58 protein-coding genes and 1 riboswitch are annotated in these 54,289 nt (G+C 66.1%); of the genes, 31 read left to right on the top strand and 27 right to left on the bottom strand.

Annotated elements, in window-relative coordinates; all coding sequences use genetic code 11:
* Window positions 1-601: 601 nt before the first annotated feature.
* The gene (locus QMG61_RS12825; protein WP_283494720.1) at window positions 602-1,015 is read right to left on the bottom strand and encodes a nitroreductase/quinone reductase family protein; all 414 of its coding nucleotides are present in this window, start codon (window positions 1,013-1,015) and stop codon (window positions 602-604) included.
* Window positions 1,016-1,662: 647 nt separating this feature from the next.
* Between QMG61_RS12825 and QMG61_RS12820 the strand changes: the two genes are divergently transcribed.
* The 7 genes from QMG61_RS12820 to QMG61_RS12790 all read left to right on the top strand — a co-directional run bounded on the left by QMG61_RS12820 (window position 1,663) and on the right by QMG61_RS12790 (window position 9,275).
* The gene (locus QMG61_RS12820) at window positions 1,663-2,358 is read left to right on the top strand and encodes a helix-turn-helix domain-containing protein (RefSeq protein WP_283494719.1); all 696 of its coding nucleotides are present in this window, start codon (window positions 1,663-1,665) and stop codon (window positions 2,356-2,358) included.
* Between the two features lie 124 nt (window positions 2,359-2,482).
* Complete coding sequence (locus QMG61_RS12815) at window positions 2,483-3,262, top strand: SDR family NAD(P)-dependent oxidoreductase (protein ID WP_283494718.1); 780 nt, start codon at window positions 2,483-2,485, stop codon at window positions 3,260-3,262.
* Between the two features lie 45 nt (window positions 3,263-3,307).
* The gene (locus tag QMG61_RS12810; RefSeq protein WP_283494717.1) at window positions 3,308-4,840 is read left to right on the top strand and encodes a sugar ABC transporter ATP-binding protein; all 1,533 of its coding nucleotides are present in this window, start codon (window positions 3,308-3,310) and stop codon (window positions 4,838-4,840) included.
* A complete protein-coding gene (locus tag QMG61_RS12805) occupies window positions 4,837-5,847 on the top strand; it encodes an ABC transporter permease (RefSeq protein WP_283494716.1) in 1,011 nt (336 codons plus the stop codon). Before QMG61_RS12810 ends, QMG61_RS12805 begins: the two co-directional genes overlap by 4 nt.
* Window positions 5,844-6,860 carry an ABC transporter permease gene (locus tag QMG61_RS12800; protein ID WP_283494715.1) on the top strand — a complete coding sequence of 339 codons (1,017 nt, stop codon included), beginning with the start codon at window positions 5,844-5,846 and terminating at the stop codon, window positions 6,858-6,860. The genes QMG61_RS12805 and QMG61_RS12800 overlap by 4 nt, the downstream gene beginning before the upstream one ends.
* A 60-nt stretch (window positions 6,861-6,920) precedes the next feature.
* Window positions 6,921-7,898 (top strand): sugar ABC transporter substrate-binding protein, encoded by a 978-nt coding sequence (locus QMG61_RS12795; RefSeq protein WP_283494714.1) that lies wholly within the window; start codon window positions 6,921-6,923, stop codon window positions 7,896-7,898.
* A 90-nt stretch (window positions 7,899-7,988) separates the two neighbouring features.
* Window positions 7,989-9,275 (top strand): M24 family metallopeptidase, encoded by a 1,287-nt coding sequence (locus QMG61_RS12790; protein WP_283494713.1) that lies wholly within the window; start codon window positions 7,989-7,991, stop codon window positions 9,273-9,275.
* A 75-nt stretch (window positions 9,276-9,350) separates the two neighbouring features.
* Here QMG61_RS12790 and QMG61_RS12785 read toward each other — a convergent pair whose 3' ends face one another.
* Genes QMG61_RS12785 through QMG61_RS12775 form a run of 3 tightly spaced genes read right to left on the bottom strand, consistent with a single transcriptional unit; the run spans window position 9,351 to window position 11,965 of the window.
* The gene (locus QMG61_RS12785; RefSeq protein ID WP_283494712.1) at window positions 9,351-10,727 is read right to left on the bottom strand and encodes an NADP-dependent succinic semialdehyde dehydrogenase; all 1,377 of its coding nucleotides are present in this window, start codon (window positions 10,725-10,727) and stop codon (window positions 9,351-9,353) included.
* Between the two features lie 10 nt (window positions 10,728-10,737).
* Window positions 10,738-11,427, bottom strand: coding sequence for a GntR family transcriptional regulator (locus QMG61_RS12780; RefSeq protein WP_283494711.1), 690 nt, complete (start codon window positions 11,425-11,427; stop codon window positions 10,738-10,740).
* 10 nt (window positions 11,428-11,437) lie between these two features.
* The gene (locus QMG61_RS12775) at window positions 11,438-11,965 is read right to left on the bottom strand and encodes a VOC family protein (RefSeq protein WP_283494710.1); all 528 of its coding nucleotides are present in this window, start codon (window positions 11,963-11,965) and stop codon (window positions 11,438-11,440) included.
* 162 nt (window positions 11,966-12,127) lie between these two features.
* Between QMG61_RS12775 and QMG61_RS12770 the strand changes: the two genes are divergently transcribed.
* Together QMG61_RS12770 and QMG61_RS12765 are read left to right on the top strand one after the other, a co-directional pair.
* Window positions 12,128-14,314, top strand: coding sequence for an alpha-ketoacid dehydrogenase subunit alpha/beta (locus QMG61_RS12770; RefSeq protein ID WP_283494709.1), 2,187 nt, complete (start codon window positions 12,128-12,130; stop codon window positions 14,312-14,314).
* On the top strand, window positions 14,314-15,576 hold the full coding sequence (locus QMG61_RS12765) for a dihydrolipoamide acetyltransferase family protein (protein WP_283494708.1): 1,263 nt from the start codon (window positions 14,314-14,316) through the stop codon (window positions 15,574-15,576). The genes QMG61_RS12770 and QMG61_RS12765 overlap by 1 nt, the downstream gene beginning before the upstream one ends.
* Before the next feature lie 461 nt (window positions 15,577-16,037).
* Here the strand turns inward: QMG61_RS12765 and QMG61_RS12760 are convergent, their stop codons facing one another.
* Window positions 16,038-16,415 (bottom strand): hypothetical protein, encoded by a 378-nt coding sequence (locus tag QMG61_RS12760; RefSeq protein ID WP_283494707.1) that lies wholly within the window; start codon window positions 16,413-16,415, stop codon window positions 16,038-16,040.
* A gap of 207 nt (window positions 16,416-16,622) precedes the next feature.
* Between QMG61_RS12760 and QMG61_RS12755 the strand changes: the two genes are divergently transcribed.
* The gene (locus QMG61_RS12755) at window positions 16,623-17,951 is read left to right on the top strand and encodes a flavin monoamine oxidase family protein (protein ID WP_283494706.1); all 1,329 of its coding nucleotides are present in this window, start codon (window positions 16,623-16,625) and stop codon (window positions 17,949-17,951) included.
* A 24-nt stretch (window positions 17,952-17,975) separates the two neighbouring features.
* On the opposite strand, the gene QMG61_RS12750 is transcribed toward QMG61_RS12755, so the two are convergent.
* Genes QMG61_RS12750 through QMG61_RS12735 form a run of 4 tightly spaced genes read right to left on the bottom strand, consistent with a single transcriptional unit; the run spans window position 17,976 to window position 21,768 of the window.
* The gene (locus QMG61_RS12750; protein WP_283494705.1) at window positions 17,976-18,842 is read right to left on the bottom strand and encodes an NmrA family NAD(P)-binding protein; all 867 of its coding nucleotides are present in this window, start codon (window positions 18,840-18,842) and stop codon (window positions 17,976-17,978) included.
* Entirely contained in the window at window positions 18,839-19,321 is a 483-nt protein-coding gene (locus tag QMG61_RS12745; protein WP_283494704.1) for a MarR family winged helix-turn-helix transcriptional regulator, read from the bottom strand. The genes QMG61_RS12750 and QMG61_RS12745 overlap by 4 nt, the downstream gene beginning before the upstream one ends.
* A gap of 52 nt (window positions 19,322-19,373) precedes the next feature.
* A complete protein-coding gene (locus QMG61_RS12740) occupies window positions 19,374-20,078 on the bottom strand; it encodes a response regulator (protein ID WP_283494703.1) in 705 nt (234 codons plus the stop codon).
* Window positions 20,071-21,768: a sensor histidine kinase gene (locus QMG61_RS12735; protein WP_283494702.1), complete on the bottom strand. Its 1,698-nt coding sequence runs from the start codon at window positions 21,766-21,768 to the stop codon at window positions 20,071-20,073. The genes QMG61_RS12740 and QMG61_RS12735 overlap by 8 nt, the downstream gene beginning before the upstream one ends.
* Before the next feature lie 165 nt (window positions 21,769-21,933).
* On the opposite strand from QMG61_RS12735, the gene QMG61_RS12730 reads away from it, so the two are divergent.
* Complete coding sequence (locus tag QMG61_RS12730) at window positions 21,934-23,316, top strand: cation:dicarboxylate symporter family transporter (RefSeq protein ID WP_283494701.1); 1,383 nt, start codon at window positions 21,934-21,936, stop codon at window positions 23,314-23,316.
* A gap of 237 nt (window positions 23,317-23,553) precedes the next feature.
* Here the strand turns inward: QMG61_RS12730 and QMG61_RS12725 are convergent, their stop codons facing one another.
* Window positions 23,554-24,072, bottom strand: coding sequence for a MarR family winged helix-turn-helix transcriptional regulator (locus tag QMG61_RS12725; RefSeq protein WP_283494700.1), 519 nt, complete (start codon window positions 24,070-24,072; stop codon window positions 23,554-23,556).
* A gap of 144 nt (window positions 24,073-24,216) precedes the next feature.
* Here QMG61_RS12725 and QMG61_RS12720 point away from each other — a divergent pair, with 144 nt between their 5' ends.
* Window positions 24,217-25,035, top strand: a complete 819-nt coding sequence (locus tag QMG61_RS12720; protein WP_283494699.1) for a bacteriorhodopsin-like — start codon at window positions 24,217-24,219, stop codon at window positions 25,033-25,035.
* Between the two features lie 162 nt (window positions 25,036-25,197).
* On the opposite strand, the gene QMG61_RS12715 is transcribed toward QMG61_RS12720, so the two are convergent.
* A complete protein-coding gene (locus QMG61_RS12715) occupies window positions 25,198-25,398 on the bottom strand; it encodes a hypothetical protein (protein ID WP_283494698.1) in 201 nt (66 codons plus the stop codon).
* Between the two features lie 211 nt (window positions 25,399-25,609).
* On the opposite strand from QMG61_RS12715, the gene QMG61_RS12710 reads away from it, so the two are divergent.
* The gene (locus tag QMG61_RS12710) at window positions 25,610-25,783 is read left to right on the top strand and encodes a CsbD family protein (RefSeq protein ID WP_283494697.1); all 174 of its coding nucleotides are present in this window, start codon (window positions 25,610-25,612) and stop codon (window positions 25,781-25,783) included.
* A 50-nt stretch (window positions 25,784-25,833) separates the two neighbouring features.
* Window positions 25,834-25,998, top strand: coding sequence for a hypothetical protein (locus QMG61_RS12705; protein ID WP_283494696.1), 165 nt, complete (start codon window positions 25,834-25,836; stop codon window positions 25,996-25,998).
* Between the two features lie 149 nt (window positions 25,999-26,147).
* Here the strand turns inward: QMG61_RS12705 and QMG61_RS12700 are convergent, their stop codons facing one another.
* The 4 genes from QMG61_RS12700 to QMG61_RS12685 form a co-directional block, all read right to left on the bottom strand.
* Window positions 26,148-26,498, bottom strand: a complete 351-nt coding sequence (locus QMG61_RS12700) for an HPF/RaiA family ribosome-associated protein (RefSeq protein ID WP_283494695.1) — start codon at window positions 26,496-26,498, stop codon at window positions 26,148-26,150.
* Between the two features lie 217 nt (window positions 26,499-26,715).
* Window positions 26,716-27,042, bottom strand: coding sequence for a hypothetical protein (locus QMG61_RS12695; protein WP_283494694.1), 327 nt, complete (start codon window positions 27,040-27,042; stop codon window positions 26,716-26,718).
* A complete protein-coding gene (locus QMG61_RS12690; RefSeq protein WP_283494693.1) occupies window positions 27,042-27,680 on the bottom strand; it encodes an Asp23/Gls24 family envelope stress response protein in 639 nt (212 codons plus the stop codon). The genes QMG61_RS12695 and QMG61_RS12690 overlap by 1 nt, the downstream gene beginning before the upstream one ends.
* Complete coding sequence (locus QMG61_RS12685; protein ID WP_283494692.1) at window positions 27,677-28,252, bottom strand: RNA polymerase sigma factor; 576 nt, start codon at window positions 28,250-28,252, stop codon at window positions 27,677-27,679. The genes QMG61_RS12690 and QMG61_RS12685 overlap by 4 nt, the downstream gene beginning before the upstream one ends.
* Before the next feature lie 156 nt (window positions 28,253-28,408).
* Here QMG61_RS12685 and QMG61_RS12680 point away from each other — a divergent pair, with 156 nt between their 5' ends.
* The 3 genes from QMG61_RS12680 (at window position 28,409) to QMG61_RS12670 (ending at window position 30,798) form a co-directional block, all read left to right on the top strand.
* Window positions 28,409-28,582: a CsbD family protein gene (locus QMG61_RS12680; RefSeq protein WP_283494691.1), complete on the top strand. Its 174-nt coding sequence runs from the start codon at window positions 28,409-28,411 to the stop codon at window positions 28,580-28,582.
* A gap of 161 nt (window positions 28,583-28,743) precedes the next feature.
* Window positions 28,744-29,874: an iron-containing redox enzyme family protein gene (locus QMG61_RS12675; RefSeq protein WP_283494690.1), complete on the top strand. Its 1,131-nt coding sequence runs from the start codon at window positions 28,744-28,746 to the stop codon at window positions 29,872-29,874.
* 342 nt (window positions 29,875-30,216) lie between these two features.
* The gene (locus QMG61_RS12670; RefSeq protein WP_283494689.1) at window positions 30,217-30,798 is read left to right on the top strand and encodes a DinB family protein; all 582 of its coding nucleotides are present in this window, start codon (window positions 30,217-30,219) and stop codon (window positions 30,796-30,798) included.
* Between the two features lies 1 nt (window position 30,799).
* On the opposite strand, the gene QMG61_RS12665 is transcribed toward QMG61_RS12670, so the two are convergent.
* From QMG61_RS12665 to QMG61_RS12640, 6 genes are all read right to left on the bottom strand, one after another.
* A complete protein-coding gene (locus tag QMG61_RS12665) occupies window positions 30,800-31,777 on the bottom strand; it encodes a magnesium transporter CorA family protein (RefSeq protein ID WP_283494688.1) in 978 nt (325 codons plus the stop codon).
* A gap of 28 nt (window positions 31,778-31,805) precedes the next feature.
* Complete coding sequence (locus QMG61_RS12660; RefSeq protein ID WP_283494687.1) at window positions 31,806-32,162, bottom strand: hypothetical protein; 357 nt, start codon at window positions 32,160-32,162, stop codon at window positions 31,806-31,808.
* Between the two features lie 126 nt (window positions 32,163-32,288).
* Window positions 32,289-33,779 (bottom strand): sucrose phosphorylase, encoded by a 1,491-nt coding sequence (gene gtfA / locus QMG61_RS12655; protein ID WP_283494686.1) that lies wholly within the window; start codon window positions 33,777-33,779, stop codon window positions 32,289-32,291.
* 290 nt (window positions 33,780-34,069) lie between these two features.
* Window positions 34,070-34,143: riboswitch (cyclic di-GMP riboswitch) on the bottom strand.
* A gap of 138 nt (window positions 34,144-34,281) precedes the next feature.
* Window positions 34,282-35,880 (bottom strand): APC family permease, encoded by a 1,599-nt coding sequence (locus QMG61_RS12650; protein WP_283494685.1) that lies wholly within the window; start codon window positions 35,878-35,880, stop codon window positions 34,282-34,284.
* Window positions 35,881-36,058: 178 nt separating this feature from the next.
* Window positions 36,059-36,739: a TetR/AcrR family transcriptional regulator gene (locus QMG61_RS12645; protein ID WP_283494684.1), complete on the bottom strand. Its 681-nt coding sequence runs from the start codon at window positions 36,737-36,739 to the stop codon at window positions 36,059-36,061.
* 90 nt (window positions 36,740-36,829) lie between these two features.
* Window positions 36,830-36,997 carry a hypothetical protein gene (locus QMG61_RS12640; RefSeq protein ID WP_283494683.1) on the bottom strand — a complete coding sequence of 56 codons (168 nt, stop codon included), beginning with the start codon at window positions 36,995-36,997 and terminating at the stop codon, window positions 36,830-36,832.
* Window positions 36,998-37,254: 257 nt separating this feature from the next.
* On the opposite strand from QMG61_RS12640, the gene QMG61_RS12635 reads away from it, so the two are divergent.
* From QMG61_RS12635 to QMG61_RS12620, 4 genes are all read left to right on the top strand, one after another.
* Window positions 37,255-38,640, top strand: a complete 1,386-nt coding sequence (locus QMG61_RS12635; protein ID WP_283494682.1) for an MBL fold metallo-hydrolase — start codon at window positions 37,255-37,257, stop codon at window positions 38,638-38,640.
* Window positions 38,641-38,678: 38 nt separating this feature from the next.
* Window positions 38,679-39,431 (top strand): TetR/AcrR family transcriptional regulator, encoded by a 753-nt coding sequence (locus QMG61_RS12630; RefSeq protein ID WP_283494681.1) that lies wholly within the window; start codon window positions 38,679-38,681, stop codon window positions 39,429-39,431.
* Window positions 39,432-39,529: 98 nt separating this feature from the next.
* Window positions 39,530-40,690: an acyl-CoA dehydrogenase family protein gene (locus QMG61_RS12625; RefSeq protein ID WP_283494728.1), complete on the top strand. Its 1,161-nt coding sequence runs from the start codon at window positions 39,530-39,532 to the stop codon at window positions 40,688-40,690.
* Between the two features lie 263 nt (window positions 40,691-40,953).
* A complete protein-coding gene (locus QMG61_RS12620; protein ID WP_283494680.1) occupies window positions 40,954-41,151 on the top strand; it encodes a hypothetical protein in 198 nt (65 codons plus the stop codon).
* Window positions 41,152-41,167: 16 nt separating this feature from the next.
* On the opposite strand, the gene QMG61_RS12615 is transcribed toward QMG61_RS12620, so the two are convergent.
* Window positions 41,168-41,356, bottom strand: a complete 189-nt coding sequence (locus tag QMG61_RS12615; RefSeq protein ID WP_283494679.1) for a hypothetical protein — start codon at window positions 41,354-41,356, stop codon at window positions 41,168-41,170.
* Between the two features lie 204 nt (window positions 41,357-41,560).
* On the opposite strand from QMG61_RS12615, the gene QMG61_RS12610 reads away from it, so the two are divergent.
* The 4 genes from QMG61_RS12610 (at window position 41,561) to QMG61_RS12595 (ending at window position 45,545) form a co-directional block, all read left to right on the top strand.
* Entirely contained in the window at window positions 41,561-43,117 is a 1,557-nt protein-coding gene (locus QMG61_RS12610) for a MinD/ParA family ATP-binding protein (protein WP_283494678.1), read from the top strand.
* A gap of 91 nt (window positions 43,118-43,208) precedes the next feature.
* Window positions 43,209-44,177 carry an FKBP-type peptidyl-prolyl cis-trans isomerase gene (locus tag QMG61_RS12605; RefSeq protein ID WP_283494677.1) on the top strand — a complete coding sequence of 323 codons (969 nt, stop codon included), beginning with the start codon at window positions 43,209-43,211 and terminating at the stop codon, window positions 44,175-44,177.
* A gap of 46 nt (window positions 44,178-44,223) precedes the next feature.
* Window positions 44,224-44,637: an aspartate 1-decarboxylase gene (panD, locus tag QMG61_RS12600; protein ID WP_283494676.1), complete on the top strand. Its 414-nt coding sequence runs from the start codon at window positions 44,224-44,226 to the stop codon at window positions 44,635-44,637.
* Between the two features lie 77 nt (window positions 44,638-44,714).
* Window positions 44,715-45,545 (top strand): transglutaminase-like domain-containing protein, encoded by an 831-nt coding sequence (locus QMG61_RS12595; RefSeq protein ID WP_283494675.1) that lies wholly within the window; start codon window positions 44,715-44,717, stop codon window positions 45,543-45,545.
* Window positions 45,546-45,622: 77 nt separating this feature from the next.
* Here the strand turns inward: QMG61_RS12595 and QMG61_RS12590 are convergent, their stop codons facing one another.
* On the bottom strand, window positions 45,623-46,270 hold the full coding sequence (locus QMG61_RS12590; protein WP_283494674.1) for a TetR/AcrR family transcriptional regulator: 648 nt from the start codon (window positions 46,268-46,270) through the stop codon (window positions 45,623-45,625).
* Between the two features lie 184 nt (window positions 46,271-46,454).
* Here QMG61_RS12590 and QMG61_RS12585 point away from each other — a divergent pair, with 184 nt between their 5' ends.
* Genes QMG61_RS12585 through QMG61_RS12570 form a run of 4 tightly spaced genes read left to right on the top strand, consistent with a single transcriptional unit; the run spans window position 46,455 to window position 49,401 of the window.
* Window positions 46,455-47,450: an ATP-binding cassette domain-containing protein gene (locus QMG61_RS12585; RefSeq protein ID WP_283494673.1), complete on the top strand. Its 996-nt coding sequence runs from the start codon at window positions 46,455-46,457 to the stop codon at window positions 47,448-47,450.
* On the top strand, window positions 47,447-48,274 hold the full coding sequence (locus tag QMG61_RS12580; RefSeq protein WP_283494672.1) for an ABC transporter permease: 828 nt from the start codon (window positions 47,447-47,449) through the stop codon (window positions 48,272-48,274). Before QMG61_RS12585 ends, QMG61_RS12580 begins: the two co-directional genes overlap by 4 nt.
* Before the next feature lie 37 nt (window positions 48,275-48,311).
* Window positions 48,312-48,713: a VOC family protein gene (locus QMG61_RS12575; protein ID WP_283494671.1), complete on the top strand. Its 402-nt coding sequence runs from the start codon at window positions 48,312-48,314 to the stop codon at window positions 48,711-48,713.
* Entirely contained in the window at window positions 48,706-49,401 is a 696-nt protein-coding gene (locus QMG61_RS12570) for a GyrI-like domain-containing protein (protein WP_283494670.1), read from the top strand. Before QMG61_RS12575 ends, QMG61_RS12570 begins: the two co-directional genes overlap by 8 nt.
* Window positions 49,402-49,422: 21 nt before the next feature.
* Here QMG61_RS12570 and QMG61_RS12565 read toward each other — a convergent pair whose 3' ends face one another.
* Complete coding sequence (locus QMG61_RS12565) at window positions 49,423-50,691, bottom strand: GDSL-type esterase/lipase family protein (RefSeq protein ID WP_283494669.1); 1,269 nt, start codon at window positions 50,689-50,691, stop codon at window positions 49,423-49,425.
* Between the two features lie 142 nt (window positions 50,692-50,833).
* A complete protein-coding gene (locus QMG61_RS12560) occupies window positions 50,834-51,622 on the bottom strand; it encodes a LysR family substrate-binding domain-containing protein (protein ID WP_283494668.1) in 789 nt (262 codons plus the stop codon).
* A gap of 77 nt (window positions 51,623-51,699) precedes the next feature.
* Between QMG61_RS12560 and QMG61_RS12555 the strand changes: the two genes are divergently transcribed.
* Complete coding sequence (locus QMG61_RS12555; RefSeq protein WP_283494667.1) at window positions 51,700-52,137, top strand: DUF5997 family protein; 438 nt, start codon at window positions 51,700-51,702, stop codon at window positions 52,135-52,137.
* Here QMG61_RS12555 and QMG61_RS12550 read toward each other — a convergent pair.
* Complete coding sequence (locus tag QMG61_RS12550) at window positions 52,134-52,835, bottom strand: alpha/beta hydrolase (RefSeq protein ID WP_283494666.1); 702 nt, start codon at window positions 52,833-52,835, stop codon at window positions 52,134-52,136. The two genes, QMG61_RS12555 and QMG61_RS12550, sit on opposite strands and share 4 nt — an antisense overlap.
* 156 nt (window positions 52,836-52,991) lie before the next feature.
* On the opposite strand from QMG61_RS12550, the gene QMG61_RS12545 reads away from it, so the two are divergent.
* A complete protein-coding gene (locus QMG61_RS12545) occupies window positions 52,992-53,579 on the top strand; it encodes an NUDIX hydrolase family protein (RefSeq protein WP_283494665.1) in 588 nt (195 codons plus the stop codon).
* 30 nt (window positions 53,580-53,609) lie between these two features.
* Here QMG61_RS12545 and QMG61_RS12540 read toward each other — a convergent pair whose 3' ends face one another.
* Window positions 53,610-54,143, bottom strand: coding sequence for a GNAT family N-acetyltransferase (locus QMG61_RS12540; RefSeq protein ID WP_283494664.1), 534 nt, complete (start codon window positions 54,141-54,143; stop codon window positions 53,610-53,612).
* Window positions 54,144-54,289 lie beyond the last annotated feature (146 nt).

Raw genomic sequence — 54,289 nt, 5'->3', positions numbered from 1 at the left:
TACGGGGAGTCGTCCGACGAGTTGGCGACGTTGCTCGGCCGGTAGAGGACTATTTGGCAGAGCGCAGAGGACGTGCGCGAAAGTGCCGAAATACTGCCCGGTTATTCAGCGGCCTGTGAGTTATGGGAACAACATGCCACAGGGTTGTTCTTGGAACTGGTTGATTCTGTTCCTAGAACTCGTCCCAAAACGAATGGCCTCCGACTTTCGGAGGCCATTCGTCGTTTCTGGCGTGGGCGGCTCGGGATCTTCCACTCGTGCGGGCTGGCAGGTGCGGATTAAACGACAACGCACGGCCAGGGATGCCGGAGCACCGCTTTTCGGCGCTGCGAATTGTCCTGGTCGTGCGGTCGAGTGTTGGTTGAGCGGGTGGGTGCGCGGTGATGTTCGAAGCGGCGGATCGAGTTCCGCGCTATCCGGGGAACCGGGGGCACCTTGAGTGGCCAGTTGGCCTTGTAGTTGGGGTGGCCTTCGCGATCCCGACGTCGAGTCGTTGCACGTACCGGCCCCATGCCAGTGGTCATCCTGCACGCCGCTGTCCGGGTAGATCGACGGGATCCTCGCGGCGATTGCGTCAATCTTCAGTCGGGGCCGGAACCGCTCATGACACCGGTTCGAAGACCACCACGGCCGTCTCCGTCGGCCGACGACGGGCGTACCCGTCGAGGTCCTTGTCCAGCGACCGCCACCGGTCCCACAACCGGTCCCGCTCCGCTCCGGTCGCGGCGTGGGCGACGACCTGCCGTGTCCCGTCGGCGAGCTGGATCCGAGCCTTCGGATGCGCCTGGAGGTTGAGCCACCACGCGGGCTCCGCTTCGCCCCAGCCGTTCATTGCCATGGTCACCAGGTTCGGACCGTCCTCGTAATACCCGACGATCACCGATCGCTCCTGGCCGCTGCGGCGCCCGACCGTGGTCAGCCTCAACGCGCCCCAGGTCTTGTCACGCGGGCGCCACAAGCCACGGCGCCCACCGGTGACCCGGACCAGAGCCCGGTGCACCTTCCAGAAAAGCACGATGAACCATCGGGGCTGCAAGCGCGGCGTCCGCCCGCTCGCTCCCGGCACTCTGCTGCTGCTCTCCAACTCGGTTGCCGCCTTTCGCCGAGAGTTCCCCGCCCGATGGTCGCTCCACACGGATCGGCCCTGCTGCGCGTGACTCTAGACCCCTCTCCCTCGCGGTGATAGTGGAAACGTAGGTCGGCGGCCTCTGCACGGAGCTCGGGATCACCCGGCAGGCGCTGCGAGGTTTCTCTCCGAGAAGTAGCAGTAGTCCCTCCCCGGTCACTGTCAGATGCGGAAATCGCGATCAAGGAGGAGCGTGAAACCCGTTGTCTGAAGGCCGGCGTCAGCGTCGACTCGATCAGCTTGCAGGACATCCATCATCCCGACTCCGTGAAGGAGGGATACGCGGTGCGCAAACCGCTCAGATCGGCGAGCAGGGCAACCTCGTCGTCGTCCCTGACGGGTCCACTCCATTCGAGCAGATCACGTCATAGTAGAGCTCTGAGGCGGAGCGGGTCAGCGTCAACTCGTCCGAAGCGCATGGTCCATGCAGGCCTGAGCTAAGTATGCTGTGCTGTGTAGCAGTACACTTCTTGTTCAGTGCTAGCTTGCGCGGATGATGACCCCCGCGGTTCCGAGGGGGAAGAGAGAGGAACCCGTTGAACGATACTGACGCCGCTTCCGAATGGCTCACAGTCGGAGAGCGTATTCGCGCGTCCCGCAACGCCGCCGGCATGAGCATCCGAGAGCTGGGTCGACGCATTGACGTGTCGGCAAGCCATGTCTCACAGGTCGAACGAGGCCTGGGGTCCTTCAGCGTCCGCACCCTGTACAACGTGGTGAACGTGCTTGGCATCTCCATGGATGGCCTGTTCGAGGAGGTCGTCGATGCCCAAGGAGTCGTTCCCGCAGTTCAGGATGAACTTGTCGCCACCGAGCGCAGCGCCCCTCTCGATGAGGCGGGCATCGTGCTGCGCCGGAGTGCCCGACCCTCCATTCAGCTGAAGGAGGGTCCGCGTTGGGAACGACTCACCGCGAAGGCCGAAGACGGCGCGGACTTCATCGAGGTCATCTATGCCCCCGCACCTGGGGCGGAGCCGCCAGCAGATTTCATTCGTCATGGGGGCCGCGAGTACGGCGTGATCGTCTCGGGGATCCTTAACGCCCAGGTGGGCTTCGGTCAGGCGCAGCTGCATCCGGGCGACTCGATCGCGTTCGACTCCAGAATCCCGCACCGTTTCTGGAACAGCACAAGCGAAGAAGTCAGGGCCGTCTGGTTCGTTCTGGAGGAGCGAAGTGACCAGAGTTCACGGGGCCCCGGCGATAGTCCGGCCGGGCGGCACAACGGCTTCTAGGCGAAGCGTTCTGTCTAGAAACACAATATTGCTTGCTTTCGTGCAAATCAGCCCTTAGTGTAAAGCCCAGGTTTACACACGATCGGTAGCTTGGCTCCCGGACAACCAATGGAGGTTGACATTCATGCGTGATTTGACAGGCAAAGTAATTCTCGTCACCGGTGGAGGTTCCGGAATCGGAGCCGGCATCTCAAAGGTGATTGCCGAACATGGCGCGCAGGTCGTAATCACGGACATCCGGCTTGAGGCGGCGGAGAGCATCGCAGCGGAGATCACGTCCGCCGGCGGACTCGCCCTCGGCGTTCAGCATGACGTCACGAGCGGCGATTCCAGCCGCGGTGTCGTCGCGGATGCGACGACGCGATTCGGTCAGGTTGACGGACTCGTGAACAATGCTGGTATCTCCAACCGTGTGCCATTCAACGAGATGGACGAGGACGAGTGGAACCGCGTCATCAACGTGAACCTCAACGGGGTTTACCACACCACACGGGCGGTCGTGGGCCAGATGATCGAACGCCGTTCCGGCCGCATCGTCTCCAACGCCTCGTTCGTCGGGCTCCGCGGAATTCCACTGTTCAGCCACTACTGTGCCAGCAAGTTCGGTGTCATGGGTCTCACCCAGTCGCTCGCCGTTGAGCTCGCCCCCTACGACATCACGGTGAACGCAGTGCTGCCGGGTGTCGTGCGCACCCCACTCTGGGAGCCGATGCTCGACAAAGCCGCAGCCGCGGAGGGCATCACACGGGAGGAGGCTTGGGCAGGCGCGATCGCGCCGATTCCGCTCGGCCGCCCCCAGGAACCGGAGGACATCGGTGAAGCCGTCGCCTTCCTACTGTCCGACAAGGCGCGAAACATCACCGGCGCCTCCCTGAACGTCACCGGCGGGCAGCTACTGCACTAGCACCCGCACAGTCCGGTCTCACCTGCGGCAAAGGAGCCCAGCCCAATGAGTACAGAACCAGACGCTCAAACGACTCGAAAAACGGTCCTTGAAGCTCACAACATAGTCAAGCGGTTCGGTGGGGCCGTCGCGGTCGACCACGTCAGTATCACCGTCGGCGCAGGTGAAATCCACGCCGTCGTGGGAGAGAACGGCGCCGGAAAATCGACGCTGATGCGTATCCTCGCGGGCATCCTGGAGCCCGACGAGGGCGGGGTCAGCGTCGACGGATCCGTCCTTGAGCCGGGCGCGAAGGCGTCACTGGAGGCGGGAATCGCCCTGGTACATCAGGAGCTCAGCCTCATCCCCGAGATGACAGTGGCCGAGAACATCCTGCTCGGAGTGACGCCGACCAAATTCGGCGTGATCGACTCCGTTCGCCAGAGAAAGATTGCCGGGGACGCACTGGACCAGATCGGCGTCTCAGTAGACCTCAACGAGCCCGTTTCCAGGCTCTCAATGGCCCTGCGCCAGTTTGTTGAAATTGCCCGCGCGGTTGCGCGAAATCCCCGGGTGCTCATTCTCGATGAACCCACAGCAACCCTGACTCCGGCCGAGACCGACTATTTGCTGAGCATGTTGCAGCGGCTCGCCGCCAGGGGGCTCGCGATCATCTACATCTCACACCGAATTCCCGAGGTGTTTCGAATCTGTGAACGTGCAACGATCCTGCGTGACGGGCAGGTAGTCGAACTCATGGTCATCGCCGAAACAACCCCGAACGCCGTAATCGACAAGATGGTTGGCCGGGAGCTCAAGCTCGATCTCCAGACGCGCCGTGTGGCGAACCCCGGCGCCGTCGTCCTCTCGGCACGCGGTATCCAGGCGTCGCGGGTGAACGGCATCAACCTCGACGTTCGCGCGGGCGAGATCGTGGGCATCGGCGGGCTCGTCGGGGCTGGTCGCAGCGAACTTGTGCGAGCGATCATTGGAGTGGACCCGCGCACGGCCGGTACGGCGACCATTACGGTCGATGGCCGCACCACGAACATCAACGGGTACGGCAACGCGGTGCGAAGCGGTATCGCCTTCGTTCCGGAGGAGCGCCGAACCGAGGGCCTTGCGCTCAATATGACAGTGGCCGAGAACATCACGTTGCCCAACCGTGCTGCCCTGTCCACCGCCGGGTTTCTGCAACGCGGAAAGATCGCACAGTTCGCCATGCGGCTCGCGGATGTTGTCGGACTTCGACCTCCCAAGGTGGATCGAGAGGCAGGCGAATACAGCGGTGGCAACCAGCAGAAGGTCGTCATCGCCAAGTGGCTGGGGCGAGAACCGAAACTGATCGTGCTGGACGAACCCACCCGGGGCGTCGATGTCGGGGCCAAAGCCGAGATCCACCGACTGTTGCGTGAGCTTGCCGACCAGGGCACCGCGGTCCTGGTCGTCAGCTCTGACCTGCCCGAGCTGCTCGAACTGTCCGACGTTATCCATGTCGTCAGAGACGGACGCATCATGGGCACGCTGTCGCCCGACGAAGCAAACGAACGGTCAGTCATGGCACTGGCCGCAGGAGAAAAGGTGGCGAGTTCCTCATGACCTATACCGAGTTGATAAAGACCCCGACACCGTCTCCTTCCCGGAAGACAGGACGGAACCGCGTCTCTCAGGCAGTCGCCTGGGTGGCCAGCCGCGGCATCTTCGTTTTCACCGGGGCGCTGCTGGTCTTCTCAGCCGTCTTCGTGCATGGCTTCGCGAGCTCGGTGAACATCATCGACGTCTTCCACCGCGCGTCGGCTATCGGCATCGTCGCCATCGGCATGACTTTTGTGGTGATCAGCGCAAACTACATCGACCTTTCCGTCGTCGCGCAGATCGCCACCTCCGGTGTCATTCTGATGGCGCTGAGCCCCGAATTCGGCATACTCGGAGCGATGGGGATTGCCCTGTTCTTCGCGCTGCTGTACGGCGTGGTCAACGGGGTGTCAGTTGGCTTTCTCAAGGCAAATGCCGTGGTGGTCACCCTCGGCACGACGGGAATCGGCGTCGGCATCTTGAGCCTCGTTTCCGGTGGCACGATCTTTTACGGACCGGTGGGTGGACCCATCGATGCCTTCGGAGATGCCCGAGTGGGACCCTTCCCGCTGAGCGCTTTCGTGCTCGTCGCCGTCGCCATCGTCGCGGGCATCGTGCTGTCACGCACGAAGTTCGGGTTCATGATCCGCTCGTACGGTTCTAACAAGCAGGCCACCCGGCTCGCGGGCGTGAATAGCGGCGGAGTCGTGGTGGGGGCCTTCGTGCTCACCGCCCTGGCCGCGATGATCGCCGGGTTCGTACTCGCCGCGTATTCCAACACCGCGGTGTCGACGATGAGCGACGGCTACGACTTCCGAGCACTCGCCGCCGTGATCATCGGGGGCAATAGCCTCTTCGGTGGTCGCGGAAGTATTCTCCGCACCTTAGTCGGGGTCATCTTCATCAGTGTGCTCTCAAACATTCTAGTTCTCTCCGGGTTTTCCTTCGCCTGGCAACAGCTGGTCACCGGTGCGGTCATCGTGTTTGCCGTGGCGCTGGATGCCCTTGCACGAAAGGCAGAAAAACGATGAGCACGATCAAGCTTCAGGAAACAGAGACCGGCACCTGGAACCGCGTCAAGAACACGATGGCTCGCCGCACCGAGGGCCGGGCGGTCGTTCTCCTCCTCCTCGTCGTCGCGGTTATCGCCGTGCAGCAGCCCATTGTCTTCGACGCGTACGGTGTCAGTCTCGCCCGAGTCGCTCTGGTCGGTCTGGTCGCCTTGGGACTGACCCTGGTGGTGCTGCAGGGTGAACTCGATCTGAGCGTCGGCAGCACGCTCGCCCTGACCGGGGTCATCGTGGCCTCCATTCCGAACCTGGGCCTCGGCGTCGCCGTCGGGCTCCTCGTCGGTCTCCTGATCGGCGCCCTGAATGCCTTCCTCATCGTGATCGTGGGCGTGAACTCGTTCATCGCGACACTCGGCACGCTGTTCGCCCTCCGCGGGCTCGCTTTCGTGCTCAGCGACGGACGGCCCGTGCCGGTCACGGATATCGACTCAGCGCTGGCATTCGGTCGAGCACTGCTGGGCCCGCTGACCCCCCGGGTGATCATCTTCATCCTGCTGTTCGCCGTGCTGCACTTCTTCATCTCGCGGATGCGGGCGGGTCGTGAGTTCTACGCCGTGGGCGGTAACCGTCAGGCGGCGATCGATGCCGGCATCCCGGTCAAACTGCGACTCTTCGCCGCTTTCATGCTGTGCGGTTTTGTGGCAGCCCTGGCCGGCGTTATCAACACCCTTGAGCTCACCGCCGCCGACCCGACCGCTGGATCGAGCGTGCTGCTGGCGAGCTTTGCCGCCGTCATCATTGGTGGCAACCTGCTCAACGGCGGCCGCGGATCACTGGTCGGAACCATGATCGGTGCCTTCGCGCTGGGCCTCATGCAGGTGGGGCTCACGTTCGCAGGAACGCCCCGCGAAGTTCAGGACATCCTCATCGGCGGCATCCTGCTGGTGGCGATCACGACGGAACCCAATAATCTTCGTGCTCTCTCCGGGCGCCTGCAGAGGCTTACCCGGGGAAAAGCGCCCGCTCAGGCTTAACACAGCAACGAGTCACCACCCGGTGGCGCATCTAGAAAACGAATAAGAAGGAGGCACGTTATGCGAAATTCTCGTATCGCACTTGTGAGCGTTTTGGCTGTTGCAGGGCTGGCGCTGAGCGGTTGTTCGGCCACTACTGGAGCCAGCGATGGAACCGATGCCGGCTACAGGGTCTACGCTCTACTGCCCCAGGGCAATGACCAGCCGTATGGCACCAACTACCTTAAGGCAATGAACGCGGCAGCGGCAGACCTCGGTGTCAGCCTGACGATCACGAACGCGGAGTACGACTCGGCGAAGCAGGCGAGTGAATGCTCGGTGGCCATCGCAACAAAGCCGGATGGAATCATCCTGTGGCCGGCGGCGGTCGACACCATCCGTCCGTGTCTGGAGGCGGCCAAGGCCGCCGGAATCCCGGTCAACGCGTCTAACTCAGACGTCTTGCCCGCGGACAAGGCCCTGGTCGGAACCTACACCGGGCCCTCCAACGACGGCGTCGGCCGTGCGGCTGCCAAGCTCGTCGGCGACAAGCTTGGTGCCGATGGTGGCGACATCATCATCATCCAGGGGCTCTCCGGAAACTCCACGGCGATCGACCGTGAAGCAGGATTCCGTGACGAGCTCGCCGCAAGCTACCCCAACGTCAAGGTCATCGGCCAGCAGCCCGGTGACTGGGCCAAGGACGTGGCACTTACCGTGACGTCGGAACTGCTCACGAGTCTCGGCGCGGAGAATATTGACGCGATCTACGCCGTTGACGACACCATGGCTGCCGGCGCGATTGAGGCCATGGAGAACCGCGGCATCGATCCGACCACCATCCCAGTAGTGGGAACGGGGAACACGAAACTGGGCCAGCCCAACGTTCTCTCGGGCAAGCAGTACGCGACCCTGTTCCAGTCTCCCGTGTGGGACGGCGAAAACGCCGTCAAGTACATCGTTGAGGCGATCAAGGGGAACTCGCTCGACGCGAACTACTTCATGCCCGTTCCCGAGGTCACAAAGGACAACGCGGCGGACTACCCCGCCGAGTGGTAGCACACGCATGACAGCCCGGGTGGGCGCTCGACCGCCCACCCGGGGAATCGCACATACACCCCTTTTCAGGAGTAGCAGATGACCATGTCTTTGGACCTCACGGCACCGGATTCCGCCCTCAATTTCGACAACAGGATGATTCCTGCCCCGGGCCACATGGCGGTGGATTACGAGAAGCGTGTCGACTTCGACCGCTTGCGTGGCTACCGCCTGGGCCGCGCCATGCAATCGCTCGAAGCGAGCGAGTGCGGGGCCTTCTTGCTCTTCGACTTTTACAACATCCGCTATACAACCCAGACCTGGATCGGCGGCGCTCTCGGCGACAAGATGTCGCGGTATGCGCTGCTCGGCCGGGACGGCAAACCGCACCTCTGGGACTTCGGGTCTGCTGCCAAACACCATCGGATGTTCGCGCCGTGGCTGGAGAAGGACCACAGCCACGCGGGCATGCTCGGGCTTCGAGGCGCCATCGCTCCGGAGGCTGGCCTGATGCGTGACGCCGTGAAGGCTATCAAGGGGCTGCTCACCGATGCGGGCGTCGCTGACCAACCTGTGGGCGTCGACCTGGTGGAACCGGCCTTTCTGTTCGAGATGCAGAGACAGGGGCTCAAGGTCGTCGATATCCAACAGTCCATGTTGGATGCCCGCTCGATCAAGTCCATCGACGAGATCATGCTGCTCAGCCAGGCTGCCGCCATGGTGGACGGTGTCTATCAGGACATTTCCGAGGCGCTGCGTCCCGGAATTCGCGAGAACGAAATCGTCGCGCTCGCGAGCAAGCGGCTCTACGAGATGGGCTCTGACCAGGTGGAAGCCATCAACGCGGTCTCGGGGGAGCGGTGCAACCCGCATCCGCACAACTTCTCCGACCGTCTCATTCGCCCAGGTGACCAGGCGTTCTTCGACATCATCCACTCCTTCAACGGCTACCGCACGTGTTATTACCGCACGTTTTCGGTGGGGAGTTCAACCCCGAGCCAGCATGATGCCTACCGGCGAGCTCGCGAGTGGATGGATGCGGCGATCGACAAGGTCGCTGACGGCGTCGGAACCGACGAAGTCGCGCGACTCTGGCCCAAGGCAACTGATCTGGGATTCGCCAACGAGATGGAGGCGTTCGGCCTGCAATTCGGGCACGGACTCGGGCTCGGGCTGCACGAACGGCCGATCATCTCGCGGCTCAACAGCCTCGATCATCCTGTCGAGATCAAGGCAGGCATGGTCTTCGCCTTGGAGACCTACTGCCCCGCATCGGACGGGGTGTCGGCCGCCCGCATCGAAGAAGAGGTCGTGATCACGAATAACGGCGCCCAGGTGCTGACGAAATTCCCTGCACAGGAGTTGTTCATAGCCAACCCGTACCAGAAGTTCTACTGATCGGATGGTTGCACATGAAGAAGGGGTGGGCCCGCGGGCCCGCCCCTTCTTCATGAGTGCTGTGTGTGCGAGCGGTCAGGCCTTCCAGACCGTCTTGAGGTTACAGAACTCCTGGATACCGACCGCGGCGAGCTCGCGTCCGTAGCCGGAGTCCTTGATGCCGCCGAACGGCAGCTCCGGGTAAGACACCGTCATCCCATTGATGAACACCGCTCCGGCATCGACCGCGCCGACGAAGTACGCTTCCTCCGCGTCGTCATTCGTCCAGACCGACGAGCTCAGTCCGAAGGTCGTCTGGTTGGCGATCGCGACGGCCTCGGTGCGGTCCGCGACCCGGTACAGGGTCGCAACCGGGCCGAAAGCCTCCTCCATCACGAGGCGCATATCGTCGCTGAGGTCGGCCAGAACCGTCGGCTCATAGAACCATCCGGCGCGATCAGGCACCCGGCCGCCGGTCAGGACGGCGGCGCCCTTCGCCACGGCATCCGCGACGAGGTCGGCAATTTCGTCGCGGCCGGACTCGGTGGCGATCGGACCGACGTCCGTGGCCTCATCCATCGGGTCGCCGACCGTGAGCGCCGCCATCTTCTCGGAAAAGAGGCGGGCGAACTCGTCGTAGACATCCGTGTGCACGATGAACCGCTTGCCGGCGATGCAGGACTGGCCGTTGTTCGAGACCCGCGCCTTGACCGCGGTGGTGGATGCCGCATCGAGGTCGGCGCTCGGCATGACAATGAACGGGTCGGATCCGCCGAGTTCGAGGACGGCCTTCTTGACCTGCTCGCCGGCGATGGCGGCGACGGAACGCCCGGCCGGCTCTGAGCCGGTGAGGGTTACGGCTTTGACCCGTGAGTCACGGATGACGTCGCCGACGGCCCCGGCGCCGATGAGCAGCGTGCGGAACGAACCGGCAGGGAAACCGCCGCGCTCGAAAAGGGTGTCCAGGTAGATAGCGGTCTGGGGCACATTCGAGGCGTGCTTGAGCAGTCCGGTGTTGCCAGCCATCAAAGCCGGTGCTGCAAAGCGGATGACTTGCCAGAGCGGGTAGTTCCAGGGCATCACCGCGAGTACGACGCCGAGCGGGTCGTATCTCGTGAATGCACTGCTTGCGTTCACCGCGGAGGGGTTGGGGAGCGGCTCCTCCGCGAGGAAGAGTTCGGCATGCTCGGCATAGAAGCGCATGTTCTTGGCGCATTTCAGTACCTCCGCTCGGGCCTGTGCAATGGGCTTGCCCATCTCGATCGTCAGGAGGGTGGCGAGGTCGTCGACGTCGCCCTCAAGCACATCGGCGGCGGCACGCATCCAGACAGCGCGCTCGGTATAGTCCGTCAGGCGCAGTGCCGCGTGGGCGGCAGCTGCCTCGCCGATCCGCCGTTCGACCTCGTCGGGGGCGTGTGCCTGGAATTCCTTCTCGGTCAGCCCTGTGGTGGGGTTTACGGTTGCGATTGCCATGGATGGCCTCTCATTCGGATTGTTCGTGTGGGCTGGTCGGTAGGTCAAAGACTTCGGGATGGCGTGCAAGTTGGAGTCGGGTGCGCCGGATGTGTGATTCGACAACCCGTTCGGCTCCGAGCGCGTCGCCCTCGCGCAGGGCCGCCGTGAGCATGTGGTGCTCGTCATGCATGATGCGTCGGCGGTCATCGTCGAGGAGCATGGCGTAGGTCCGGCGGTAGTACTGCGTGGAATTCCAGAGCCTGCGCACGAGATCGCCGAGGATGCGAGTGTCGCTCGGCGCATACGATGCGAGGTGGAATTCCCGGTCGAGTCGCAGGAATTCCTCAACGTCGGTCGTCTCCTCCATGGCCCGGGCCAGCTCATCGAGGCGGTTGATCATGGCGTCATCGAGATGCGGCATCGCATAGCGCAGCAGCAGGGGTTCGATGCGCTCGCGGGTTTGATAGATCTCCTCGCACTCAGCCAGGGTCAGCCGGTTCACCCAGGCTCCCGTGTTCGCAACCAGCCGCACGAGCCCATCGGACTCCAAGATGCGCAGGGCCTCTCGCACCGGCAATCGGCTCGCGCCGAAGCGCTCGGCAACGTCCTCCTGGCGAATCCTCGTGTCGGGAGGATACTCGCCGGCGAGGATGCTTGCGCGGATGCTGTCGGCGATCCGATTGCGGGCGGTGCCGTCCCGGGTCGATGTTTTGCTCATCTGACAATCCTCACTCGGTCGGGCGCACAGGGTGCCACAGGGTGACCGGTGAGTCCTTTTCGTATGCCTTGCCGTTCGGGAATGAGACGAGTTCGAGTTGCATGCCCCACGGACTCAGGAAATAAACCCAGCGCTGGCCCTCGCTGTAGCGGGAGCTCGCGGTGGGCTCCCCGAGGATGCGCACATTGTGGCTGCGGAGATGCTCGAGCGCAGCATCCAGATCGTCCACGTAGAAGCCGAGGTGGTGCCCGCCGATGTCACTGTTGCGGGGCTGGCGTCGCTGACCGTCAGCCGAATCGTACTGGAAGATCTCAAAATTGGGGCCGGTCCCGCAGCGGTAAAACCGCAGCTCGCGCATGACGGTACGCGGGTGCACGTTCAAGTGGTCGACCATCCAGGTTCCGGTGTCGTCACGGTAGGGGCCCAGAGAATAGACCCGCTCACAGCCGATCACGCCCACGAAGAAGTCGTCCGCTTCGTCGATGTCGGGCACCGTGAAGCCGATGTGCTCCGTGCCGCGCAGCCCTGGAATCGCCATATGAATCCTCCTCGATTGGATCCACTCTACCGGGAATCTCTGAATATTGACCATAACTACTTACGGTTTCCTTGTAATTGGATGCAATGACAACGTATGGTGGGCCGTGGACATGCCCAACTGACTCACGGGCCGACCGATTTCACTGGAGAAAGAGGAACGATGCCGAAAACGAGCCGATTGGATCCTGCCGCCCCCTGGGTGCAGCTCACCACGACGCCTGCCGACTGGAAGGCGGCCGATCCGAAGCTCCTCGCAGCGATACTCGGCGAACTCCACCTCATCAGGGCCTTCGAAGAAACCGTGCTGGACCTGGCGGGCGAGGGCCTCGTACACGGGCCCGCACACTCGAGCATCGGGCAGGAAGGTGGCGCCGTCGGTTCCATCGTCGGCCTCCGATCCAGCGATGCCATCAACGGCTCACACCGGGGACACCACCAATTTCTCGCCAAGGCCATCACGCACGTCTCCTCGGGGGAACTCGACCTTGAGGCGCTCGTGACCGAACCCATTCAGAACGTGCTGCAGCGCACCCTCGCCGAGATTCTCGGCCTCGCCCAGGGCTACTGCGCAGGTCGCGGTGGCTCCATGCACCTGCAGTGGTTCGAGGCGGGGGCCCTGGGCACCAACGCGATCGTCGGCGGAGGGGTGCCGTTGGGGGCCGGCAACGCCTGGGCGCAGAAGCATTCCGGCACAACCGACGTCACGCTGAGCTACTTCGGAGACGGCGCCGTCAACATCGGCTCCGTGCTCGAGACCATGAACCTCGCCTCGGCCTGGAAGCTGCCATTCGCCTTCATGATCGAGAACAACCTCTACGCTGTATCGACCTCAGTCGCCGAAGCGACGGGGGAGCCGCGGCTTTCCGCTCGTGGTTTGGGCTTCGGCATCCCGTCGTGGCGCGTTGACGGGATGGATCCGCTCGCCGTGCATCTCACAATGCAGAAGGCCGATGAAGTCATGCGGTCCGGAGGTGGCCCGGTCGTCATCGAGCTCGAGGTGTACCGGTTCTTCCACCAGAACGGCGCCTACCCGGGCAGTGCCTTCGGTTACCGTTCCAAGGAGGAAGAGGCCTCGTGGCGCAAGCGTGATCCGCTCGAGCGGGTCGCCAAGGAGATGATCGCCCTCGGGCTCATCGACGAAGCGGGCGTGGCGTCGGTTCGCGACCAGGCGCAGTCCGCCATGCGCAAGGCTGCCGGTCAGCTCACCGAGGCTGACCCGGAATCGGCCGGCAAACGCCGTATCCGGGACAACCTGTGGCCCGACACCGACTTCGTCAATGTCGGGCTGCGCGGTGACACGAGCGAATTGGCAGACTCGCGCACTCTCGAACCGCTCGACTACACCGGGGAGCTGGAAGCGAAGAAGTTCGTCGACGCGGTTGCCTCGGTCATGGACCGGCGCATGAGCGCGGACGACCGGATCGTCATCATGGGCGAAGACGTGCACCGGCTCAGCGGAGGGACGAACGGCGCGACCAAGGGGCTCCCCGCGCGCTATCCCGGCCGCGTGCTGGGCACGCCGATCAGCGAAAATGCCTTCGCGGGCCTCGGAGGCGGAATGGCGCTCGACGGGCGGTTCCGCCCCGTTGTCGAGTTCATGTATCCGGACTTCCTCTGGGTCGCCGCCGATCAGGTCTTCAACCAGATCGGCAAGGCCCGCCACATGTTCGGAGGGGTCAACCCTGTGCCGCTTGTTCTGCGTACGAAGGTTGCGATGGGATCCGGCTATGGATCTCAGCACCTGATGGACCCGGCAGGAATCTTCGCGACCAGCCCGGGCTGGCGCATCGTCGCGCCGTCGACTGCGGCCGACTACATAGGCCTGATGAACACCGCGCTCGCCCTGCAGGACCCGGTTCTCGTCATTGAACACGTCGACCTGTACGGCCAGGCCGGCCAGGTGCCGGCCGGCGACCTCGACTATCAGTTGCCGTTCGGCAAGGCAGGCATCCGCCGCGTCGGCAACGACGTCACCGTGATCAGCTACCTCTCCATGGTTCATCACTCGCTGGAGGCGGTTGAACAGACCGGCATCGACGGGGAGGTCATCGACCTTCGTTGGCTGGACGCTGCATCGCTCGACTGGGACACCATCGGAGCGAGCATTCGCAAAACCAACGCCGTACTGATCGTCGAACAGGGAGCGCGCGGAACCTCGTATGGCGGCTGGCTCGCCGACGAGATCCAGCGCCGTTTCTTCGACTGGCTCGACCAGCCGATCGAGCGCGTCACGGGAGGCGAGGCCTCGCCGAGCATCTCCCGCGTGCTCGAGCGCGCGGCGATCGCCCGCACCGAGGAAGTCATCGCCGGCCTCGAGCGCGTGCGCACCGGAATGGGGAAGCGCTGATGGCCACCCTGATCCGGATGCCGGAGGTGCTTGCCAACAGCGAGGAGGCCGCTATTCAGTCCTGGCTGGTCAGTCTGGGCCAGGTGGTGACGGTCGGCATGCCACTGGCCGAGGTCGAGACCGAGAAGGCCATCGTCGAGTACGCCGCCGAGACCGAAGGCACCGTGCTGCGGCTGCTAGTCCGCGAGGGTGAACCGGTCACGGTGGGGACACCCATCGCGATCGTCGGAGCGGAGGGTGAGAATATCGACGACGTGCTCGGTGACAGTCCTGACGTGGCCGCCGCTCCCGATACCGTGCCAACGCCGGATGAGGCGCCACTCGCATCCGTTGCGGTCGAGGTCACGGGGAACGGCGGCCAGGACAGCTCCGAACGTCGGTTCGTAAGCCCCCTGGTTCGCCGCCTCGTCAAGGAACGCGGACTCAATCTCTCTGGCGTGCGCGGTACCGGTCCCGGCGGCCGGATCGTGCGGCGCGACATAGAAGGGATTGAGGCAATGCCGGCCGCCCAGGCGGTTCTGGCAGCCGCTGCACCCGCGCCATCCGCCCCGGCCACCGCGATCCCGACCGTCGCAGCTCCCACGGGCACCGAGGTCCCGCACACAGCCATGCGGCGGGCGATCGCCCGTCGGCTCACGGAAAGCAAGTCAACGGTGCCGCACTTCTATCTCGTGGCCGACTGCCGGGTGGACAAGCTCCTCGCTCTCCGGTCGACAGTGAACAGCGGCGGTTCGGTCAAAGTCTCGCTCAACGACTTCGTGATCAAGGCGGCGGCTTCGGCGTTTCAGGAGGTGCCGGAGGCCAACGCGACCTGGGGCGAGACAGCCGTTCACCGGCACGACGGAGTAGACATGTCGGTCGCCGTCGGCATCGACGGTGGACTCGTGACGCCGGTTCTTCGCTCGGTGCAGACCATGTCGCTGACCGAGGTCAGCCGGTCAGTCGCGGACCTCGCCGAACGCGCCCGTGCCGGCAAGCTTCGTCAGCACGAGCTTGAGGGCGGCAGCTTCGCGGTCTCCAACCTCGGCATGTACGGGGTCACCGAGTTCTCCGCCATCATCAACCCGCCGCAATCGGCCATCCTTGCCGTCGGCGTGGCTCGCCCGATGCCGGTCGTCACGGAGGACGGCGTGCTCGGGGTGGGCGCTGTGATGACGGTGACTCTCTCGGCCGATCACCGAGTGCTCGACGGTGTACTCGCGGCGCAGTGGCTCGGGGCCTTCGTGCGGAGGATCGAGAATCCGATTACGATCCTCATCTAGGGTGTGAATGCCGCGCGTCTGGTCCTGACGTCGATCGCCCGCACGGAACTCCCTCTCTCTACTGAGAGCCCGCGTACCGGTTGGGGACTACGTTCACGCGGTATGGCCGCAGCTCTAGCGTTGGCTGCACCCTGGCGTTTCTGGCCCCGTTTTCGCCGGCGTCAAAAATCCGCTAGCTTCGTTGATCGCGGAGACGGTGATCACCGTTTGCCCGTCAAGCGAGTGGCCCGCCATTGGATTTTTCTCAGAACTCCCCGGTTTCGTTCCTGGAACCAGACGAAAAAACGCCTCCGAGGATTCGGAGGCGTTTTTTTTGTTCTCGGTGCCGGGAACAGTCGTGAACGCCGGATTCCTGCGCTACGAACTGTCCCGGGTGAATGGAGTTTCTCTTCTGAGGAGGATGGGAAACTCCGTGGCCATGGTCGTAGCCCGTGAGCCGCCGACCATGGTCACTCGGGGATTTACTTCTCGGCGGCTCCGCCTTCGTTGTTGACGTCAACGCCGTCGGCGTCCTCGTGGCCGCCGTCGTTTCCATCACCCGGTGTGGCTGCCTCAGTGCCCGGCGTCTCGACTGCGGATTCGCTTCCGTTCGTGACGTCAACGCCGTCGGCGTCCTCGTGGCCGCCGTCGTTTCCGTCACCCGGTGTGGCTGCCTCGGCGCCAGGGGCCTCGACTGCGGACTCGGATCCGGGCGTTTCCGGGGTGACGGGTGTTGACGTGGCGGATACTGCGGTGCCGGAGGCATGCGTCGCGGGGGTGGCTGCCAATGCGGCGCCGCTACCGATGCCGGTCAGGGCGAGAACGATGATTCCGGCGGCGGCGACATTCTTCTTGTTCATGTTGTTCTCCTTGTTGAACGTTTGTGTGGGTGAATGTGTACGACTTTCACAGGGCGATGTAAGGGGCGGGTAAGTGCGGCTGGCAGGACGCTGAGTCTTGTGCGGCGGCGGCGGCCTACGGGGTGCGGGTCGGCGGCCACGCCTCTTATCGTCGGGTCGCCTCATCAGGGCTTTGTCGTATCCGGTGCGGGTTGCTACTCTGACCCGATGAAGGACTTTGACACCGTTGTCATCGGTGCGGGCGTCTCTGGGTTGACCGCCGCGCGGCTGCTGGCGCAGGCGGGGCAACGTGTCGTTGCGCTCGAGGCGCGAGATCGCATCGGCGGTCGCACCTGGACCGAGCGCTCGCACGGCCTCATCAGCGACCGTGGGGCCTCGTGGATTCACGGCATCGATGACAACCCGTTGGCCGATCTGGTGGGCGGCTTCGGTATGCGAACGGTCGAGTTCACCGTCGGCAGTTATCAGCCAGACGGGCGGCCCATCGCTTACTACGGACCGACCGGTGAGCGCCTGAGCGATGGTGCAATCCACGGGTTCGCCGACGACGTTCGGGACTTCGGTTTGCACCTGGCGGTCACGATCGAGGCATCCGAACTCGGGAGTTCGTACGCGGATGCCATCGAGTCGACCCTCGTCACGCTGGCGTGGGATGCAGATCGAGCCGAGCGCGTGCGGGAGTTCGTGATGCACCGCTCCGAAGAGCAGTACGGGGTGTGGGCAGAAGGCCTTGATGCGCACGGCCTCGACGACGACACCGTGGAGGGTGACGAGGTCGTCTTCCCCGACGGCTTCGACCGACTCGCGGCGCACCTGGCCCAGGGGCTCGACGTCAGGCTCGAACACGTGGTCACGCGCGTCGAGTGGTCGGGCGACGGAGTCACAGTCATCTCGACCCAGGGTGAGTTCACCGCGGCCCAGGTCGTCGTCACCGTTCCGATCGGCGTCTTGAAGTCAGGCGACCTTCGCTTTGATCCCGCGCTACCCGAGTGGCTCACCGGCGCCATTGCCGGTTTCGAGATGAACAACTTCGAGAAGGTGTTCCTGCGTTTCCCGACCAAGTTCTGGGACGAGGGTGTCTACGCGATTCGCCAGCAGGGCAAGGCCGGCAAGTGGTGGCACTCCTGGTACGACCTGACGGAGCTGCATGGGGTGCCGACACTTCTCACCTTCGCAGCGGGGCCGAGCGCCATTCAGGCACGCGAGTGGGACGACGACCGGATCACCGAGTCGGTCATGGACGCCCTGCGGGGTCTCTACGGGGAACGGGTTGAGCGCCCGGCCCAGGTGTTGGTCACCCGCTGGCAGGATGATCCCTTCTCCCGTGGTTCGTACGCGTACATGAAGCCCGGATCGACCCCCGGGGATCATGACCTGTTGGCCACCCCGGTCGATGGTGTGCTGCACCTCGCGGGCGAGGCGACCTGGACGGACGATCCCGCGACGGTGACCGCGGCGCTGCGCTCTGGCCACCGTGCGGCCCGCAACATCCTCGGACGGGAGCTGCCGTTCTGCGGATTGACGGAACCGCTCTGATCCGGTTCCTGGAGGCTCGAGTGGCTAGGGTGCGAGCCAGGCTCGTCGCTCGCGGCAAGCGAATTCGAGGAATGTTGTGGCGGGCTTGCCCGTGATCTTGCGCACGGTTCGGTTCGGGAAAGCGGAAATATTGAAACGGACGATCCGGTAGATCATCTTATGCACTGCGATGTAGTCGGCCGGTTTTCCCTGCTCGGCGAGACGATGGAGATAGTCGCGTTCGCTGGGGCGGGCGTAGCGGATGTCCCGGGCGAGCACGTCGGTGAGGATGCGGGCGATCTTCCGGTAGCTGAGGGTCTGTTCGCCGGAGAGCGTGTAGGCGGTGCGCAGATGTCCTTCCTCGTTGAATACCGTTGCGGCGACTGAGCCGATGTCGCCGGCGTCGATGAATGCCGTGAGCGACCGCCCCGCGGGTAGGTAGATCTCGTTGTGATCGCGGATCTCCCTGCCGTAAGTCGTGGAGAGATTCTGCATGAAGAAGTTCGGTCGGAGGAATGTATACGGTGCGTCTGAATTCTTGAGGTACTGCTCGACGGCGTGGTGAGGGGTTGACGTGTTGCTCTGCACGCCCTGCAGCGAAAGGAACACGATCTGCCGGATGTTTCGGCGTCGTGCCGCATCGATGAGAGGAAATAGGAAGGTGCGCACGTCTTCGATAGCGGGCGGGCGCATGAGGAAGAGCCGGTCGCACCCGTCGAGCACGGCCTCGAGTTCGTCGCCTGTCATCCCGAAGTCGAATCGACGCGATTCCGCACCAGCCGGGATCCGGGTGGCATCCGACTCGTGCCGAGTAGCGGCGACCACCCGGGTGCCCCGATCGAGGAGGGAGTCGATCACCGCCGAGCCGACGATCCCGGTCGCGCCCGTGACGAAGACGGCCATATCGTTCATGAATTCTCCACGAGCTGGGTAAGAGCGGTTGCTGCGGCGGTGAGTTCCGGGTCGGTGAGAACGTCAAAGAGAGGAAGAAGACGCTCCACGGTGGAAGCTTCAAAGCGGGTGACCTCTTCGACGGCGACGCTGGTCAGCTGGATGAAGCGAGATCGTGCGTCATCGGGGTTGGCGACGGTTTGCACAAGGTTTTCGTTTCGTAGGCCGTCAACCAGCTGGGTGACCGCTCCTGGCGTGACACCGAGCGAGGTCGCGAGCCGGTTCGGTGTAACAGGCCGCCGGTCGTGGGCGACCACGAACAACGTCTGCAGTTGAGTGCGCGTCAGCCCACGTCCCTCGAACGGAATGCGTCGCTCGGCCGTGATCGCACCACTGAGCATTGTCACTGCTTCAATCACGGAAGCGATCCGCTCCAGTCGTTCTCGAGAGGTCATCACGTGCTTTCCCGTCCCGCCGCAGCAAGGGATCGTCGTCAGCATTTAGTTTAGCAACTAAAGTGATTTGCCCCGGGAGGTGGGGGGACCGCTCGCCCTACCGGCGCTTCCAGGCGTATTCGTTCTCCGGCCGCCCCGGGGTTCCGTAACGGGGCTGCCGGTCGAGCATTCCCGTGTCGGCCAGATGCTCAAGGTATCGCCGGGCGGTAACCCGCGAGATGCCGATCTGCTCCATCACCTCGCTGGAGGAAACGGGCGCGGTCTGCTGCTTCAGGAACTCGATCACCGCCCCCAGCGTGCCCTCGGACAGGCCCTTCGGCCGGGGTAGGTCGGTGGGTGTTCGCAAGCTGGCGAATGCCAGGTCCACGTCGGATTGGCTCGTCACGGCGGTGCGGGCGCCCAACTGGATGCGGAAATCCCGGTATTGCACCAGCTTCTGGGCGAACGTCGCATAGGTGAAGGGCTTGATCAGATACTGCACGATTCCGGCCGCCACGGCGCCGCGCACGATCTCCAGTTCGCGGACCGCCGTGATCGCGATGATGTCGGTGGTCAGGCCGGCCGCGCGCATCCGTCGGCTGACCTCGAGGCCGTGCAGGTCCGGCAACGTCATGTCCATCAGGACCAGGTCGATCGGCTGTCCGGCAGCCGAGGCCGCGGTGAGGGCGCGCAGTGCGGAGTGGCCGTCGGCGGCCGTGCCAGCGAGCACGAACCCGGTCAGCCGGCCGAGGTAGGCGGAATGGGCCTCGGCGGCGATGGCCTCGTCTTCGACGACCAGGACCCGGATCTCACCGTCAATCATGCGCGACCCCCGTCGGTTGTGCCCGGGCCGGCTCGGTGGCCGCGACGGGTCCCGGCGGTCCCTGGTGGGGGAGCGTGACCGTGAAGACTGCGCCCACTCTCCGGGTGATGCTGAGGTTTCCGCCGAGCCGCTTGACGGTCTGGCGCACGAGCGCCAGGCCGAGGCCGCGGCCGTAGGCGCCCGGCTCCTTGGTGCTGTATCCGCGTTGGAGAATGTCCGTCACGGCTTCCGGCGCCACGCCGGGCCCGCTGTCGGCGACCTCGATGGCCACGGCATCGCCGGTCGCGCTGACGGCCAGGTGCACCGTGCGAGGTGCGTCGCCGCCGGCCGCCGCATCGAGTGCGTTATCGACGAGGTTGCCGACGACGGTGACCAGGTCCTGGGCCGACAGGCCGAAATCGGAGAGCGAACCGGCCGCCTCGACGCTGAGGAGCACGCCGAGCTCGCTGGCCTGGGCGAACTTGCCCATCAGCAGGGCGCTGAGCACCGGCTCGTCGACCGAGTTGGTCATGTCGTCGGTCAACTTCTGGCTGAATTCGAGGTCCTTGGTCGCAAAGTCGAGAGCCTCGGCGCCGCGCCCCAGCTCCATCAGGGACACGATGGTGTGCAGACGATTGGCGTGCTCGTGGGTCTGGGCGCGGAGGGCATCCGAGAGGGTGCGCGTGGACTGGAGCTCACTGCCGAGATTCTGCAGGTCGGTGTGGTCGCGGATCGTGGCGACCCAGCCCATGGGCGTTTGCTGGTTGCGGCGGACGCCAGGCAGCAGGGCCGGCCGCTGGCTGACCACCAGCACTCGCGTGTCGGTGAGGTGGATCTCGTCGACCGCGGCCCGGCCGCTGCGCAGCAGGGCGCCGAGTCCGGGCGGCAGATCGAGCCGGTCGAGGCTCAGCGCGGCCGCGACGGATGCGCGCGCACCCGGCCGCGACGATGGCCGCGCGTGGGACCGGGCCGGGGCACCGAGAAGCCGCGCCGCCTGGTCGTTGTAGAGCACGACCTTGCCGGAGAGATCCACCAGCACGAGCCCCTCCCGCACGGAGTGGAGCACGGAGTCGTAGTAAACGAACAGCTGGGCGAGCTGTTCCGGACCCCAGCCGAGCGTGACCCGGCTCAGATAACGTCCGATGATCCAGCTGGCGAGCGTGCCGGCGGCGAGCAGGATCAGGGCCACGGCCAGCACGGCCGGCAGTCGTGCGCTGAGGGCGATGGAGAGGTTGCTCGTCGTCACCCCGACCGCCACCAGGCCGAGCACGGCACCCTGCTCGTCGGTGACCGGCACTATCGCTCGCACGGATGGCCCGAGTGTGCCGGTCGTGACCTCGCTGAAGGGCTCCCCGGCAAGGGCCTGTCTGACCGTGCCGATGTAGGGGCGCCCGATTTCGGAGGCAGTCGGATGCGTCCACCGGGTACGGTCGGGGGCCATGATCGTGATGAAGTCGAGCCCACCGTCGGCGGTCACCCTCAGCGCATACGGCTGCAGGATGCCGGTGGGGTCGTCGGAGCGGGCGGCCGCCAGCACCATGGGGCTGTCGGCGATGGATGTGGCGACCGCCAGCATCCGGTTCTTGGCCTCCACGAAGCTGCGGTCGCGGGCGTCGACGAAAGCGGCAGTGCCCACGAAGACGGTCATCGCGATGATGAAGAGCGCGTTCGTCAGGAACAGGCGACCCGCAATGCTCAGGTCATGCCCCATCGCATCCTTCTTTCGGGCCGCCGTTCGTCTCTGCTGGTCCGTGACCAATATGACCGCAACAGTGACGTTTGGCGCCCAGTCGACCAGTGTGAAACGCACCACGGCTCTTCGCGGGTGCATCTGGCGCCTGTCCTCAGCCTAGTGACCAGACAAAGGAGTCTTGACATGGCATCGCTGCCCCACCCTCGCGCTGCAAAGCCGGCGAAGAAGAAGTTCGACAAATCCCACTATCTCTATCTGGCGGTCATCATTGCCGTGATCCTCGGCGTCGTCGTGGGTCTGCTGTTCGGCGGCTCAGACGGATTCGCCGTTTCACTCAAACCGCTCGGTGACATCTTCATCGCGTTGATCAAGATGATGATCTCGCCGATCATCTTCTGCACCATCATCATCGGGATCGGCTCCATCGCCAAGGCGGCCACGGTCGGCAGGATCGGCGGCCTGGCGCTCGGCTACTTCCTCATCATGTCGACCTTCGCCCTGGGCATCGGCCTGTTCGTGGGCAACCTGGTCAAGCCGGGCGCGGGACTGAACCTCAGCTCGACCGCTTTCGTACCGCCCGAATCCGTCGAAACGAACTTCTTCCTCGGCATCATCCCGACGACCCTGTTCTCCTCGCTGACCGCCGGCAACATCCTGCAGACCCTGCTGGTGGCGCTCATCGCCGGCTTCGCCCTGCAGAAGATGGGCGCGGCCGGCAAGCCGATCCTCGAGGGCATCGTTCACGTGCAGGCCCTGGTCTTCCGCATCCTGATCATGGTCATGTGGCTCGCCCCGATCGGCGCCTTCGGTGCCATCGCCGCCGTCGTCGGCGCCACCGGCATCCAGGCCGTGGTCAGTCTCTTCACCCTGATGGGGGCGTTCTACCTGACCTGCGTGCTCTTCATCGTGGTCATCCTCGGGGGGCTGCTCAAGATCGTCACCGGCGTCAACATCTTCAAGCTGATGCGCTACCTCGGTCGCGAGTACCTGCTGATCTTCTCGACCTCCTCCTCCGAAGCAGCGCTGCCGCGTCTGATCGCCAAGATGGAACATCTCGGCGTATCCAAGCCCGTCGTCGGCGTCACCGTTCCCACCGGCTACTCCTTCAACCTGGACGGCACGGCCATCTACCTCACGATGGCGTCGCTCTTCATCGCGACCGCCATGGGCCAGCCGTTGGCCCTGGGGGAGCAGATTGGACTGCTCGTGTTCATGATCATCGCCTCCAAGGGTGCTGCCGGCGTCTCCGGGGCCGGAATTGCGACGCTCGCCGCCGGTCTGCAGGCCCACGCCCCGCAGCTGCTCGACGGCGTCGGATTCATCGTCGGGATCGACCGGTTCATGTCTGAGGCGCGCGCGCTCACGAACTTCACCGGGAACGCAGTCGCCACGGTGCTGATCGGGTCCTGGACCAAGGAGATCGACCGCGCCCAGGTCGACCGGGTGCTCGACCGCCACGAACCGTTCGACGAGACCACGATGATCGCCCATCACAGCGTTCCGACCGCGGCCGAGACGAGCAGGGAAGCCGAAAAGGCGGCTCAGACGGCGGTGCTCGCCCGCTGAGTTCCGGCCGGGTACCAGACCGGTGGGAATGACCGTGCGTGGACGGCCGGCGAGGGCCTCCACTGCGGTCGTGATGATGGCGGTGCAATGTCGGGTCGCCGAGGCGCATGATGGGCGCCTGAATTCAGCCGAAGCGCCGTGATCTCGGATCTGGTACGCCTGGGCAGGTTCGCTCGCGTTCCCCGTTTCCCCGACTCTCTTCGACGGCGCCCAGAGACGCGCACCGGACAGGGGGCGCTAGAGGTGCGTCGTGGTTCCCGTGCCGCCGGGGCGGAGCGCTTCGCGGGGCTCGGACGTGTCGGCACGAGTGGAATGGCGCATCATCGATTGAGCCACGGACTGAAGTGTCTCCGTGAACGTGTCGCGTTCGACGGGATCCAGCTCGCTCGTGGCCGTCTCGAGGAGCGCGACGAAGTCGCGATGGATATCGAGCATCATCTGGTGCGCAAGAGGCGTGAGCTCGAGGTAGAGACTCCGCCGATCGTTCGGGTTGTTCACCCGGTGGAGCAGCCCTGAATCGACGAGTCGGCTGGAAATGAACGTGACCGCCGCTGTGGTCATATTCAGGTAGCCGGCGAGTTGCTTGGGCGTGACGCTCACTTCGGCAGCGACCCGGAACAGCGCACGAAGCTCACTGGGGGAGAGCCCGGCATCCTGACCGATCCGCTCGCGGTTGCGCTGCATGACGTTGACGAATTCGACCGCCGCCGCGGGGAACCCGACGAGCGTGTGAGACTGTCCGGCCTCGGTGCTCATGAGACCTCCTGTCTCTACTGGATAAGTCAGTTTATGGGGCGTGGATGATCCCCAAGATACCGCTCCCGAAAACTTATTGACTTTAATACTAACTTAGCGTTTTAATTAGTTATTCAGTCACTCAATCATGCTTTAGGAGGATCCGTGATTCCCGACATCCTGTCGCAGGGGCAATACGCAACCGTCTACAACTTCTTGTCGCTCGTCATCGCGTCGCAGCTGTTCACCGCAGTGTTTCTGCTCATCTCCCTTCCGCGGATTCTGCCGCGCTACCGCCAGGCGATCACCGTCGCGATCGTCGTGTGCGGCATCGCCGCGTATCACTACTTCCGCATCTTCGACTCGTTCAAGGAGGCCTTCATCTCGACGGAGGTCGGCGGCGCCGGAGACTACAGCCAGGCCGTCGGGGTGTCCTTCAATGAGGGCTACCGCTATGTTGACTGGCTGTTGACGGTGCCGCTGCTACTGGTCGAGCTCATCGCGGTGCTCGCGCTCGCGCGCAAGGTGCAGTCCGGACTTCTGATGCGCCTGGTTCCGGCGGCCGCCCTGATGATCGTGCTCGGCTACCCGGGTGAGATCAGTGGCGACAACGGACTTCGCGGACTGTTCGGTCTGCTCTCCACCATCCCGTTCGCCTACATCCTCTACGTGCTCTTCGTTCAGCTGAGCAAGTCATTGAACACGCAGCCCCAATCGGTGCGCAAGACAATCGGTCGCCTGCGGTTCCTTCTCCTGCTGAGCTGGGGTGTCTACCCGATCGCATATCTGCTCCCTCTTCTCAACATCTCCGGAGCGGATGCCTGGGTCTTCAAACAGGTCGGCTATTCGGTCGCAGACATTCTCGCGAAGGCCGTCTACGCGCTGATCATCTTCGGCATCGCAAAAGCCAAGTCCTATGAGGACAACGCCGAGTTCGCGGCGGCAGAAGCCGCTCACGACGACGTGGCTGCAGTCCGCAGGTAGCGGCTGCGTACATTGCCGCCGCTCCTGCAGGCGGCACCGACGACGGCGCGCTTTCTCAGAGGGGAGCGCGCCGTCGGCGTCAAACGGGCGGGAGGCCTCGTCGAACGTTGATCGATTCACGCGAACCGGCGGGCACGCCCGATCGTGGTGGGGTGGATTGATTTATGCGATCAAGGTGTGCAGATCGACCCCGAAGAGGGCCACGAGGGGCCAGAGCACAATTGCCGCCAGGCCTTCCAGAATATTGCCGGGAACGTTCCATGCCACGAGATAGCCCTGGGTGGCGGCTACGACTACCCCGATCACCAGATACACGATCCCGGCCAGACCTATTCCAGGCCTGCCCAATCCGCGCCTGCTCATAGTGCGCCTGCCAATTCCGAGTCTCGTCGTTCATCTTCCGCCACGGGGTGTGGTTCACCTCATCCTAGCGCCGGGATAATTCGGGGAGACCGGCTCATTGTTGCGGCCGTAACGCAAGGGTATTCTCGTCGGAAAGGGGCTCGCGCGGAACGCTGAAGATTCGATCAGCCGGTGGGGCCTCCCCACCTTCCAGTGACGAGAGGCGGAAACAATGAGTGAGGCTGACAAGATCAAGAATGCGGCTGAGAAGGCTGCAGGAAGGCTCAAGGAGAGCGCCGGCAAGATCGCGGGCGACAAGTCGCTCGAGGCTGAAGGCAAGAGCGAACAGGCCAAGGCGAGTCTGAAGCAGGCCGGCGAACATGTGAAAGACGTGTTCGAGAAATAGCGCACGCACACGGTTGCCCGGGCTTTCCGGGAAGAATGGAAAGGAACACCATGAACATGCTCTTGATTGTCGTGGCCATCATCGCGGTCGTCCTCCTACTGACGGGCGGTTTTGTGCAGTCCCTGAACTTCCTGTTGTGGGTGGGTGTGGTCCTGCTGGTGATAGCGGTGATTGCGTTCTTGGTGCGCTCGATGTCGGGTCGTCGGGGCGCATAACGGGCGTCTGAATTGGCGTCAGGGCCATCGTGAAGACCGGTGGCTACACGCCCTACTTCGAACGTGATGCTCTACTCGTGGGGCTCCGTGCTGAAACGCCCCCGGTATTCCGGGGGCGTTTCGGGTGTTTGGGCAGTATCGCCGTGCAGTCAGCTCGGTTGTTCGTCACCCATGGCCGATGCGCCCTTATGGTTGTCCAGCCGGCCGAACGTGCTGTCGAGCACGCTGGCCAACTTGTGGAGGGCCCCCGTGACGGCCCCGGTCACGGACGAGGCGGTATCGCTTGCCGCGAGAGGATTCCCACCGGTCGGACGGGCCTCCAGCGTGCACTTGATGTCATCAGGTGTTGTTCTGCCGGCGCTCTCACCCTTGAGGTGCACCTCAACCCGAGTCAATCGGCTCTCGAACCGTGCCAGGAGCGTGTCCACCGAAGCCTCGACCTCGCGCACCAGATCGTCCGTGGCTTCAATGTTGCTATCGGTGTTCACTAGGATCTGCATCGTTGCTCCTCTGTCGTGTTTCCCCGGCTCCACCACCCTCCGGGGCTGTGGATTCAGGGCCGTTCACGATTCGCTCTCGTGCCGGTGGACCGACAGACGCTCTCGTTCCTCCCACGCGAACCGTGTCATTCCAGTATGGCCCGAACCGGGAGTGGGCGTCTCCGGCGAGGCGGCGCACCGTGCGAACGTCCGCCGGGAAGGGGTCGATCGCCGTCGTTCAGCCGATTCTGGCCACCGTCACGGCGATCTTGGCAATCTCGCACTCCGGGTAGCCCCGCAGGTGCACGGTGATGGCGTCGTGCACCTGACGGCAGACTTCGGTCGCGGCGTAGCCCTCGCCGACACCGATCTTCACGGCAATGGACAGGCCGGACATCTCCTCGACCAGCACCGTGCTGGCCGACGGAGGCCGGCTGGTGAGTGCATCCAGCGCGGTCGTGATGACGGCGGTGACGAGCGGAGCCGCCGAGTACAGGCTGTCCACTCCGGGCACGGCGAGCACGGCCTCGTCGACGAGATCGGCAGGGGGGAGAACGTCGCTCATCACTTCTCCGATTCGCTCGGGGGAGTTGCGGGCCTGAGATACAGGTCACGGATGGTGATGTCGATCGCCGCGATCGATAGGTCGGTGTGGTCGTCGAGGGCTGCGTAGAGCGCTCGGCGCAGCTCCGTCGCCTTCGCCGGAATATTCTCGCCCTGGCATATAGCGGCGTGGACGCGGATCGTGATCGGGGCGCCGGGCTCGCTCACGTCTCCATCGAGGCGGCATCGACCGATGATGATATTCGAGACCTCGTCGCCGGTCGCCCGGAGAATCCCCCGAACCGCGCCCTCGGTGACCACGAGACGGGCCGTCGGTGAAGGATGTTCGATCGGGATGTCCCGGCCGGAATGCGCCTCCAGGTTGATGTGCTGGAGGACGGACCTGACCCAGCCGTCGCTTCGCTCCGACTCGCGTTCGATGTCGCTGGAGAGCAGCGAGCGCTGCACCGTGCGGAGTCGTTGCAGGCTGCGCAGGGCGATCTGGCACTCGGGGGAGTCGTCGATGGTCGGGTCGGGCGGGGTGCGGCCCCGGTCGAGGTAGTCGCTCAATTCCTCGATGGTGTGCCCGGCCAGGTGGGCCAGCTCACGGTCGGAACTGTCCAGGTCGAAGGCGACGAATGGCTCGTCGGGTGAGGTCATCGCCATTCCTCCATTTCCCGGAGAAGAGTCTTGCGTGCTCGGGCGAGCAGGCCCCGAACCGTTGACACGGGCAGGTCCAACTCTTCGGCGATCTCACCGTAACTGCACTCGGCAAGTTCACGGAGCATCCAACATCGGCGCTGGTCCTCCGGCAGGTCGGCGAGGACCCGAGAGAGAGCTTCGGTCTGGGACCCCGCTTCCGCAAGTCTATGGGGGGATTGGTGCTCAGGCGCGGCCGGTTCGCTCAGATCGATGTTCGCGTGCTTGCGCCGCGCTCGCACCCGGTCGATGCTCTTACGGCTCACGATGCGCATCAACCAGCTCTTCACCGCGCGGCCGTCTTCGAGGGTGGAGAGCTGCTGCCAGGCCGTGATGAACGATTCCTGCACGACATCGTCCATCTCGTCATTGGACCCGAGCACCCGGGAGGCGTAAACCCGCATGAGCGGTCCGTAGCGCCGCACGATCACCTCGAAGGATCGCACGTCGCCGTCCGCCGCCCGGTCGACCAGGGTGAGGTCGGATGCCGTGTCGAGTGGGGAGGGGACCTGCTCCCTCAACGTCGTCGACATTCCAGCCTCCTCACTGCGTTCTCCTTCTCCCCGACAATATTCGCGCAATCGTGTGACAAATATGCCACGGGTTGCGTCCTAAATGTGAAGCCGTACCCTCACCCGGCGCACCAGTGCCGGGTTAGCCCGAAAGTGCCAACAGAGAGCGAGAACAGCATGAGTGCATCCGACAAGATTCGCAACGCCGCCGAAGACCTCAAGGGCAAGGCGAACGAAGCCGTCGGCAAGGCGACCAACGACGAATCCAAGGAAGCCGAGGGCAGGGCGCAGCAGGCCGCGGCCGATGCGAAGAAGGCCGGCGAGAACATCAAGGACATCTTCAAGGAGTAGTAATCGCCGGACTGGGGGCGTGCGGCAGGGCGTCGTAGCTGCCGCACGCTCCGTTCTCCGCCCGTTGACCACGTGCGGTGCGCCCAATGCCGGGCGTGGCGCACCTCATCTGTGGCGAGCCCAATGACGGGTTCGTCGCACAGCACAAGGACTGTGACCCCATGCAACTTTCCTTCCCGATCGCGCCGTTCGAGGCTCGCGGACCCCTCAGCTCCCAACTCCTGACCGCACTCTCGCTCCCCGCTGACGACTCCGGCTCCAGCCTCGGCGGGTTCATCGTCGCCACCGCGGAGGCGCTCGCCGGGTGCGGCGACGTCGTCAATGATGACGATCTCCAACTGACCCTGTTTCTGCTCTACGGCCTGCACTACGACGACGTCGTCGCAGCGGATCCGGGCTGGGAATGGCATCCGACCACCATCGTCGCCCGCCTCGCCATCGAGCGGGCCCTCGAGTCGAGCCTCCGCGCAGCGATTGCCCAGCCGCCTGTCCCGGTCTCGAGTCCGGACGCCGTCGCCCGGGCGCTCTTCGCTCTGACCATCGACGACCAGGGCCCGAGCCTCTCCCGCTACCTGGCACAGAAGGCCACCGTGGACCAGGCGGTCGAGTTCATCGTGCACCGATCGATCTACACCCTGAAGGAAGCCGACCCGCATTCCTGGGCGATCCCGCGGTTGACCGGGCGGGTGAAGGCGGCGCTGATCGAAATCCAGGCCGATGAGTACGGCGGAGGCCGCCCTGAGCGCATGCACTCGGCCCTGTTCGCCGACACGATGCGTGGGCTGGGCCTCGATGACCGTTACGCCGGCTATCTCGACCACGTTCCGGCGCTCGTCCTCTGCTCGTTCAATGCGATGAGCATGTTCGGGCTCAACCGTCGGCTTCGCGGCGCAATCGTCGGCCATCTCGCCGCGTTCGAAATGACCTCCTCGATTCCGAGTCGCCTCTACGGAGACGGGTTCCGCCGGTTGGGTTTGAGCGAGTGCGTCACGCGCTACTTCGACGAGCACATCGAAGCGGATGCCGTGCACGAGCAGATCGCCGGCCGCGACCTCGCCGGGGCGCTCGCCGTCGACGACCCGCGCACACTCCCCGACATCATGTTCGGGGCTGCCGTCTGCCTGGCTCTGGATCGCTGGGTGGCGAATCACCTGCTGGCGGCCTGGAATGACGGACGCAGTTCGCTGCGTCGCCCGCTCCCCGCCGATGTCCACGACGAGCCGGCCGAGGATCATCGGGCCGAGGACGCTCTGCCCACCCGGCCGCTGGAGATCGTGACGGTGGCCTCGTAAAAACGTCCGGACCGGATTTTCCCGCGACGATCACCGCCGGGCCAACAGAGCCGGGCAACTGAGACCAGGCGCTCGAAACCGAGACGCCACACGACCGGGGGCCGCCATCGACAAGGGGCGAACTGCGGCCCCCACCTCTTTCCGCCTGGCCGGACCACCAGAAGCCGGGCCGGACGACAAGAAGGGAGAACCCCTGAGACTGCGGGGGAGACGCGGCGGGTCGCCGGATCAGGGACGCGCATCGGCGCGGTCGTCCGGCCAGGCAGCGATAGCGGCCCGCACGGACGATCGGCCCGCGCGGGCGCTGTTCCCCTCGGCGCCGCACGGTGCTAGCGTGCCGGGATGAAGCAGAGAGAGCTCTTTCTCCAATCGGATGCCGCTTTGCGCTCCGTCATTGACCGGATCACTCCCGAGCAGCTTGCGCTCAACGCGCCCGGCGACTGGTCGCGCACACCGAACCCCACCGTGCGCGACATCATTGCGGACCACGCCCGCGACGAGGCCTGGGTGCCCGCGGTCCTGGCGGGACTCACCATTGCCGAGGTCGGCGGCGACCATGCGGGCGACCTGCTCGGTGACGATCCGATCGGCGCCTACGACCGGATGAACGACCTCGCCACCGCGGTGGTCACGGCCGACCTCGATCCGGACAAGACCGTGCACCTGAGCTATGGTGACTTTCCGCTCGCCGAGTACCTGCAGCACGTGAGCATCTACCGGGCCTTCCAGGCCTGGTCGATCGCAAAGCATCTCGGGATCGACTTCTCCATGGGAGCGCCCCTGGTCGAAAATCTGTGGGAGCAGATCGGCCCGCAGATCTCCGGCTGGCGGGAGATGGGCGTCTTCGGTCCCGAGGTCGACGTTCCCCCGGACGCCGACCGGGAGACCCGGCTTCTCGGTCGGACCGGCTACTGGGTGCCGTGACTCAGATCCAGTCGTTGCGCTTGAACAGCACGTAGAGCAGAGCCGACATCGCCACGATCAGGCCGAGTGAGCTGTAGAGACCGAACTCCTGTCCGAAGCCGGGGTACGGCACGTTCTGGCCGTAGAAACCGGTGATTGCCGTCGGCACGGCGATGATGGCCGCGTAGCCGGTGACCTTCTTCGTGATCACATTGAGCCGATTCCCCTGGATCGCGAGGTTGGCCTCGAGGATGCTGGTGGCCAGGTCCCTCAGACTCTCGGTCCATTCCATCGCCCGCAGAACGTGGTCGTAGACATCCTGGAAGTAGGGCCCCATCTCGTCACCGAGCAGGTGCAGGTCCCGGCGCAACAGCGTGTTGATGACCTCGCGCATCGGCAGGATCACCCTCCGCAGGGTGACCAGGCTCTTGCGGAGTTCGAAGGAACGCCGTTGCACCGACTCCTGGTTTGCGCTGGGAATGAACAGCTGACTCTCGAGTTCCTCGATCTCATCGTCGAGGGCCTCGACCGCCTCGAAATAACCGTCGACGAGGTAGTCCAGCAGACCGTGCACCAGGAAGGCCACACCGTTCCGGGCCAGGTCGGGCGAGGCATCCCACCGGGCGACGACCGCGGCGAGATCGAACCGCCCGTTCCGGTGCACCGTCACGAGCGCACGGTCGGTGATGAACGCCGCGATCTCGTTCGTGGTCACCCGGGAGGTGGCGGGGTCCAGTGCCGCGGAGTAAGCCGAGAGGAACAGGTGATCGGGGTAGCGGTCGAGCTTGGGCCGCTGGCCCAGGCTGAGCGCGTCCTCGACGGCAAGTTCGTGCAGGCCCAGTTCATCCGCGAGCTGGGCGAGGTCGTCCTCGCTCGGATCATCGAGGTCGATCCAGACGATCGTGTCCGCCGCCTCCAGATGCTCGGACACCTCGGCGAGCGAGAAGTCCTCGCCGACGAGGAGGCCATGACGATAGCAACGGGTTCTGGGTGTGCGCACCACCTCAGTCAACCAGTAATCGACGGGATCAGAGCCCGTAGAGGTCGTCCCAGCCGTTGTCGGACAGCATCCCCGCGTCGGCGAAGGCCTGCTCGTACTCGGGTTCGGCGCCGGTGAGCAGGGCCAGGGTGCGCTCGCGCAGGTAGTCGATGGCGTCGACGGTGTCCGGGTCCTTCGCGCGGGTCTTCTCGGGGAGACTGAGGAACTCGCTCCCCGGAGCCACGACGAGTTGCACGAGCACGGAGTCACCGTGATCGGTGAGAGCCGGCAGCTCCACGAGTTCGGAGCTGTGGCCGGCCGGGAGAGCGACCGCCAGTCTGAGCAGGGCATCCGCCACCCCGTCCGTGGTGAGGAAAGACCTTCCGCAGTACGTGACTCTCTTCATGAACGTGCCTTCCCGGGTGACCGTCTTCGATTGTTCAAACTCAGGTCGATGACGCCACGGTAGCGCGGTCGCTCCGATCCCGCTGTCGGCAGGAAGGGGGACAGGAAAGAGTGGGGAATTCTCAGGTCAGCGCCGGTTTTGTGACCAATTCGCGAGCTCGGCCGGGGTGCCGAACGTGGTCGTGACGCCGGCGTCCGCCAGTTCGATCCGAAAGCTCGGCGCCCCGAGCGTGGTGCGCACGATCAGGTCCGCCCGGGCGTCGCCGTTCGACCAGAGCAGCCGCGCCTCGTCCTCCCCGCTGGTTGTCCAGCTGAACTCGCCGTCGAATGCGGCATGCTCGGTGCGCATCCGGGCGAGTCCGAGTTGCGCCAGGGTCACGTCGGTGCCGAGGGCCCGGTCGACCTCCTCGGCGGGGTACCGGTGCCGGTTCACGTCGCGCCCGTTCCCGGTCTCGGCGAACAGCGCGGTGTCGTCGAGCCCGCCGAGCAGCCCGACGTAGTAGACCTGCGGCCGGCCGGGCAGGAAGTGCTGAACGGCACGGGCGAGGAGATACGGAACCGTCTCGCCGCCGAGGGTGCTGAAGAAGGTGGCGTTGATCTGGTGGGGAAGGGTGAACCATTCCGGCACCACCGAGGCGAGCGACGAATGCCCCGTGGTGGCCACATCGGCCCGTGCGAAGATGGCGGCCATCTCGTCCCGGCTGATCAGGCCGGGCCGGTCGCCGCTCGGGCCGGCATCAATGATGCCGATTCCGTCGTGGGTGTCGAGCACGGTGATCGCGTTCGTCGGCCGGATCTCGAACCAGGCGGCCAGGCGGTCGACGGTGCCGGTGCCGAGGGAATGCAACAGCAGGGGAGCGAGCGCGAAGTCATAGACCCAGTCCACGAGCGGTGCGATCGCCAGTTGCTGGCTGTAGTGCGCGTGCACCTCGACGAGCACGTCGACCCGGGTCTCGTGGGCAAGGGCGACAACGACCCTTGTGAAATCCAGTGTCTCGGGGGTCATGAAACTGTCGGTGCCGGGAGTCTTGACCGCGTAGCCGACCGCATCGAGCCGCACGGTGCTGACGCCGCCGTCGGCGAGGGCTCGCAGCACCCGACGCAGGTACCTGAGTGCGGCCGGGTGACGCACGTCCAGGTCGACCTGGGTTGGCATGAACGTCGTCCAGACGAGGTGGCGGCTGCCATCCGATCCCTGGTACGCCGTGAACGGGAGTCCGGGGCGGGGGCGGTAGAACGCGGTGATGTCGTGTTCGGTGCCGCCGTCGGGGAACACGGTGTCGAAGGTGAGGAACATCCCCGCGTAGTCCGACGCGTCGCCGTTGGCGAGCCAGTCCACGAATTCCGCCGAGGAGGCCGACACGTGGTTGACGATCAGGTCAGCGGTGAGGCCGCGGTTGCGAGCGAGTGCCCGCATGTCGTCCCAGGTGCCGAGGCGCGGGTCCACCGAAGCGTGGTCGATCGGGTCGAAGCCGGCGTCGGCACCGTCAAAGGGAATGTAGAACGGGAGCACGTGCACGCTCGAAAACGCGCGGAGCGGCCCGTCGAGCACGGTCTGCAACTGCGCAATGGTGCCGCCCAGGCGATCGGCATAGACGAGCAGTTCGACATCGGACATTACGACTCCCGGCGTTCCAGCGGCACGCCGGTCGGCGACGCGGCGGCAGGACCAGCCCGGAATGCGGGCGCGGCACCGGTTCAGAAGTTACGGCACCGGCAGAGTCAACGCAATTTGCGGGTAACGGCGACGGCCGGCGACGCACCGAACCAGGAGATCGCCGCGCCGGAGTCCTGGGGACTGGGCCCAGGGACGGCCTCCGCTGACGGGGCCGGAACGGGAGGGGCAGCAGCCGCATCTCGGATGCTGGATTCAACGAAGGGGAAGCACATTTGCGACGGTCCTATCCAATCGGTAGGCCGGCTGACCCGAAGGTCCCGTGCCTTTGCGACCCCGCCTTGCAACGGGTGTGCCCTTGCGATCGACGGTGAGAACCGCCCGGCCCGCATACGTGCTTCTGGCCGTGAAGGCAGTATCACCGGACGGGGACGGCGCCGCAAGGGCCGCGTCGGGCGGGTCGGTGTCCGACCCGGCCGACGCGACCCCTGGGTGCGATCACCGGTTACTCCGGGACCACCAGCACCGGGGTGTCCTTGCGCAGGGTCTCGCCGCGGAAGAAGCTCGGCTGGCGCCAGTAGGTCAGCCCCATCACGATGGCACCGAGCACCAGCAGCCCGACGCCGAGCAGAAAGACGAGTCCGATCCCGAAGATTTCGGAGCCGCTGCCGAAGTCCGGGCTCCAGCTGCTCACCGCGGTCTGCACGAAGACGACCGTGAGGATGAGCCCGCCGAGACCGGGAATGAGCAGGCGCATGAAGAAATTGCGGATGCTGCCGAAGAGGCTCTGACGGAAGTACCAGACGCAGGCGAAGGACGTGAGTGCGTAGTAGAAGCAGATCATCAGGCCGAGCGACATGATGGTGTCGTTGAGCACATTGACGCTGATGATCGTCATCACGGAGTAGAAACCGCCCGCGATGGCGCCGGCCGCGATCGTCGCGTAGCCGGGAGAACCGAACCGCTTGCTGATGGTGGCGAACTTCGGCGGGAGTGCGTTGTAGTGCGCCATCGCCAGCAGTGTGCGCGCGGGGGAGGTCATCGTGGACTGCAGGGACGAGGCCGAGCTGGAGAGCACGGCAAGGGAGACCAGGATGGCGAGTGGCCCCATGATCGGCGATGCGATGGCCGCAAAGATGTTGCCCTGGTTGTCGGGGTTGCGGAGCCCGATGCCGTCCACCCCGACGCCGGCGGCCATCATGGTCGTCACGATGAGGACGAGGTAGATGCCGAGCACGACGAGGGCGGTCAGCGTACCGGCCTTGCCGGCGGTCTTCTGGCCGCCCTTGGTCTCCTCGTTCATGGTGAGGCAGACATCCCAGCCCCAGTACACGAAGATGGCCAGCGAGATCCCGGCGGCGAACGAGCTGAAACTCTGCACCTGGGTCGGGTCGAACCACTCCCAGCTGAACGGGATAGCCGTCGTCGATGCGGCGGAACCGGCGCGGACGAGGGCCAGGACGGCGAAGATCGCGAGCACCGCGAGCTGGAAGCCGAGGAGGCTGTACTGAACGAGCTTGGTGGCGTGCAGGCCTCGGTAGCTGACCCAGACGGCGAGGGCGACGAAGAGCAGGCAGGTGAGGATGTTCACGGCGGTGTTGTCGGCGAGGTCGGCCAGCGCCGGATTGCCGAAGAGCTCCCCGAGGAAGATGTAGAAGAAACTGACCGCGACGCCGGCGAGGCTGGAGAGCACGATGATGTTGGCGGCGAGCATGCCCCAGCCACCCATCCAGCCGACGAAGGGCCCGAATGCCTTGGTGGTCCAGGTGAAGGACGTGCCGCTGTCCGGCGAGTCGGCGTTGAGCTCACGATAGGCCAGGGCCACCAGGATCATCGGGATGAAGGCGACGATGAAGATCGCCGGCACGTGGAGTCCGACCTCGCTCACGGTGGCGCCGAGGGAGCTGGTCAGGCTGTACGCCGGGGCGACGGAGGACACGCCCATGACCACGACGGCGAGGAGACCGATCTGCCCGCCCTTGAGCCCCTTCTTGGTGATGCCGTGAACGGTTCCGGCCGCGTCGTGCAGCTGGTTGCTGTGCACGTGCGGCTGGTGGCCGTCGGTGGTGGAGGTCGGGGCAGGCCTGGTCGAGAGGTCGGTCATGTAGAGCCCTTTCAAGCGTCGTCGCTGACGATGTGCGGGTGGGGAGGGCAGGCGCGAGGGAGGGATGGCGTCGCGATGCCGACTAAATGAATTGGGTTCGTTTAGTTTGGGTCTGGCGGCATCGGAAAGCAAGCCCATCCGGAAGAAAAAGATAACATTCCGGATGTTTGTTGCGGGGTCAGGCGTGCGGTCCCGGTCTGGTGGCCGTGAGGGCGGCCAGGGCCGCGAGCAGCGCCTCGAGTCCGAGCCGGAATGCCACGTCGCCGGGCCCTCCGCCGGAGCCCTGGTCCTGGCTCCTGACGGCGCCGGTGAAGGTCGGGCTCGAGCCGGCCAGGTCCCCGGTCTCGAAGATATCGGCCGGCGCGTTGGCGTCCAGGGCCGAGCCGAAGATGAACGACTCCACCGCGACGATGGCCGGGACGATCGTGTCCTGGGGTACGCCCGCCCTGGCCAGGCCGACCGCGATGATCTCGTACATCTTCAGAGTCTCGGGCGCGCCCGTCACCGGCAGCACGGCCACCAGGGGGACCAGGGGCGCGTGTCTGGCAAAGACGTCCCGGTACGACCAGGCCCACCGGCGCATGGCGGCATCCCACGGCTCGGCGGCGAAGCCGCTCACGTCGACCATCGTCATCACGTGGTCCTGCAGCCAGACCAGTACTTCCTGCTTGGAGGAGACGTGGTTGTACAGGGCAGAGGGTGCAACCCTGAGGCTTCCGGCCAGGCTGGACATGGTGAAGCCGCCGTAGCCCTCGACCGTGATCAGGGCCAGCGCCGCCGCGATGATCCGGTCCCGCGACAACACCATCTTCAGGGGTCGTCCGGCGCGGCGAGGAAGAGTCGAGGCCTCGTCGGTCATCTGATGGCTCCTCCCGAAGAGCGTGAGATGGCCAGAGTAGACCATTCCAAATGACCCGGCCATATCGGCAGCGGCATCAGAGAGCTGCGCTTACCGGAGTCTGAAGCCGCCGTTCGGGAGATCGAGGCTGTGCTGCTGCACTCCGCAGTCCTCGCACTCGAACCAGAGCTCCTCGTCGGCAAGAGCGTCCAGCGACGGCTCCAGAACCCGCATCCGTCCCTGGCACGCACGTTGCTGGCATTCGGGAGTGAAATTCATCGGTCTGGCTTTCCTCCTCGATCGGCGAGACGGCTGACCTGACGCGGAGTGTACTCCCGTTTGGTGTCGGGCGCGACAAATGCCGCCCCCTCGGCTGCAGGCGGGGCCGGTCCGGGCGAGGCCTTGACACCGACCGCCATCAAAATTAGCGTGAGGAATGAGCCGGTGATTCGGCCGATTTGCTCCCGAGCAGGCGGGCGAAACGGTCGAGAATGTGCAGTCGTGCCGGACTTCGGCGATCTCAATGGGTGATCAACATGACGGCACGAATGCAATCCAGGCTCCAGTTCCTGGGGGCAACGGACACGGTCACCGGCTCGAGGTACCTCGTTGAATCCGGTGGGCGCCGGGTCCTCGTTGACTGCGGCCTGTTCCAGGGCTACAAGCTGCTGCGCAACCGCAACCGGCTCGCCTTCCCCGTGCCGCCGGAGTCCATCGACGCCGTGCTGCTCACCCACGCCCACCTCGACCACACCGGCTATCTCCCCGCGCTCATCCGGGACGGTTTCACCGGACCGGTCTACGCGAGCGCGGGAACCGCGGAGCTCAGTTCGCTGCTCCTGCCCGACAGCGGCTACCTTCTCGAAGAGGAGGCGAAGTTCGCCGGGAAGCGCAAGTCGTCCCGGCATGAGAACCCGCTTCCCCTGTACACGGCGGAGGATGCCGTGGCCAGCCTGGATTCGTTCCGGCCCCGAGACTTCGACCAGGAGATCGACCTCGGCGGCGGCATCCGGGCCACGTTCGTCCCGGCCGGCCACATCCTCGGGGCGGCCCAGATCCGGCTCGACGTCGGCGACTGCGCCGTACACTTCACCGGCGACCTGGGCCGCGCGAACGACCCGCTGATGAACCCGCCGCGCGCGCTTGAGGCCGTCGATGTGCTCGTGTCGGAGTCGACGTACGGGGATCGCACGCACGATCCGGTCGATCCCGAAACGGAACTGGGCGACGTGATCCGCCGGGTAGCTGACCGCGGCGGTGTCGTCGTGATCCCCGCGTTCGCGGTCGGCCGGTCGGAGACCCTGCTGCTGCACCTCTCCCGGCTCCGCGACCGCGGCGAGATTCCGCCGATTCCCGTTTACCTCAACAGCCCGATGGCGATCAACGCCACCGAGATCTACCAGCGGCACCCGGGCGAGCATCGGCTCAGTCCGACCGAGTTCCGGAGCATGTACGACCTGGCCAAAATGGTGCGCAGTGTGGACGAGTCCAAGCTGCTCAACCTGCGCGGCGGCCCGATGATCATCATCTCCGCCAGCGGAATGCTCACCGGCGGCCGGGTGCTTCACCACATCGTCGCGTACGGCTCCGACCCGCGTAATGCCATCATCGTGACTGGCTTCCAAGCCGGCGGAACCCGCGGCGCCGCCCTCCTGCGCGGGGAGGAAACCCTGCGCATCTTCGGCCGCGATGTTCCCATCACCGCCGAGGTCGTGGAGATCGGGAGCCTCTCCGCCCACGCGGACTCCGACGAAGTCATCGAGTGGATGCGCGGGGCACCGGTCGCCCCGAGGATGACGTATCTCACCCACGGCGAGCCGCAGTCCTCCGACGCCCTCCGGCTGCGGGTCAAGCACGAACTCGGCTGGAACGCACGGGTGCCGGAGTATCTCGAGCGGATCGATCCCGCGGCCCCCGACTGAGCCCGCCGCCGGGGATTCCGTGATAATTTCGGCACACCATGACCGTTTCCCCGCGCGCCGGTGCCCCAGATGCAGAGCCGCCGCGCCGACGAGCGTTGACCAGGGTCGAGGTTGCGGACATCGCGGTGCGGCTGTTTCGTGAACGCGGCTACGAGGCCACGAGCGCCACCGAGATCGCCGAGGCGGCCGGGGTCTCCCGCAGCACGTTCTTTCGGCAGTTCCGCTCCAAGGACGACGTGATCTTCGCCGACCACGACGAGTTGTTCGACCAGATCGCCCGGCACTTCGAGTCGGCACACCCCGACCCGTGGCTGGCCGTCTGCGACGGAGCAATAATGGTCTTCGACCGGTTCAGGGAACGACTCGAAATCGCGCGCATCCGGGACCTGGTCGTGCGCGAGACTCCCGTTCTGCGCGATCGCGAGACCGTCATGGTGATCCGCTACGAGCGGATGTTCGCCGACTACCTCAGATCGTCCGTCCCCGCGGCGCCGGCGCTTGCGGCCATCCGTTTTGCGGCCGCGGTCACGGCCACCCATAACTACCAGTTGCGCCGCCTGATCGGCTCGCCGCCGGGGGATGGCCCGGTCACAACCGCCTCCGCACTGTCCTCGGAACTGGCCGCCGAACTCGCGGAGGTGCGCCGGATGTTCCGGCAGGGCGGCGGCGCGAACGCTGGGCGGGCAGATTCCGGTCAGGACCTCGTCATCGCCGTGTTCCCGGCCGGGGCGGACCCGGGCGATCTGGCCCGGGCGATCGAGGGGCAACTCCGCGCTGCGTCGACCGGATAAGAATTGAGACTGAGTTCCATTTGACCTGGGACTGAGTCTCAGGTAGAACTTGGACACGACTTCACGAGAGGAATACCGTGCCCGACTACGACATCTCCATGCCGCTCGACACCGACTACTACGGTGTCTTTGCCGACATTCCCGCCGCCGACCGGGCCTTCTGGGATCGTGCCCGCGGGTTTGCCGAGGAGACGCTCGACGAGGTGAACGAGGCGTGGGACAAGGCCGAATACCCGCTTCACCTCGCCCGTAAGCTGGGCGAACTCGATCTGCTCACCGACGGCGTCGTCGGTCCAGGGCTCACCCCGATGTCGCCGCTGGCGGCCGGCCTGGTCAACATGGAAATCTCCCGCGGCGACGGCTCGATGGGCACCGTGGTCGCCGTTCAGGGCGGGCTGGCCCTGCGTAGTATCGCCCTCTTCGGCAGTGCGGAGCAGAAGGAGCGTTGGCTCGTGCCGCTGGCCCGCGCCGAAAAGCTCGGCGCCTTCGCGCTCACCGAACCCGATCACGGCTCCGATTCGGTCGCCCTCGAGACGACCGCGCGGCGCGACGGAGACGAGTGGGTGATCACCGGCGAGAAGAAGTGGATCGGCAACGGCTCCGTCGGTGACGTGACCGTCGTCTGGGCCAGGGACGACGACGGCAATGTGCGCGGCTTCCTCGTCGAGCAGGACAATCCCGGCTATCACGCCACGACGATCACCGGCAAAGGTTCGCTGCGCGCGATCCATCAGGCCCGGATCGTGCTCGAGGGTGCGCGCGTTCCGCTGGACGCCGTGCTTCCGGGCACCCGCACCTTCAAGGACGCCTCCGTCGTGCTCTTCGCGACCCGCCTCGGGGTGGCCTGGTCCGCCCTGGGCCATGCGACCGCCGTGTTCGAGGCCGCGCTCAACTACTCGACCAGGCGGATCCAGTTCGGCAAGCCGCTCGCCGGGTTCCAGCTCGTGCAGGAACGGCTGACGATGATGCTCTCCCAGCTCACCTCGATGCAGCTGCACTGCCTGCGGCTGGCCGCGCTCGACGACGCCGGCACGCTGCGACCGATCCAGGCCTCGCTCGCGAAGTACCACAATACGAGAGCCGCTCGGGAGATCGCGGCCATGGCCAGGGACATGCTCGGCGGCAACGGCATCCTGCTCGAAAACCACGTGATCAGGCACCTCGCCGACATCGAATCCCTGCACACCTACGAGGGAACGGAAAGCGTGCAATCGCTCCTGATCGGGCGGGATCTGACCGGGATCAGCGCGTTCCGCTAGGGCGATCGTGCCGGTCGTGATGTAACGAGGCGGTTAACATCGGTCGCATTTCGGGTGAGTGGCGGGGGAACGGACGTAGCCTTTCTTTCAACATTCCGGCCTCGCCCCGGTCTCCGAGACTGCTCGGGTGCCGGGCGAGTGCGAGTGCCGGTCCGCCGCCAGCAGCGGGCCAGCTCCTGTACCACCGCAACCGAACAAGTTCCCCGCACCAACGCCGGTAACGGCGCTGGCTCCAGGTGCGACCGAGCGAGAGACACAGTGCCATGACCGACGACGAACTCCTGCTCGAAACCGATTACACCAGCTACGCGAACTCCTGCCGCGATCCGCACATCGCCCCGGGAGAAGACCTGGTGGAATGCCGCAGGCAGCGCGGCCACGCCGACGCCCACGCCACCCGCGCGGGTGCGCGCGCCCTGCGTTGGCTCGCCGAGCACACCCACCAGCCGCTTTCGGCCTGAGTCCGGGCGGGCGTAGTCAGGCGGCGCCCACGGCCCAGGGATGCTCTTCCCTGGTGTCCGCGGATTCGGCCAGCTCGCAATCAGACTCGTGCACCACCTCCGGCCAGGAAATCTGGTGGGCGTCGTCGATCACGGCCGTGCCGTACACCCCGCACGACCGGCAATAGGCGAGCAGTACCCAATCGCGATCCTTCATGGTGTCCATGATTACTCCTGGCCCAGGGGGCTCACAATCCCCTTTTGCAGTGAATCTCCGGCAAGATTCCGGTGAATCGCCGCCAGGCAGGGAGCGCCGCGGCCGAACGGGGGTCGCGCGACGGCCGCCCGGTTAGGGTGGAGGAGGCACGATCGACGGCAACTTCGACGTGCTCACGCTTAATGAGCTGAGCTCGACGAACAAAGGTCCACCATGCAGACGAACGATTCCGCCCTTCCCCGCATCCGCGCCATGATCAGAAGCGATGGCACGGGTGAGCTGACCATCGATGGCGAGGTCCAGCAGATCACGGCCGCAGACGAGGCCGGCGTCCGCGAGGAAATCATCAACCGGGTTGCGGCGACTGCTCGCACCATCGGGCGCCCCGTGCGGCTCACCGCGGAGGATGAGCAGGGCCAGTCGCCGTTGATCGTGCATCCGGACGGAGACGTCGACGCGGACGGCGACTTCATCCCGGCGTCAGCCCTGCCGAGTGCGGACGCCTTGTCCAGCGCGGACGCGTTGTCCAGCGCGGACGCGTTGTCCAGCGCGACCCGGCCGCTCATCACGACACCGGAGGCGCCGCGCACGATCAGCGACCACCTGGGCTTCGCGGCGGCATCCACCGAGCCTGACCCCGCCGCCGCCGCCGATCAGGCCCGGCCCGCCGCCGAGGTGGTCCCGCCGGTCGCGAACGCCCAGACCGGACCGTTCGAGAGCCTCGTCTTCGACCGCGCCTTCGATCTGGACGCCGACGACGAGTCGGACGAGCCGGTGGATGGCGTGTCCGCCGTCGCTCCGGTGTCCGCCGCCGTGGGGGGCACCCCGGCCTCGGCAGGCCCGAACCTGTCGGATTTCATGAGCTCACGACCGCCCGCGGTGGCCGGGCCGGCCCAGCAGGGCTGGCAGGGCGCGGTGCGCCGGGTGTCCGGCGGCCTGGTCTCGCCCGGACCCGGCAGCGTCGAACGCTCGCGCCGGTCGGCGGTTGCGTCCGTGCAGCGAAGCCTGATCGGCCCGCGCACCATCGTCGTGCTGAACCCGAAGGGTGGCGCGCACAAGACCACGGCCACGCTGCTCATCGCGGCGACCTTCGGCATCCATCGGGGCGGGTACACGCTCGCCTGGGACAACAACGAGACGATGGGAACGCTGGGCGTGCGGGCGCAGAGCGCGCATCACACCAACACCGCCGTAGACCTGCTGCGCGACCTGGAGGACTTCGCCTATTCCAGCTCGGCCCGGGTCGGCGACCTCGACAACTATGTGCGCAACCAGGGTGACGCTCGCTTCGACGCCCTCGCCTCCGACCTCGACCCGGCAGGAGCTGCCAGCATCGACGACGTGGCCTTCGGCAAACTCCACGCCGCGCTCAGCCGCTTCTACCGGGTGCTGATCATCGACACCGGCAACAACATGCGTGCCTCCAACTGGGAAGCGGCCGTCGAGACCGCCGACCAGCTCGTCGTGGTCTCGACCATCAGGGAAGACACGGCGTATGGAGCGGCATCCTTGCTCGACGGGTTGCGGTTGAAGGGCCACGGCGAGAAGGTCGCCCAGGCGGTGACGATCCTCGCCTCGCCGGCCAAGACCGCTGACCGGGCGCTCTCCCGGCGCCTGCATGACCACTTCAGCCAGCTCACCCGAGCCGTCGTCGACGTTCCGTATGACCCGGCGCTCGTCGCGGGCGGGCCGCTGAACATCGACGCTCTCGCGCCGCGCACCCGCGAGGCCTGGCTCTTCGCGACCGCGGCGATCGCCGAAGGACTCTAGCCAACGGCACCCCCGCCGGGGGCTGTCACAGCAACCACGGATTTCGACAGGCCATACTGATCGAGGCCCATTGTCGAACAGAGAGATCAGCGTGCGTAAACTCCCCGTATTCATTTCCGTTGCCACAGTGGCCGTTCTCGCACTCTCCGGGTGCAGCGGTTCCCCGTCGGCCGAGTCAACCTCTGCTGCGTCGGCGCTCTCCTGCACCGACTCGGGAAAGAGCTCGGACGCCGTCAAGGTGACCGGCAAGATCGACGCCGAGCCCACCGTCAAGTTCACCTCACCGCTGACGGCGAAGACCACCGAGCGCACCGTGGTGACCAAGGGCAAGGGTGCCGCAGTCAAGGACGGCGAAGCCGTCGAAATCGCCTACACCGCGTACAACGCCGAGACCGGGGCGAAGCTGAACGGCGGCGGCTACGGTGACGCGGCCGGACTCACCGTGACGGTCGCCAAAACCGCCAGCATCATCCCCGGCATCCTCAAAGGCATCGCCTGCTCCAGCGTGGGCTCGCGCATCGCCGTCGTCGTGCCGCCCGAAGATGCCTTCGGCACCAAGGGAAACACAGACCTCAAGGTCGCCGCGACCGACAACATCATCTTCGTCATCGACGTGAAGAGCAAGGTCGCGACCCGCGCCAACGGTAAGGACCAGAAGCCGGAGGACGGCTTCCCGGCCGTCACCCTCGCCAAGGACGGCACGCCGACCGTCAAGGTGCCGAAGACCGACGCCCCGACCGAACTCAAGACCGAGGTGCTCAAGAAGGGCGACGGCGGCCTCGTCGTAGACGGTGCGACCGTGACCGTGCAGTACACCGGCGTCATCTGGGGAACCGGCAAGGTCTTCGACCAGAGCTGGGGCAAGGGTGGCCCGGCCACGTTCGCCACGAGCAACGTCGTCCCCGGCTTCGCCCAGGGCCTGATCGGCCAGACCGTCGGCTCCCAGGTCGTCATCGTGATCCCGCCGGCGCTCGGCTACGGCGAGACCGGAAACACGACGGCCGGGATCTCCGGAACCGACACCCTGGTCTTCGTGGTCGACATCCTCGCCTCCGCGTAACGATCGGCTCCGCCGCCGGGTCCACTGTCGAAAGGGTTGCGCGCCGATGCAACGCACCATGTTCAAGTCCAAGATTCACCGCGCCACCGTGACGCAGTCCGATTTGCACTACGTCGGCTCGCTGACGGTCGACCTGGATCTGCTCGACGCGGCCGATCTGCTCCCCGGTGAGCTGGCAAGCATCGTCAATGTCAACAACGGGAGCCGCTTCGAGACCTACCTGATCGCGGGCGAGCGGGGCAGCGGGGTGATCGGCGTCAATGGCGCTGCCGCACGGCTGGCCCTCGAGGGCGACCTGGTGATCATCATCTCCTACGCCCAGATGAGCACAGAGGAGGCCAGGACCTACGAGCCGACCGTGGTCCACGTCGACCGGCGCAACCGGATCGTCGCCGTGGACTCCGACCCGGCCGGTGCCCACGTGGCCGGGCTGGTCCGCCCGCCGCTGAGCCGACTCTAGGCGGACTCCTCCGCGACCATCGCGGGCGCGACCCTCGTCCGGCCGGCAGCCGGGTAGCATCCGCGTATCATCGGGGAATGAAACGGACCGCATCCGCGCACCTGACCCTCGAAGCACTGACGCCGGCTCGGCTGGTCCTGTCGGTCGCGGTCGCCGCCGACCCTGGTGAGGCGAACGGCGCCGGCGAGCCCGATCAGGGCCTCACGGTGGTCGAACGGCTCACCGTCACGCGGCGGGGAGCACCCGTGCCGGTGCACGAAATCGTCGACCAGCACGGCAGCCGACTGCATGTCGCGGATGTCCCGGCCGGCCCGGTCGAGGTGGACTATCACGTCGAGACGGCCGGCCAGGCTGCCCCTGAGACGGTGAACGAGGTCGACCTCGTGCGCTATCTGCGCCCCAGCCGCTACTGCGAGTCCGACCGGCTGGGACCGACCGCGTACGCCGAGTTCTCCGGCCTCGCCGGGCTGGACCTGCTCGCCGGCGTGAGTTCCTGGGTCGGGCGACGGCTGGCCTACGTGCCGGGGGCGAGCCTGCCCACCGACGGGGCCGTGCGCACCCTTCTCGCTCGCGAGGGCGTCTGCCGCGACTACGCCCACCTCGTGATCGCGCTGCTGCGGGCCATGGATGTGCCCGCGCGGCTGGTCTCCGTTTATGCGCCCGGCCTGGCCCCGATGGACTTCCATGCCGTCGCGGAGGCCTTCGTCGAAGGGGCGTGGCACGTGGTCGATGCGACCACGCTCGCGCCCCGGCAGACTCTGCTGCGGATCGCCACCGGCAGGGACGCCGCGGACACCGCGTTCCTGACCACCATCGGCGGCGGCGTGCTCTTCCAGGACCTCGCGGTCACCGCCGTCGCCGATGAGCTCCCCCGCGACGACGTCATGGAACTCGTGCGCCTCGCCTGACTCCGCGAAAGTGCACTTTTCGCCCCTTCGGAGCTGGTTTAAGGGCCAAAAGTGCACTTTCGCGGGGCGGGGCGGGGCTAGAGTCCTTGCTCGACCATGGTGACCACCCGGTGGATGAGGGTCTCGGCCCGGTCGCGGCCGAGTGCCCGCAGGGGGCCGTCGATCAGCAGCATGGCCAGGCCGTGCACCGCGGACCAGGCCAGAAATTCGGCTCCCGGACGGCGTTCGGCGGAGAGCCCGCCCACGGCGACGAGCCCGTCGAGTGCGTCGGTGAGCAGTTCGAAGGGGGTGCGGCCGGATGCCCCGGCCCTGGCCGCGCTCGTCGCGCTCTCCAGGTCGGTCGAGGCCGTGAAGGCACTCTGGAACAGGCCGGGCTCGGCGAGGGCGAAGTGGAGGTACCCGGTGCCGACCGCGCGGAAGCGCAGCCGCGCCAGGGCGAGGGCATCCGTCGTATCCGGGATCAGGGCCTGCTCGTCCTCGATGGCCAGGGCCACCCTGGCCTGGCTGGCCGAGCACACCGCCTCGAGAAGTTCGCCGCGGTCGGCGAAATGCCGGTAGGCGGCGCTGGGGGAGACACCGGCCCGACGGGTCGCAGCGCGGAGCGCGACCGCGTTCGGTCCGCCGGCTCTGGCAAGCTCCAGGCCCGCCTCGACAAGGGCGCGACTGAGGTCACCGTGCCGGTAGGTGTCCCGGCCGGCAATGGTCTCGACTGGTGGAGTGCCCATGGTTGTCAAAGCCCGGTCGCCTCGTTACGATTATCAGGTCAATGTGTACGACGTCAACATTACCGCAGCCGGCCGCGTGGCCTCAGCGGCCCCGGGGCTATGGGCCTGGGACGGTTTCCGGACTGTCCGCCCACGTCGCCCCTGACGCATCCCCGCAGCACCCCATCCAGGCAGGCAGACACCCATGACCATCATCGAAGCCAGAGGGCTGACCAAGACCTACCGGTCCAAGAGCGGGCCCGTCCACGCCCTCGCCGGACTGGACCTGTCCGTTCCGCGCGGCTCCGTCAAGGCGCTGCTCGGCCCGAACGGGGCAGGCAAGACCACGGTCGTGAAGATGCTCACGACCCTGATCAAGCCGGATGCCGGCACCGCCTTCGTCGACGGGATCGACGTCGTCGCCGACCCGAAGGGCGTGCGGAGGATCATCGGGGTGTCCGGCCAGTACGCGGCCGTTGACGAGAACCTGACCGGATTCGAGAACCTCGAGATGGTGGGCCGGCTGTACCACCTCGGCGCCGCAACGGCCCGGCGCCGGGCCCAGGAACTGATCGACCTGTTCGAGCTCACGGCGGCGGGCAATCGTCCGGTGAAAGGCTTCTCCGGCGGGATGCGCCGCCGGATCGACCTCGCCGGTGCACTGGTGATCAAACCCAAGGTGCTCTTCCTCGACGAACCGACCACCGGGCTCGACCCGCGGAGCCGAATCGCGCTCTGGCAGGTGATCAAGCGTCTCGTCGCCGACGGCACGACGGTGCTCCTCACCACCCAGTACCTCGAGGAGGCCGACCAGCTCGCCGACGACATCGTCGTGATCGACGACGGCCGGGTGATCGCCGAGGGCACCTCCGACCAGCTCAAGGCCCAGATCGGCGGGCACCGACTCGAAATCGCTCTCGTCGACGCCGCGCACAGCGACACCGCCCGCGGCATCCTCGCCCGGCACGGTGCCGGTGAACCGATCGTCACCAGCGACGGTCGCGGCCTCGAGGTCGCCGTCGACAACGGTCCCCTCGCGCTGCAACACGTGCTCGCGGCACTCGACGAGGCCGAGATCGGCCTGCACGACGCCGGGATGCGTCGGCCGACCCTCGACGATGTCTTCCTCACACTCACCGGCCACAAGGCGGACAAGGTCGCCCAACAGGCCGAGGACGCCGAATTGGAGGCCATCTCATGAGCGTCGTCGCCACTCTCCCGACCTGGAACCCGCTGTCGATGTGGTACTCCGACGGCTGGACGGTGACCAAGCGCAACCTGATCAAAATCAAGCGCTCGCCGGACATGCTCGTCTTCGCCGTCATCCAGCCGATCATGTTCGTGCTGCTGTTCAGCCAGGTCTACGCCGGCGCCATCGCGGTGCAGGGCACCGATTACGTGCAGTTCCTGATGGCCGGGATCTTCGCCCAGACGGTCGTCTTCGGCTCGACGTTCTCGGGCTCGGCGATGGCCCTGGATCTCAAGGAAGGCATCATCGACCGGTTCCGCAGCCTGCCGATGAGCTCCTCCGCGGTTCTGATCGGCCGAACCAACAGCGACCTCGTGCTCAACACGATCTCGATGGTGATCATGATGGGCACCGGCCTCGCGGTCGGCTGGCGGGTGAACTCCTCGCCGCCCGAGTTCCTGGCCGGAATCGGGCTGCTCCTTCTGTTCAGCTACGCGTTCAGCTGGGTGATGGCCTTGCTGGGCATGAGCGTGAAGAGCCCGGAGGTCATCAACAACGCGTCGTTCCTGATCCTCTTTCCGCTGACCTTCGTGTCGAACGCGTTCGTGCCGAGCTCGACCCTGCCGACCCCGCTGCGCATCTTCGCCGAGTGGAACCCGGTGTCCTCCCTCGTGCAGGCCGCCCGGCAGCTGTTCGGCAATGCGGGCACCGCGCCGGTGCCCGACATCTGGACGATGCAGAACCCGATCGCGACCGTGCTGATCGGGATCAGTGTCATGCTGCTCGTGTTCGTGCCGCTGTGCATTCGCAAGTTCGCCTCGATCAGCTCCAGATGACCGCAGCACAACCCACGACAGGGACAGGGAGATCGACATGACAGAGCCACAGACCGGGGCGGGTGTCGGCATCCGCGCCGCGTTCAGCGGATTCGCGGTGCCCGACATCGACGCGGCCCGCGCCTTCTACACCGATACGCTCGGGCTCACCGTGCTGGACGACGAGATGGGGCTGCTCCGGATCCAGCTGCCCGGCGGGGCCGAGGTGATGGTCTACCCCAAACCGGACCACGTGCCGGCCGTGTTCACCATCCTCAACTTCGCCGTCGAGGACATCGATGCCGCCGTCGACGCACTACTCGCCCGCGGGGTGACCTTCGAACGCTACGAGGGCTCCCCCCAGGATCAGAAGGGCATCGCCAGGGACCCGCGCGGCCCGCAGATCGCCTGGTTCACCGACCCGGCCGGCAACATCCTCTCCGTGCTCCAGAATGACTGACGGCGTTCCGTTCACGACCGATCGGCGCACCGGGAAGCTCCGGTCACCACGGAATACCGCCCCGGCCGGGGCCGGGCCGTGGGACGTCAAGAAGATACTCAAGCCGTTCTACGCGCCGACGAACCGAGACTGGGAACTGGTCGAGGTGCCGGCGCAGCGGTTCATCGCCATCGACGGGAGCGGAGACCCGAACACGGCACCGGCCTACGCCCTGGCCGTGGAGGCCCTCTACGCCGTGGCCTTCGGGATCAAGTTCCAGGCCAAGCGTGAGCTCGGGCGGGACGCGGTCGTCGCTCCGCTCGAGGGCCTCTGGTTCGCCGACGACGCATCCGTCTTCACCGGCGGGGCGAAGGCGGAGTGGCACTGGACCCTGCTGATCAGCCAGCCCGACTGGGTGACGGATGCCTTCATCGGCCAGGCGATCGCGGCCGCGAGCGCGAAGAAGAAGCTGCCTGCCCTCGTCAGGGTGCGCACCGAGACCCTGGACGAGGGGCTCTCCGCGCAGCTGCTGCACGTCGGAGCCTACGACGATGAGGCGCCGGTGCTCGCCGCCTTGCACGACGAGTTCCTGGCCGGGAACGGTCTGCGCGTGGGCGGCCACCACCACGAGGTGTATCTCAGCGACCCGCGCCGCACCGAGCCGGCGAAGCTCAAGACGGTGCTGAGGCAGCCGGTCGCCCGGCTGTAGCCGGCCCGGCGGCGGTTCCACTCATACCGGGCGTCGCCGGATTTCGGCCTGGATCAGGAGGGCGAGTTCCCGCAGCAGCACCGTGTTGACCTCGGAGGCCGGCCGGGACGCGGGGTCGAACACGCTGAGCACGCCGATCCGTTCGCCGGATTCGGCTTCGACCGGGAAGCCCGCATAGAAGCGGGTGAAGGGTTCGCCGACCACCTGTGGATGGTTGCGCGTGCGCGGGTCTTGCCGGGCGTCCGGAATCACGAGTGCGCCGGGGGAGCGGACAGCCATGGCGGTGACCGATCCGGCGAGCGGGAATACGGTGGGTGCCTCGCCGAGGTTGGACTTGTCCCACAGACGGTCGCCGTCGACGAAGGTGAACGCGGCGGACCGGGTGCCATAGGAGTCCCGGGCCAGCGCCACGATCCGGTCGAAGCGTTCCTCCGGCGCGGTGTCGAGCAAGCCGAGTTCGGCGACCGCGCGGGCCTCGCTGGCCGGGCTCGTGTCGTTGGCGGAGCCCGCCTCGTCCGGCCCGTGCCGCCCCGGGTGGCCGACCGGCGACCCCGCCCGGTCGCTCGCGGCCGCCGGGTCGTCATCGTGCTCCGCGTCGAGGGAATCCTTCATCCGGTCGGCGAGGTTCTCGGCCCAGACGATGTAATCCGCCGCGGTGCGGATGCGGTCCGGCGTCTGGGACCGCACGGCCGGCATGTCGACATAGTCGGCGTCCGGCCGGGCGGAGCAGACGGACCTGGTCAGGTCGTTCAGGGACCGCGCGTGCGTGGCGCCGAGGGAACCGAGGGCACTGTCATAGGCGGCGATCGATCGAATCGGCTGCACGCCGAGCACGAAGATTCGAGTCGTCAGGGAAGAATCCCTGCGCACCTGGTCCAGGATCGTCTCCAGCTCCCGGCGCCAGACCCGGGTCGCGGTCAGGCCGACGGCGTCGTTCGTGCCCACGCACAGCACGACCGCGTCGTAACGCCACAGCTTCAGCCCGCTGAGTTCTGAACGCGTCGACCGGATGGTGGCCGACGGGCTCGGCACAACGTCGACGTCGGTGCCGCGCCCGGTGCGAGCGGTCAGAGCCCGGGCGAGCGATCCCGGCAGGGCGAGGTCGTGGCTGAGTACACCCCAGCCGACCGCGGGGCCGCTGCCGAAAAGCAGGATCCGATCGCTGTTCACACCGGCGGCGTGAACCTGCGGGGAGTCCCGCGGACGAGGGACGCTGTCGTAGTCGCGCGATTTGGCGGCCATCCAGGAACGCATCACGGGTGCCATCGCCCAGCGGATGACGTCGCCCACTGAAACTCCTCGAGACCGCAATGAAAACTCCAGTTCGGAAATCGTGGAGCCCGCTGAGCTTATATCAGCTCCCCGGCGAGTGCGAGTCGAGGTGTTCCCCTGGTTCCCGGATGCCGTCGGCCGGCTGGTGCGACCGCGCCGGCTATCGGGAACCGCGGCGTTTGCCCTTCTTCGGGCTCGCGGTCGGTCGGGTGCGACCGGGTGCGCTCTGGGTCTTGCGGGACACGGCAGGTTTCGCCTTCGCCGCGGCGACGCGGACCGCCTTCGCCGCGGCCTTCGCCTTGTCGGTCTTCTTCTCCTTCCTGACCTTCTCAGCCGGGAGGGAGTCGATCCGTGAGCTGTCCTTCGTGCGTCCGCGCACGATGCCGATGAATTCCTCGACGTCCTCCGTCGTCTCGCTGGCCAGCCAGGCCAGGGACACCTGGGTCTCGGCCACGTCCTCGACCGGGCGGGACACGACATCCTTGCGGCCGTGCAGCCGAGCGATCGAGTGGGGGACGATCAGGATGCCCACGCCCGCGGCGACCTGTTCCATCGCCTCGTCGAGGTCGCGCAGCTTCGGCAGCGCACGGCGGGTGCCGTCGCGGATCTCGGTCGCCACCGCGCGCCATTCCGGCACGGAGTCGGGGTCCTGCAGCAGGTGATCGTCGGCCAGGTCGGCGACCAGCACACTGTCCTGGTCGGCGATGAAGTGGTTCTTCGCCGCGACGACAACGGGAATTTCGCGGTAGAGGGCGATCAGGCTCAGGTCGGTTTCATCGATGGGCAGTCGAACCAGGCTGACCTGTGCGCGGCCATCCCTGAGCACCTGGTCCTGCTCCGTGGAATCGGTGCGAAAGACCTCGAGAGGCTGGTCGGGTCGACGTTCGGCCCAGATGCGCGTCCACTTGGTGGGAGTCACACCGGCGACGAAGGCAATGGAAAAAGTCACCGGCATCCTCTCTATTTCGGGCTCGGTCGGTACCGACCCGCCGGATCGATACCGCTCTCAGGCTATACGCTTGACTAATGACCGAGAAGAAGACCCAGACCATGAAGCCCGCCACGGCGGCCCAGAAGCTCGGGATTCTGCTCGAAGCAGCCCCGGAAGAGTTCCAGTCCGCGCCGATTTCGCGCACCGAACTGGCCGCACTGGAGGCCAACCCGCCCGAGTGGCTGCTCGAACTGCGTGCCAACGGCCCGCACCCCAAGCAGGTCGTCGCCGCGAAGCTCGGCGTGTCGATCTCCGGACTCGTGCGCGGCAAGGTGACCGAGCCACTCACCACCGCCGAAATCCTCGCGCTCCTCCAGCAGCCGCCGTCCTGGTTGGTCACCGAGCGGGCGACCCAGTTCGAGGTCCGAGAAGAACAGATCCGGGTCAAGGACCGTGACGCCGAGCGTGCCCGCAAGACGGCCCACATCGCCCGCCAGGCAGCCCAGAACGAAAAGGCCGGCAACCGCCGCTAGGCAGTCCCCGCCAGCTCGGCGTACCGCTCCCGCAGGAAGTCGACGATCTCGCCGAGTTCCGCCTGCGAGATGGAGTGACCCATCCCCTCGTAGATGCGTTCGGTGAGGGTGGAATGACCCGGCAGCCAGGCCTGGGTGCGCTCGATCGCGTCCCGGGGGATGACCGGGTCGGCCGTTCCGCGGCCCCAGAACACGGGGAGACGCAGCTCGGCCAGGCGGGCATCGCCCGGGTGCTCGGCGCGGCCGACGAACCCGGAGAGCTGCACCGCGAACGCGAACCGGTCCGGTGCCTGGCGTAAGAGCTGGAGCGCCATCGCCCCGCCCTGGGAGAAACCGAGCAACCCCACCGAGGTGGGCTGTTCCGGCAGGGCGTCGAGCCAGGCCAGCACGCCGGACGCTGCCGCGGTGAGCGCGTCGGCGCTCGGGGCGCCGGGGTTCACCGCCGCGCCGGCCGCGCCGATCGGAAACCAGGCCCAGCCCGGTCCGGCCGACAGCGGCGCGCGAAGGGCCGCGAGCACCGGCTGCAGGGGCAGGTGCGGGGCAAGGGAGAAGAGGTCACCCTCGTGCGAACCGTAGCCGTGCAGGATGAGCAGCAGGGGGCGGTCACCCCGGTCGGCGGAGCCGGCCGACCAGAGCACGGCGTCCCGGTCGATTGCCTCGACCCGCTCGGTGGGGGTTTCTTCTTCGCTGCTGCCCATCTCGGACCTTCCATTTCGGGTCGCGGCGAGGACGCGACGACTGCCTCCATACTTCCACTCCGCCGGGGCCCTTCGCGGCGGCGCTGCCGGGGTCGTGATCGACGTTCCGCGTGGCCGCGCCGCGCATCCGCTCGCCGGGTAGGACAGAATGAACTCATGAGCGTGCGCACCCCTGACCCTGATCCGGACTGGACGCCTGGCCCCGACGGTGTTCCACCGCCGAACGTGAACCCGGGCTGGCTCAGTGACATCGAGCTGGCGGAGACCCGGCGTCGGCTGCCGATCCTCTACATCGAGGCCGTGCCGGTGCGGGTGGACGGCCTCGGCCAGGTCGTCTCGGTCGGAGTGCTCCTCCGCGCCCGGCCGACCGGCGAGATGACGCGCACCCTTGTCTCCGGCCGCGTTCTCTACGGCGAGACCCTGCGCGACGCGCTCTTCCGCCACCTCGAGAAGGACCTCGGGCCGATGGCGTTCCCGCAGCTGCCGACCAGCCCGGTGCCCGTCACGGTCGCCGAATACTTCCCGATGCCCGGCATCACCGCCTTCACCGATGACCGCCAGCACGCGGTCTCGATGGTCTACGTCGTTCCGGTCACCGGCACCTGTGACCCGCGTCAGGATGCCCTCGAACTCACCTGGATGACCCCGATGGAGGCGGCCTCCGAGGCGGTCTCCGCGGAGATGGAAGGTGGCCGCGGCGCCCTCCTGCGGATTGCGCTGGCCTCGGTCGGGCAGCTCCGCTAGGGAGCCCGGCCCGCTTGCCGGGCCGGCGCGCTACTCGGTGCCGGCCAGGGACAGGCGCCGGGCGAGCGAACGGGGACGAACCAGGCGCACCTCGTGCAGTACCTCGCCGAGGACTTCCTGGTCCTGCTCGTGGCCGTCCGGGGCGTAGCCGTTGCGCTTGTAGAAGGAGTGGGCCCGCGCGTTCTCGGCGGCGACCCACAGGTACGACGGCCCGTCATCGATGACGGCGTCGAAGAGCTGCTGTCCGATGCCGGTGCCGTGGTAGGCATCCAGCAGGTAGATGAAGTGGAGTTCGTTCGGTGCCGGCTTGTCGGCGTCGCGCGCCGGACCGCTCCCCGCGAAGCCGACGATCTCGTCGTCGACGAGCGCGGCAACCTGGCGGAACTGCGGCCCCTGTGCGCTGAATCGTCGCCACATCACGGCCAGACGAGCCGGCTGGAGCTGCTCAAGGGCAGCCGCGCTGAGCTGATTGTCGTAGGTCTCGTGCCAGCAGGTGGCGTGGACGAGACCGAGGCTCTCGGCGTCCGATTCGACGACGGGACGGATGAGCGCTGTGGTGACCATGACCCGAGACTAGCTCAGACCTGAGCCGCCGAATAACGAGCCTGCTGCCCTCCGCGCTTCGTGGCTAACTCAGGAAATCTGCGGGCGGCCTGCGTCCATGGCCCGGAATCACGAGCCAGGCACGGATGCCGCGCCGGGATTTCCTG

Source organism: Cryobacterium sp. PH31-AA6 (assembly GCF_030063195.1).
Lineage (GTDB): Bacteria > Actinomycetota > Actinomycetes > Actinomycetales > Microbacteriaceae > Cryobacterium.
The sequence above is the reverse complement of the archived record's forward strand: the minus strand, read 5'-3'. Positions and strand labels throughout refer to the sequence as shown.

Bases quoted from the DNA above. Each gene is read 5' to 3' on its own strand.
- QMG61_RS12815 (WP_283494718.1), top strand. From the start codon at position 2,483: ATGCGTGATTTGACAGGCAAAGTAATTCTCGTCACCGGTGGAGGTTCC.
- QMG61_RS12810 (WP_283494717.1), top strand. From the start codon at position 3,308: ATGAGTACAGAACCAGACGCTCAAACGACTCGAAAAACGGTCCTTGAA.
- QMG61_RS12805 (WP_283494716.1), top strand. From the start codon at position 4,837: ATGACCTATACCGAGTTGATAAAGACCCCGACACCGTCTCCTTCCCGG.
- QMG61_RS12800 (WP_283494715.1), top strand. From the start codon at position 5,844: ATGAGCACGATCAAGCTTCAGGAAACAGAGACCGGCACCTGGAACCGC.
- QMG61_RS12795 (WP_283494714.1), top strand. From the start codon at position 6,921: ATGCGAAATTCTCGTATCGCACTTGTGAGCGTTTTGGCTGTTGCAGGG.
- QMG61_RS12785 (WP_283494712.1), bottom strand. From the start codon at position 10,727: ATGGCAATCGCAACCGTAAACCCCACCACAGGGCTGACCGAGAAGGAA.
- QMG61_RS12780 (WP_283494711.1), bottom strand. From the start codon at position 11,427: ATGAGCAAAACATCGACCCGGGACGGCACCGCCCGCAATCGGATCGCC.
- QMG61_RS12775 (WP_283494710.1), bottom strand. From the start codon at position 11,965: ATGGCGATTCCAGGGCTGCGCGGCACGGAGCACATCGGCTTCACGGTG.
- QMG61_RS12770 (WP_283494709.1), top strand. From the start codon at position 12,128: ATGCCGAAAACGAGCCGATTGGATCCTGCCGCCCCCTGGGTGCAGCTC.
- QMG61_RS12765 (WP_283494708.1), top strand. From the start codon at position 14,314: ATGGCCACCCTGATCCGGATGCCGGAGGTGCTTGCCAACAGCGAGGAG.
- QMG61_RS12760 (WP_283494707.1), bottom strand. From the start codon at position 16,415: ATGAACAAGAAGAATGTCGCCGCCGCCGGAATCATCGTTCTCGCCCTG.
- QMG61_RS12755 (WP_283494706.1), top strand. From the start codon at position 16,623: ATGAAGGACTTTGACACCGTTGTCATCGGTGCGGGCGTCTCTGGGTTG.
- QMG61_RS12750 (WP_283494705.1), bottom strand. From the start codon at position 18,842: ATGAACGATATGGCCGTCTTCGTCACGGGCGCGACCGGGATCGTCGGC.
- QMG61_RS12745 (WP_283494704.1), bottom strand. From the start codon at position 19,321: ATGCTGACGACGATCCCTTGCTGCGGCGGGACGGGAAAGCACGTGATG.
- QMG61_RS12740 (WP_283494703.1), bottom strand. From the start codon at position 20,078: ATGATTGACGGTGAGATCCGGGTCCTGGTCGTCGAAGACGAGGCCATC.
- QMG61_RS12735 (WP_283494702.1), bottom strand. From the start codon at position 21,768: ATGGGGCATGACCTGAGCATTGCGGGTCGCCTGTTCCTGACGAACGCG.
- QMG61_RS12730 (WP_283494701.1), top strand. From the start codon at position 21,934: ATGGCATCGCTGCCCCACCCTCGCGCTGCAAAGCCGGCGAAGAAGAAG.
- QMG61_RS12725 (WP_283494700.1), bottom strand. From the start codon at position 24,072: ATGAGCACCGAGGCCGGACAGTCTCACACGCTCGTCGGGTTCCCCGCG.
- QMG61_RS12715 (WP_283494698.1), bottom strand. From the start codon at position 25,398: ATGAGCAGGCGCGGATTGGGCAGGCCTGGAATAGGTCTGGCCGGGATC.
- QMG61_RS12710 (WP_283494697.1), top strand. From the start codon at position 25,610: ATGAGTGAGGCTGACAAGATCAAGAATGCGGCTGAGAAGGCTGCAGGA.
- QMG61_RS12705 (WP_283494696.1), top strand. From the start codon at position 25,834: ATGAACATGCTCTTGATTGTCGTGGCCATCATCGCGGTCGTCCTCCTA.
- QMG61_RS12700 (WP_283494695.1), bottom strand. From the start codon at position 26,498: ATGCAGATCCTAGTGAACACCGATAGCAACATTGAAGCCACGGACGAT.
- QMG61_RS12695 (WP_283494694.1), bottom strand. From the start codon at position 27,042: ATGAGCGACGTTCTCCCCCCTGCCGATCTCGTCGACGAGGCCGTGCTC.
- QMG61_RS12690 (WP_283494693.1), bottom strand. From the start codon at position 27,680: ATGACCTCACCCGACGAGCCATTCGTCGCCTTCGACCTGGACAGTTCC.
- QMG61_RS12685 (WP_283494692.1), bottom strand. From the start codon at position 28,252: ATGTCGACGACGTTGAGGGAGCAGGTCCCCTCCCCACTCGACACGGCA.
- QMG61_RS12680 (WP_283494691.1), top strand. From the start codon at position 28,409: ATGAGTGCATCCGACAAGATTCGCAACGCCGCCGAAGACCTCAAGGGC.
- QMG61_RS12675 (WP_283494690.1), top strand. From the start codon at position 28,744: ATGCAACTTTCCTTCCCGATCGCGCCGTTCGAGGCTCGCGGACCCCTC.
- QMG61_RS12670 (WP_283494689.1), top strand. From the start codon at position 30,217: ATGAAGCAGAGAGAGCTCTTTCTCCAATCGGATGCCGCTTTGCGCTCC.
- QMG61_RS12660 (WP_283494687.1), bottom strand. From the start codon at position 32,162: ATGAAGAGAGTCACGTACTGCGGAAGGTCTTTCCTCACCACGGACGGG.
- gtfA (WP_283494686.1), bottom strand. From the start codon at position 33,779: ATGTCCGATGTCGAACTGCTCGTCTATGCCGATCGCCTGGGCGGCACC.
- QMG61_RS12650 (WP_283494685.1), bottom strand. From the start codon at position 35,880: ATGACCGACCTCTCGACCAGGCCTGCCCCGACCTCCACCACCGACGGC.
- QMG61_RS12645 (WP_283494684.1), bottom strand. From the start codon at position 36,739: ATGACCGACGAGGCCTCGACTCTTCCTCGCCGCGCCGGACGACCCCTG.
- QMG61_RS12640 (WP_283494683.1), bottom strand. From the start codon at position 36,997: ATGAATTTCACTCCCGAATGCCAGCAACGTGCGTGCCAGGGACGGATG.
- QMG61_RS12635 (WP_283494682.1), top strand. From the start codon at position 37,255: ATGACGGCACGAATGCAATCCAGGCTCCAGTTCCTGGGGGCAACGGAC.
- QMG61_RS12630 (WP_283494681.1), top strand. From the start codon at position 38,679: ATGACCGTTTCCCCGCGCGCCGGTGCCCCAGATGCAGAGCCGCCGCGC.
- QMG61_RS12625 (WP_283494728.1), top strand. From the start codon at position 39,530: ATGCCGCTCGACACCGACTACTACGGTGTCTTTGCCGACATTCCCGCC.
- QMG61_RS12620 (WP_283494680.1), top strand. From the start codon at position 40,954: ATGACCGACGACGAACTCCTGCTCGAAACCGATTACACCAGCTACGCG.
- QMG61_RS12615 (WP_283494679.1), bottom strand. From the start codon at position 41,356: ATGGACACCATGAAGGATCGCGATTGGGTACTGCTCGCCTATTGCCGG.
- QMG61_RS12610 (WP_283494678.1), top strand. From the start codon at position 41,561: ATGCAGACGAACGATTCCGCCCTTCCCCGCATCCGCGCCATGATCAGA.
- panD (WP_283494676.1), top strand. From the start codon at position 44,224: ATGCAACGCACCATGTTCAAGTCCAAGATTCACCGCGCCACCGTGACG.
- QMG61_RS12595 (WP_283494675.1), top strand. From the start codon at position 44,715: ATGAAACGGACCGCATCCGCGCACCTGACCCTCGAAGCACTGACGCCG.
- QMG61_RS12590 (WP_283494674.1), bottom strand. From the start codon at position 46,270: ATGGGCACTCCACCAGTCGAGACCATTGCCGGCCGGGACACCTACCGG.
- QMG61_RS12585 (WP_283494673.1), top strand. From the start codon at position 46,455: ATGACCATCATCGAAGCCAGAGGGCTGACCAAGACCTACCGGTCCAAG.
- QMG61_RS12580 (WP_283494672.1), top strand. From the start codon at position 47,447: ATGAGCGTCGTCGCCACTCTCCCGACCTGGAACCCGCTGTCGATGTGG.
- QMG61_RS12575 (WP_283494671.1), top strand. From the start codon at position 48,312: ATGACAGAGCCACAGACCGGGGCGGGTGTCGGCATCCGCGCCGCGTTC.
- QMG61_RS12570 (WP_283494670.1), top strand. From the start codon at position 48,706: ATGACTGACGGCGTTCCGTTCACGACCGATCGGCGCACCGGGAAGCTC.
- QMG61_RS12555 (WP_283494667.1), top strand. From the start codon at position 51,700: ATGACCGAGAAGAAGACCCAGACCATGAAGCCCGCCACGGCGGCCCAG.
- QMG61_RS12550 (WP_283494666.1), bottom strand. From the start codon at position 52,835: ATGGGCAGCAGCGAAGAAGAAACCCCCACCGAGCGGGTCGAGGCAATC.
- QMG61_RS12545 (WP_283494665.1), top strand. From the start codon at position 52,992: ATGAGCGTGCGCACCCCTGACCCTGATCCGGACTGGACGCCTGGCCCC.
- QMG61_RS12540 (WP_283494664.1), bottom strand. From the start codon at position 54,143: ATGGTCACCACAGCGCTCATCCGTCCCGTCGTCGAATCGGACGCCGAG.